Consider the following 43,413-nt stretch of genomic DNA (forward strand, 5'->3'; position numbering starts at 1 on the left):
ACTTGGCTTTCCACTCTTTCAGAGTCTTGTGGTTGCCACCTTTGGTTTCGATGACTTCGCCGTTGTGCGGGTTTTTGTATTGCTTAACTTTACGGGCACGTTTGGTGCCAGTAGTTTTTACTGCGCCACCGCGTGGAGCCTTGGTTTTGGATTCTGGATCCAGCAGCGCGATGATGTCACGCAGGGACTTGGAGTATTCGCCCATCAGGGTGCGCAGTTTGCCTTCGAATTCCAGCTCGGTTTGCAGTTTGTCGTCTTGGGACAGGTTCTTCAAACGGGCTTGCAGCTCTTTGATAGCTTCTTCGGTGGCGCGGTATTCGTTGATCAAGGACATGGGGACTACCTTATGTTTAGCGCTGGATGGCAGGTGACAGTGCCGCAATAATAGTCAGGGTGTTTCATCAAGTAAACATTTAACCGGTGTTTTACTTAAATTAGTTGCGAGGGATTAGGGCGCGAATTTCAGGTGCAGTTAAAAGTGTGATGCGGTCATCACAGATATTCACAATTGTGCTCTTGAAGAGTGCCTGCAAGAACACCATCGCGCGGGCAGGCGAAGGGCTGATTGAACCTGTTCCACTGACCTGCGTGCGCGACCGTGTCATCAATACTGCAGTTTTGCTGCGCAATCGCTAGAATGGCCGCCTTTGCGAAGTTCTGGAGTTTTACCCTCATGCGCACTTTTCGGCTGGTGATTGCTTGCCCGGACCGCGTCGGTATCGTTGCTAAAGTCAGTAACTTTCTGGCGTCACATAACGGCTGGATCACGGAAGCGAGCCATCACTCTGACAATCAGAACGGCTGGTTCTTCATGCGTCACGAGATCCGTGCCGATTCGTTGCCTTTCGGTATCGAAGCCTTTCGCGAAGCGTTTGCGCCGATTGCCCAAGAGTTCTCGATGAACTGGCGCATCACCGACACTGCGCAGAAGAAGCGCGTGGTGTTGATGGCCAGCCGTGAGTCCCACTGCCTGGCCGACTTGCTGCACCGCTGGCACAGTGATGAACTGGACTGCGAAATCTCTTGCGTCATTTCCAACCATGACGACTTGCGTAGCATGGTCGAGTGGCACGGCATTCCTTATTACCACGTACCGGTCAATCCGCAGGACAAAGAACCGGCCTTCGCCGAAGTCTCGCGCCTGGTCAAACAGCATGATGCTGAAGTGGTGGTACTTGCCCGTTACATGCAAATCCTGCCACCTGAGTTGTGCCGTGAATATGCGCACAAGGTCATCAATATTCACCACAGCTTCCTGCCGTCGTTCGTTGGGGCCAAGCCGTATCACCAGGCTTCCATGCGTGGCGTGAAGTTGATCGGCGCGACCTGCCACTACGTGACCGAAGAGCTGGACGCCGGTCCGATCATCGAGCAGGACGTGGTACGTGTCAGCCACAGTGACAGCATCGAAGACATGGTGCGTTTCGGCCGTGACGTCGAGAAAATGGTACTGGCGCGCGGTCTGCGTTATCACCTGGAAGATCGGGTTCTGGTACACGGCAACAAAACCGTGGTTTTCTGACCGCTGCACAATACGGTTGAAATTCGAAGGGCCTGGGCGTTCAATCGCTTCAGGCCCTTCGCCGTTTCTGCACTGAGGACATGACCATGGCCGATCCACTCGACAAAGCCACTTCCAAGGCCCCGGCCACAGTGGGGGAGGGGTGTTTGAGTCGCTACGACCCGGATGACATGAGCCCCGAAGACGGCACGGAGTTTCCCGGTGCTGCCGAGTTGTGGGAGCAACTGCAGCAAAAAACCGAGGACACGCCTAAGCCTGCTTGAACCTCATCAACTTCTTCAGCAGCGGTCGGCCCAACATCAGCAAAAACACCGGGCCACCCACCACCAGGTAGAAGTAATAGGTCACCGCGCGCCAGATCAGAATGGCTGCCGCCGCAGTGGACTTGCCCACCATCGGCGCCAGCAGCGCCGCCGATGTTAATTCCGCCGCACCGGCACCGCCCGGCAGCAGGCTGAATTGCCCCGCACTCAGCGACAGCATCTGGATCAGAAAGCACCAGGCCCACTGCAAATCCGCGCCGAGCCCGCGCAACGCCAGATACAACACGCTGTAACGCAGGAGCCAATGCACGCAGGTCAGGGCAAAGACCTTAATCAGCGTCTGCCATGGCAACTTCAATGTGTCAGTGAACGCCGCCAGGAAGTGCAGGAGTTTTCGTGCCCAGCGCAGGCGCGTGGTGCCTTTGACATTCAGGCGGACGAGCAACCGTCCGCTCAGGCGAATCAGTCGTCGATGGTAGCGGGCGACCAGCAGGCAACTGAACAGTCCGCCGAACATCGAGATGGCGCTGACGGTCAGCAGCCACTCCAGGCGTTCGCTGAGGTGCTGGAACAGCGCATAAATCAGAATCGCGCTCAATGCACAGAGGAAAAACAGCAGGTCGCTCAGTTGGTCCATGGCGAACACGGCGCTGCCCCTTGCTGGCCGCACGCCGTTACGCGCCAGTAGCGCCATGATGGTCAGCGGTCCGCCGCTGCCGCCGGGGGTGGCGCAGTAGGCAAACTCGGCTGCCATGACCACGCCCAGGCTTTTGACCCGCCCGACCTTGGCGCGTTGATCGCCCAGCAACAGGCGCAAGCGCAGGGTGTTGACCCCCCAGCACAGAAAGATCATGCCGAACATGATCAGCAATTGATTCAACGGAAAGCTTTGCAGGCGTGACCACGTCTGATTGCCGCCGAGCAGCAATGGAATCAGCACTGCGGCAAGCAGGGCGAGAAACAGCAGAATCCCGCGACTCATGCGACGCAACCGATACGGTCACTTTGCAACGAGAGCCATTGGGCTTTAGTCATTGGCACGCGCCCCTCATCCAGCAGGCGCTTGAGGGTCTGTAGCCAATAATTACGTGAAAACCCATGGCGCATGTCCACCGGATGCACGCCGAGTCGAATCACTGGCGCGTGCCGCCAGTGCTGCTCGCGCTGGTCGCTGAGGACTTTTGACAAGCCCCGACGCCAGGCGCTACGCGCACTCCAGACCAGCCCTGGGGCGTCGATGGCAGTGAAATCCGGCAGGCGATAGAGGTGCTGTGAATCGCTGGTGTATTTGAGCGGTAACTGGCGCAGTGCCTGACGGGTGCCGTCGCTCATCAGCCAGGCCGGCGCGACGAAGCCTTGCAGTGGCCACCGATAGCGATGGAATACTTCCATTCCCGCACGCAGACGGGAGAGGGCGGCGGCTTGCGACAAGTTGTAAAACTCGCCTTCGTGGGTGTAGATCCTGCGCATGAACCAGTCTCTGGGGTTGCCGGGGGATGGGCCTTCATCGCAATGAAAGTAGCCGTGCAACGCCAGCTCGTCACCTCGGGCGACTCGGTGTGTGAGCAGGCGCCTGAAGCCTGGATGGGCGTCGAGATTGTTATGCCTGTGAAAGTCGGGCACCACAAGCCAGGTCATCGGCACCTCGCCCAAGGCATCGACGGCTTCGACAAAAGGTTGGTAGTCAGCCCAGGTTTGCGGCGCAACGTCGTGCAGCACGAGTAACAGGCTGGGCGGATTCATGGGTTCAACCATTGGCGGTCAGCGGCCATTGGCTGCCGAGAACCGCGTGGTAGTGGCCCAACAGACTGTTGACCACATTGTCCCAGGCGTAATGCTGTTCGACATGACTGCGAGCGCGTTTGCCCAAAGCGGCGCTGCCCTGGCTGAACAGTTCGCGCACAGCGTTGGCCATCGCCAGGGGACTGTTAGGTGTGCACAGCACGCCACAAGCGTCGGTAACGACTTCCCTAAAGGCTCCGGCGGCGACCGCCACGACTGGAATGCCGCTGGCCATGGCTTCGAGAATCACCAGGCCGAAGGTTTCCTGATCACCGGCATGCAGCAGCGCATCGGCGCTGGCCATCAAACGCGCGACTTGCGTGGCCGGGCAGAACTCGTCGACGACGGTCACGTTGTCTGGCACCACGGCGGGCATCGAGGAACCGACCAGGAGCAGGTGATATCGAGGCCCCAGGCGCTTCATGCAAGCCAGCAGGACCGGCAGGTTTTTTTCCTTGGAACCACGGCCGGCGAAGATCAGCAGATGGGTGTTTTCGTCGATGCCCAATTCGGCGCGCAGACCGGGGTCCCTGGCGTCGGGATTGAAGGTCTGAAGGTCGACCCCCAAGGGCTGTACGAACACATTCTTCACGCCCAGGCCGATCAACTTGTCGGCCATGACCTGGCTCGGTGCCAGGACCCGATCAAAGTTACCGTACAGCTTGCTGACATAGGCTTCGACATTGGGGGTCACCCAATTGCCCATCCGATTGCTGACCAGCAACGGCAGGTCTGAGTGGTAGAAACCGATCACCGGCACGTCCAGTTGTCTACGGGCATCCAGAGCGGCCCAAGCCGTGAGGTATGGATCGCCGACTTCGATCAGATCGGGCTGCAAGACTTGCAGGACATTTCGCCATGGGGCCAGACGAAGAGGGAAGCGATAACCCCTGCCAAAGGGCAGGGCCGGAGCCGGAACTTTGTAAACGCCATCCTGTTCACTCAAATGAGCGCCCGGGATCAGCAGGCTGTGGCGAATGCCTGGCTTGATGCTCAGGCGCCGGTGCTTGGCATCCAGATACGTGCGCACGCCACCGCTGGCCGGGGCGTAGAACATGGTTATGTCCGCGATATGCACAATGAGCATCCCTCCGGTCCGTTGTTCTCCCTTGGTTGACCTTTATGAAGGATAGATGTTCGTTTGGGGTTTTGTAGCGTGGGCGTCAGCGAGGTTTTTGCGGTGTATTACAGACCGCCATCGCGGGCAAGCCCGCGATGAGGTCAGTGAGAACGCCTTAAATTCTGAAACTACCCACCAACTGCTTAAGACGCGCCGCCTGCTGCTCCAGGTCCGAACACGCCCGCAACGTTGCCTGCAGGTTTTCCACGCCTTCCTGGTTCAGCGTGTTGATCTCGGTGATGTCGACGTTGATCGACTCCACGACAGCCGTCTGTTCTTCAGTTGCAGTGGCCACCGACTGGTTCATCCCGTCGATCTCGCCGATGCGCTGAGTCACGCTGTTCAAGCGCTCGCCGGCCAGGTTGGCGATTTCCACGCTGTCCTGGCTGTGGCGCTGGCTGTCGCTCATGGTGCTGACCGATTCCCGGGCGCCGACTTGCAGCTCCTCGATCATGGTTTGCACCTGTTGGGCCGACTCCTGCGTGCGGTGGGCGAGGTTGCGCACTTCATCCGCCACCACCGCAAAACCGCGTCCTGCCTCACCGGCACGGGCCGCTTCGATGGCGGCATTGAGCGCCAGCAGGTTGGTTTGCTGGGAGATGCTGGTGATCACTTCAAGAATCTGCCCGATGTTCACGGTCTTGCTGTTCAGCGATTCGATGTTGGTGCTCGAAGCGCTGAGCATGCTCGACAGCTGATTCATCGCTTTGATGCTGCGATCCACCACTTGCTGGCCGTCTTCGGCCAGGCTGCGGGCATCGCTGGCCTGGCTGGAAGCCTGGGCGGCGTTGCGGGCGATTTCCTGAGCCGCGGCGCCCAGCTCGTTGATGGCGGCGGCCACGCTGCTGGTGCGCGAAGCTTGCTGGTCGGAGTTGAACATCGACGAGTTCGATGCAGCCACCACACGCAGCGCGACTTCGTTGACCTGGCCGGTGGCCGAGGACACTTCGCGGATCGAGCCGTGAATACGCTCCACAAAACGGTTGAACGCGGTGCCGAGGACGCCGAACTCGTCGTTGTTCTGGATGGTCAGGCGCTTGGTCAAATCGCCCTCACCATCGGCGATGTCTTCCATGGCTCGGGTCATGACATGCAATGGCTGGATCAGGATGCGGATCAACATCCCGAGCAAGGCGATGATAATGGCCACTGCAATGACGGTCGCGATAATGGCCGAGGTGCGGAACTCGCTGAGCGTGGAGAAGGCTTTGCCTTTGTCCACGGAAAGGCCGATGTACCAGTTGACCGAGGACAGCCCCTTGATCGGGGTGAAGGTTACGATACGGGTTTTGCCGTCGACTTCGATTTCGCTCGGTTGACTGCTGATTGTCGGGGTGTCTTGCGGGTAGACATCCTTCAGGGTCTTCATCACCAGCGCCTTGTCTGGATGGACCAGAATCTTGCCGTCGGCGCTGACGAGGAAGGCATAGCCCATGCCATTGAAGTCCAGGGCGTTGAGGCTGTCAGCGATTACTTGCAGGCTCAGGTCGCCACCGACCACACCAATGTTCTGGCCGTCCTTGAGGACGCTGTTAACAATGGAAATCACCAACTGGCCGGACGCCAGATCGATGTACGGTTCGGTCAGGGCCGAACCGCTGGCGCTCTGGGCACTCTTGTACCAAGGGCGGGCGCGCGGGTCATAGCCGTCGGGCATCTTGCTGTCCGGGCGGATGATGAACGAGCCATCCTTGTTGCCCAGGTAGGCACCCATGAAGGTCGACGTCACAGCCTTTTGTTCAAGCAGCTTGGAGACGTTGCCCGTTTCGGGGTTCAGTGCAACGGTTTGCGCCAGGTTTTCGATCAACAGGCTGCGACCGGCCAGCCAGGTTTGAATGTTGTTGGCGGTGACTCTGCCCATCTCTTGCAGATAGTTGTCCAGATCCCTGCGGATCGCATTGCGCTGTAAATAGTCGTTGTACAGGGTGAACGAGGCAAAAGCGGCAATAACGATTAGGGCGGCGGCAAGCAAAATTTTGTGACTGAAGCGCAGGTTTTTGTTCATGGCTTGGGGTTCCGCTAAGGTCTTAATGTCCTGAGCGTGCTTTTATAAAGGCACGCAAACTGGGCAATGTTGAAAAAGCTGATATTTCCGTCCTCTCCTTAGGGAATTACCGACGCTTGTTTCGCATTGGTCTCACAACTATTTGTATCGGCCATGCAGGGCCAAAGATTAACCATGGGTGACAAAATGCCTGACTCATCGCAACTCGTTATCGGAGCCGACCTTGCCGGCCAGCCTGTCGCTCAGGCCATGCGCCTGACCAATCGTCACGGTCTGATCGCGGGTGCGACCGGGACCGGTAAAACCGTCACGTTGCAGCGCCTCGCCGAAGCCTTCAGCGATGCGGGCGTGGCGGTGTTTGCGGCAGACATCAAGGGCGACCTGTGTGGCCTGGGGGCTGCCGGCAACCCGCAAGGCAAAATCGCCGAGCGGATCGCCGGGATGCCGTGGCTGAACCATAAGCCGGCGGCCTATCCGGTCACCCTGTGGGACATTCACGGTCAGTCCGGTCATCCATTGCGCACGACCTTGAGCGAAATGGGCCCGCTGCTGATCGGCAGTCTGCTGGAACTGACTGACAGCCAGCAGTCGGCGTTGTACGCGGCTTTCAAGGTCGCGGACCGCGAAGGGCTGTTGCTGCTGGACCTCAAGGATTTGAAGGCGCTGCTCAATCACCTGCGTGACCATCCCGAAATGCTCGGGGACGATGCGGCGTTGATGACCACCGGTTCCAGCCAGGCATTGCTGCGGCGCCTGGCGACGCTGGAACAACAGGGCGCCGAAGCGCTGTTCGGCGAACCGGCACTGCAACTGGAAGACATTCTGCAGCCGACGGTCGACGGGCGCGGGCGCATTCATCTGCTGGATGCCAGTCGTCTGGTTCACGAGGCGCCGAAGGTGTATGCGACGTTCCTGCTGTGGTTGCTGGCTGAACTGTTCGAGCAACTGCCCGAGCGCGGCGATGCGGATAAACCGCTGCTGGCACTGTTTTTCGACGAAGCCCATTTATTGTTCGCGGGCACGCCCAAGGCGTTGCAAGATCGCCTGGAGCAAGTGGTGCGGCTGATTCGCTCAAAAGGGGTGGGCGTGTATTTCGTCACCCAATCGCCGGGCGACTTGCCGGACGACGTGCTGGCCCAACTCGGCCTGCGTATCCAGCATGGTCTGCGCGCCTTCACGGCCAAAGAACAGAAATCCTTGCGGGCGGTGGCCGATGGGTTTCGACCGAATCCGGCGTTTGACGCCTTGTCGGTGCTCACTGAGCTGGGAATCGGCGAGGCGCTGGTCGGCACGTTACAGGACAAGGGCACGCCGGAGATGGTCCAGCGTGTATTGGTTGCTCCACCGCAATCGCGGATCGGGCCGTTGACGGAAACCGAGCGCACGATGCTGATCGCCGGGTCGCCGTTCAAGGGGCGGTATGACAAGCCGATTGATCGGGAGTCGGCGTATGAAATATTGATGGGCCGCAAAGGACTGGCGCCGGAGCCCGAGGCCGTGCCGGGCAAACCTGCGCCAGAGGAACCGAGTTTTACCGATAAGGCCGGAGAATTCCTCGGGACGGCGGCAGGGCAGGCGCTTAAATCGGCGATGCGTCAGGCGGCCAATCAATTGGGCCGACAACTGGTACGCGGTTTGATGGGGTCATTGCTCGGAGGCAGCAAACGCCGCTAGCCAGTGGGCACGGTCCAAATGTGGGAGCGGGCTTGCTCGCGAAGACGGTGTGTCAGTCGAAATCATTGTTAAATGACACACCGCTTTCGCGAGCAAGCCCGCTCCCACAGGGGTTCGATGTCAGTCTTTAGGTTTTGCGTGCGCCGCCAGTCGTTCCAGTGCTGCCCGCAGATTCGGATCGCTGATCCCGTCGGCGGTCGCTTGAATGGTCGCGCCGGCATCGATCGACAAACTGATGGTATGGCCTGCCGCGCCTTGCTGAACGGTCGGCGGCTGTACCTTGAACAGAATTCGCGTCAGGCTGGCGAACTCATCAAACATCTGTAGCTGTCGTTGCAGGCGCTTTTGCTGGTAGCGCAGACGGGTCGCCCAATGGCCGTCGGTGACGATCAGCAACAAACTGCCTTCGCGCCATGACGCCACATGGCAGTGCTCGCGGGCGGCAGGCTGCAATTGGCTTTCGAGCAGACGTTGTAAATGACCCAGGCGTTGAGCGTGGCCGAAGATGGCTTTCAGCGGTTTGGCTTCGCGAAGCAGAACGGCGGGTGCTCTGGCCGTAAGAGGGCGAAATGCCATGATCAGACACCTGAAGTAACAGAGCTGCCATGGTAGCAGAAAGCGCTCCCTGCACCCGACCCATTGCTTTGCGCGCGCTTTACCCATTAAATCAACAAGTAACTTCTGCCGTGAATGACTTGAAGTTGCGCAAAAAGCCCTTATTTTAAGTGAGCCCCGTCATAGCGCAGTGCATGCATCGTGGAACAACGCCACTTTCCTCACCATCGTTTCCGGGTAGAATGCTCGTTCGCATGCGGCCATGAGGGCTGCACGGGCGACTCACGGGGCCGCCCTCCATCCCTTTAGTGTGGAAGATCCTGCCGATATGTTTGCGCCTTTGTTAAAGAAACTTTTTGGAAGCAAGAACGAGCGTGAAGTCAAACGCATGCTCAAGACGGTGCAACTCGTCAATGCCTTCGAAGAGCAAATGGTGGCCCTTTCGGACGATCAATTGCGTGCCAAGACAGATGAGTTCAAGGCCCGCATCGCCAAAGGGGAAACCCTCGACAAGCTGCTGCCAGAAGCCTTCGCGGTCGCCCGCGAAGCCGGTAAGCGCGTCATGGGTATGCGTCACTTCGATGTCCAGCTGATCGGCGGCATGACCTTGCATGAAGGCATGATCGCGGAAATGCGTACCGGTGAAGGCAAGACCCTGGTGGCAACACTGGGTGTTTACCTCAACGCGCTGTCCGGCAAGGGCGTGCACGTTGTGACGGTGAACGACTACCTGGCCCGACGCGACGCCAACTGGATGCGCCCGCTCTACGAATTCCTCGGCATGACGGTCGGCGTGGTTACGCCATTCCAGCCGCCGGAAGAGAAACGCCTGGCTTACGCCGCCGATATCACCTACGGCACCAACAACGAATTCGGGTTTGACTACCTGCGCGACAACATGGCGTTCAGCATGGAAGAAAAATTCCAGCGCGAACTCAATTTTGCCGTGATCGACGAAGTCGACTCCATCCTCATCGACGAAGCCCGTACCCCGCTGATCATTTCCGGTCAGGCCGAGGACAGCTCCAAGCTGTACATCGAGATCAACAAACTGATCCCGCAGCTGGAATTGCATGTCGAAGAAGTAGAAGGCGTCGTCACCAAGGCCGGCCATTACACCGTCGACGAGAAGACCCGTCAGGTCGAACTCAACGAAGCCGGTCACCAGTTCATCGAAGAAATGCTCACCCGTGTCGGTCTGCTGGCCGAAGGCGAGAGCCTGTATTCGGCGCATAACCTGGGCCTGCTGACCCACGTTTATGCTGGTCTGCGTGCGCACAAGCTGTTCCATCGCAACATCGAATACATCGTGCAGGACGGTCAGGTTGTCCTGGTCGACGAGCACACCGGTCGTACCATGCCGGGTCGCCGTCTGTCCGAAGGCCTGCACCAGGCGATCGAAGCGAAGGAAAACCTGAACATCCAGGCCGAAAGCCAGACCCTGGCGTCGACCACGTTCCAGAACTACTTCCGTCTGTACAACAAGCTGTCCGGCATGACCGGTACCGCCGACACCGAAGCGTTCGAATTCCACCAGATCTACGGTCTGTCGGTGATGGTTATCCCGCCGAACAAGCCGCTGGCGCGTAAAGACTACAACGACCTGGTGTTCCTGACCGCCGAAGAGAAATACGCGGCGATCATCAACGACATCAAGGAATGCATGACCCTGGGCCGTCCGGTGCTGGTGGGTACTGCAACCATCGAAACGTCCGAGCACATGTCTGCGCTGCTGCAGAAAGAAGGCATCGAACACAAGGTCCTGAACGCCAAGTTCCACGAAAAAGAAGCCGAGATCATTGCCCAGGCCGGTCGTCCGGGCGCACTGACCATCGCCACCAACATGGCCGGTCGTGGTACCGACATCCTGTTGGGCGGTAACTGGGAAGTGGAAGTCGCCTCGCTTGAAGACCCGACCCCTGAGCAGATTGCCCAGATCAAGGCCGACTGGCAGAAACGTCACCAGCAAGTGCTGGAGTCGGGCGGCTTGCAGGTGATCGCTTCCGAGCGTCACGAATCGCGCCGTATCGACAACCAGTTGCGTGGTCGTGCCGGTCGTCAGGGTGACGCCGGTTCCAGCCGTTTCTACCTGTCCCTGGAAGACAGCCTGATGCGCATCTTCGCCTCTGACCGGGTGAAGAACTTCATGAAAGCGTTGGGCATGCAGTCCGGTGAAGCGATCGAGCACCGCATGGTGACCAACGCCATCGAGAAGGCTCAACGCAAGGTTGAAGGCCGTAACTTCGACATTCGCAAGCAATTGCTCGAGTTCGACGACGTCAACAACGAACAGCGTAAAGTGATCTATCACATGCGTAACAGTTTGTTGGCCGCCGACAACATCGGCGAGACCATTGCCGACTTCCGTCAGGACGTGCTCAACGCAACCGTCAGCGCTCACATTCCACCACAATCGCTGCCTGAGCAGTGGGACGTGGCCGGTCTGGAAGCCGCGTTGCAGAGCGACTTCGGCGTGGCGTTGCCGATCCAGAAATGGCTCGACGAAGACGATCACCTGTATGAAGAGACCCTGCGCGAGAAGCTGCTGAACGAATTGCTGGCCGCGTACAACGAGAAAGAAGAGCAGGCGAGCGCCGAAGCGCTGCGCACCTTCGAGAAGCAAATCGTTCTGCGTGTGCTTGATGACTTGTGGAAAGACCACCTGTCGACCATGGATCACCTGCGTCACGGCATTCACTTGCGTGGTTATGCGCAGAAGAACCCGAAGCAAGAGTACAAGCGCGAGTCGTACACGCTGTTCTCCGAGCTGCTGGATTCGATCAAGCGCGACTCGATCCGTGTGCTGTCGCACGTTCAGGTTCGCCGCGAAGATCCGGAAGCCGAAGAGCAACGCCTGCGTCAGGAAGCCGAAGCACTGGCCGCCCGCATGCAGTTCGAACACGCCGAAGCGCCTGGCCTGGAAGCGCAACCGGAACTGATCGGTGAAGAGGTTGATGTAGCCCTTGCCATCGCCCCGGTCCGCAACGACCAGAAGCTGGGCCGTAACGAACTGTGCTACTGCGGTTCGGGCAAGAAATTCAAGCATTGCCACGGGCAGATCCAGTAATACCCGTTTCAACCGCTGAAATACCCGCGCCGCGACCGGCTTTAGCCGTCGCGGCGTTTTGCCATTTAAACCACCGTTCTTCCTGAAAGCGGTGCTGACATCATTTATTAAGGAGCGCATTCATGGCTGTTGGTCTTGGTCCTTTGCCAACGTTGCACCCGGTTGCCGGTTTTGAACTCGGTATCGCCTCGGCCGGCATCAAGCGCCCCGGGCGCAAGGATGTCGTGGTCATGCGCTGCGCCGAAGGTTCCACGGTCGCGGGCGTGTTCACCCTGAACGCCTTTTGCGCCGCTCCGGTGATTCTGGCCAAGCAGCGCGTGCAAGGTCCGGTGCGTTACCTGCTGACCAACACCGGCAATGCCAACGCCGGTACTGGCGAGCCAGGCCTGGCTGCCGCCGAGCGCACCTGCGCCAAGCTGGCTGAACTGACTGGCGTCGATGCAAGCCTGGTGCTGCCGTACTCCACGGGTGTAATCGGCGAGCCGCTGCCGGTGGAGAAAATCGAAGGCGCCTTGCAGGCTGCGCTGGATGATCTGTCGGTCAACAACTGGGAAGCGGCCGCCACCGGCATCATGACCACTGACACGTTGCCAAAAGGCGCGAGCCGTCAGTTCCAGCACGACGGCGTGACCATCACCGTCACCGGTATCAGCAAAGGCGCGGGCATGATTCGTCCGAACATGGCGACCATGCTCGGCTACATCGCTACCGACGCCAAAGTCTCCCGCGATGTGCTGCAGAACCTGTTGCTGGATGGCGCCAACAAGTCGTTCAACCGCATCACCATCGACGGCGACACGTCGACCAACGACTGCTGCATGCTGATCGCCACCGGTCAGGCGGCGCTGCCGGAAATCACTTCGTCCAACGGTGAATTGTTCGCCAAGCTCAAGCAGGCTGTGTTTGAAGTGTGCATGGACGTGGCCCAGGCCATCGTTCGCGACGGCGAAGGCGCGACCAAGTTCGTTACCGTTGAAGTCAATGGCGGCGGCAATCACCAAGAGTGCCTGGACGTTGCTTACACCGTGGCGCACTCGCCGCTGATCAAGACCGCACTGTTTGCCTCCGACCCGAACTGGGGCCGCATTCTGGCCGCCGTTGGTCGTGCCGGCGTGCCGAATCTGGACGTGAGCAAGATCGACGTGTTCCTCGGCGAAGTGTGTATCGCCAGCCATGGCGCCCGCGCCGCGACCTACACCGAAGCCCAGGGCGCGGCGGTGATGCAACAGGAAGAAATCACCATTCGGATCGAGTTGGGTCGCGGCGATTGCAGCGAAACCATCTGGACCACCGACCTGTCCCACGAATACGTGAAGATCAACGCCGAGTACCGTACTTGATCATTCGTTAGACCGAGTCGCTGCCATCGCGAGCAGGCTCGCTCCCACAAGAGATCTCCAGTGAATACAACATTTGTGTTCCGCGGCATCGAATGTGGGAGCGGGCTTGCCCGCGATGACGGACTGCCAGTCACTACAAGACTGGCCTGTTTCCTCATCAAAAGGTCCCGAACATGAGCCTCCACCTGATCATCGGCGACAAACTGCATTCCTCCTGGTCCCTTCGCGGCGCGCTGGCCCTCGAACTCACCGGCGCTCCCTACACCGAAGAGCTGATCAAACTGGGCAAACCGGACACCCGCGAACGACTGCTCAAGCACTCGCCGACCGGCAAGGTTCCGTTGTTGAAAACCGAACATGGCACCATCGCCGACTCCCTGGCGATTGCCGAATACCTGGCCGAGCAATTTCCCGACGCCGGCCTCTGGCCCAAAGACACCGCGGCCCGTGCCCAGGCGCGTTCGGCCTGTGCGCAGATGCACGCCGGGTTCTTTGCCATGCGCGGCAACATGCCGTTCGACTTGAGCCACGATGCGCCTTTATCGCCGATGCCCACTGACGTTCAAGCGGACATCGAACGCATGCTGGCGTTGTGGGCCGAATGCCGAGCGGCGTCGACGCAAACCGGTCCGTTCCTGTTTGGCCGCGCGACCCTGGCAGACGCATTCTTTGCGCCGATTGCCGTGCGTCTGCGCACCTACCAGGTGAAGTTGCCTGCCGTGGACGAGGCCTACGTCGAAACCCTTTACCAATGGCCAGCGTTCAAGGCCTGGCAGAAGGCAGGTCTGGAGGAGGTTGGACAGTGAAACGAGTACACGTAGCCGCCGCCGTTATCCGTGACAGCAGTGGCAAAATCCTGATCGCACGCCGCGCCGACACCCAGCACCAGGGCGGTTTGTGGGAATTCCCGGGCGGCAAGGTCGAGGACGACGAATCGGTCGAAACCGCTTTGGCACGCGAGCTTCATGAAGAGCTGGGCATTGTGGTCAGCGCCGCGCGGCCGTTGATCAAGGTTCGTCACGATTACCCGGACAAGCAAGTGTTGCTGGACGTCTGGGAAGTCTCGGCCTTTACCGGCGAACCCCATGGCGCCGAAGGTCAGCCTCTGGAATGGGTGACTCAGCGCGACCTGCTGAGTTACGAGTTCCCGGCAGCCAACCGGCCAATCGTCGCGGCGGCACGCTTGCCCGCCGAATATTTGATTACCCCGGAAGACCTGGAAACCCCGGCCTTGCTGCGTGGTATTCAGAAAGCCATCGCTGGCGGTATCAAGCTGATCCAGCTGCGAGCGCCTAACGGCTACGACCCGAAATACCGCGATCTGGCCGTGGATGCGGCGGGGCTCTGTGCCGGCAAGGCGCAGTTGATGATCAAAGGGCCGTTCGAATGGTTGGGCGACTTCCCGTCCGCCGGTTGGCACATCACCGCCGCACAATTGCGCAAATACGCAGCGGCGGGGCGTCCGTTACCGGCGTCGCGCTGGTTGGCGGCGTCTTGCCACAACGCTGAAGAGTTGGCGCTGGCCGAAGAGATGGGCGTGGACTTTGTGACCCTGTCGCCTGTGCAGCCGACCCAGACGCATCCTGATGCGCAGCCGTTGGGTTGGGAGCAGGCTTCGGTGTTGATCGAAGGTTTCAGCAAACCGGTGTTCCTGCTCGGCGGCGTCGGCCCGGCCGAACGGCAAAAGGCCTGGGAAGCCGGGGCTCAGGGCGTGGCGGGGATTCGGGCGTTCTGGCCTGAGGCTTGATTATTGCGGAGAGGCCAATGGCCTCATCGCGAGCAGGCTCGCTCCCACATTGGTTTTGTGTACACCGCAATTCACTGTGGGAGCGAGCTTGCTCGCGATAGCGTCCTTAAATATGCCGATTATTCCTGAGGTTTAGCAGCCGGCTGCCACAAAATCTCGGCAATTCCTTGCCGCTTGGCGATCACCCTTGCCATTACAAACAGCAAATCCGACAACCGATTGATGTACGCCAGCCCAACCCCAGTCAGCGGCTCAATCGCATTCAACTGCTGACACCGTCGCTCTGCACTGCGCGCCAGGCTTCGGCAGACATGGGCCTGGGCAATCAGCGCCGAGCCGCCCGGCAGAATGAAATTCTCCAGCGGTCCCAACTCTTCGTTCCACACATCGATCGCCGCTTCCAGCCGTTCGATTTCCGCGATGTTCAACGCCTGATACTCCGGCATCGCCAGTTCACCCCCCAGATCGAACAAACGATGCTGGCAAGGCGCCAAGATCTCGATGACTTCGTTCAATCCCGGATACGTGGCACTTTCAGTCGTCAGCCCGGCCAACAGCACACCCACCTGACTGTTCAGCGTATCGACTTCGCCAATGGCTTCGATCCGCGGATGGTCCTTGGGTACACGGCGGCCATCGCCCAAGCCGGTTTCGCCCTTGTCACCAGTGCGGGTGTAAATTTTCGACAGGCGAAAGCCCATGGTTACCTCGATAGCTGATTGAGTTCTTGTGAGATCACTGGGGTGCCCGCCAGCGGCAGGCGCAAGGTGAAGCAGGTGCCTTGGCCCGGTGTCGATTGCACCTCCATCTGTCCCTTGTGGTTGTTGGTGATGATGAAATACGAGACCGACAGGCCAAGGCCGGTGCCCTGGCCGATTTCCTTGGTGGTGAAGAACGGCTCGAAGGTGCGTTTGCGCACGCTCTCGCTCATGCCGATGCCGTTGTCCTCGACCTGGATCTCGGCCCACGGCGGATTCAGCTTGGTGCGCAGGATGATCCGCCCGGGTTCGCTGTCGTCTTCACGCTGGTGAATGGCCTGGGCGGCGTTTTTAAGCAGGTTGAGCAGCACCTGTTCCAGTTCGTTGGCGGTGCCGGGCACCGGCCCCAGTGCCGGGTCGAACTGGCGAATGATTGCCTGGCCCTTGAAGTCGAAGCCAATGGCCAGGTCGAAGTCGTTGCCGGCGATTTCCACCGCTTGATCGATCAGCGCCGGCAGGTCGCACGGGGCCATTTGCCGCGTGCTGCGGCGGCTGAAGCTGAGCATGTGGGTGACGATCTTTGCTGCTCGGGCACCGGCCTGTTGAATGCCGTCGAGCAACTGTGGCACTTCCCGCGATTGCAGGTATTTGTTGACCGTTTCCAGCGGGATACCGATTTGCTCGGCTTGTTCCAGGTTCTTCGGCAAATCAGGCGACAGGCGTCGGCGGATGTTCTGCACGTTATGCAGGATCGCGCCCAAGGGGTTGTTGATCTCGTGGGCCATGCCGGCGGCGAGGCCACCAACCGAGAGCATTTTTTCCGACTGCACCATCATTTCTTCCAGGGACAGGCGCTGGGTAATGTCGTCGATACGAATCACCACACCGCGCCCCGCGCCGCCCATCAGCGGGTAGAACGTCAGGGCGTAATGCTTGGGTTCGTCGTCCTTGAACCAGGTCACGCGCTCGATCTTGGCTACCGTATGTTGTTCAACGGTTTGCTTGAGTTGCGGCAGAAACGGTTTCAGTGGCTCGAAGGCGAGGAAGATCGGCTGGTTCAACGCTTCGTCCAGGCGCGTGCCGGACAGTGCGCTGGCCTCCTGATTCCACTGGGTCACGTAAAGCTGCTCGTCGAGGGCGATCAAGGCCGACGGCATCGAGTCGATGATGCTGTTGAGGTAGTTCTGAAAGCCTGTGAGCTTTTTCTCGATCTTGCTGCGCACCTGGACTTCCAGTTCCAGTTTGCGATTGGTGTGGCGGGTTTCTTCAGCCAGGCCCTGAGCTTGATCGTACGCTGCCTGGGAGTCATCCCGGGCACGCTTGAGTTGCTGCTCCCGCGCTTCGATGCGCGAGAGCATGGTGTTGAACGCTTCGGCGAGGCTGCCAATTTCGTCGTGGTTGCCTCGGGAGGCGCGCAGGGCGTAGTTCTCTTCGCGGGTCACTTGCCGTGACAGCTCTTCAAGTTGATGGATCGGGCGGGTAATCAGGCGTTTGATCTGGCGGGCGATCACCAGCCACAACAGCACGCTGAAAATCAGGATGCCGAGACTGGCGGTCAGGGTCCCGGTGTAGAAGGCCACCGGCAATTCGCTGCTGGCCACCAACAAAAGGTGCCCTGGCGCGGTGCCGGGGCGGGGCAGGGTGATCACTTGATTGCTGCGAAACTCGGTGGCTTGCCAGGCTTCGATGTGCCGGTAGCGATCCGGCAGGTTCAGCCTGTCGCCATGCTGCAGCTGCGCCAAACGCTCACCCTTGCCGTCATAAAGCGCGGCGGCTCGCAGTGGTGAATAACTGTTGAGCTCGTTGAGCAGGCGTTCGGCATTGTCCGGCGACTTCAAGGCATCGGCCACCAGGCTCGGGTTGGACACCAGTCGGCCGATGGTTTGCAGCGCCTGGGGAGCCATGCTTTCCTGGGAAATGTAATACGCGGCACTGATAAAGGTCAGGTTGGCGACCAGCAGGATGGTGACCAATAACACCAGCAGAGCGGCCAACAGTTTCTGGCCGACGGGAAGGTTTTCGAGGCGCTGGCGCAATGGCATCAGGTTCATCGCTGAAAAGGAACAAGTGGCCAGCGTAGCCGCTGCTTAGTCGCTGGGCAATCCAAGGCTGAGCAGATGCGCAATCAGTCGCTGCTGCAATTGATTGAGGTGTGGCAGGTTCAACTGGTGCCGCGCCGCCACTTTGCAGACGTAGCCCAACAGGTAGCTGATTTCGGTCCGACGCTGATTGGCGACGTCCTGGTGCATCGAGGAGTAATTGGCCGCCGTGGCTTGAATCACTCGTTCAACCTCCTGTTGAAGATCTTGCGCCGCCGCGGGCTGACCGCAACGCTCCAGCAAATCAGTCAGCTCGCTGCACAGGGTGGCGACTTCGCAGTGATGCTCCTGTAGACCACCATTGCGGCAGTCGTGCAGCACCGTCAGGGGATTGATCGCACAGTTGAGCGCCAGCTTTCGCCACAGCCGGGTCAGGATGTCGGTGCTCCATTCGTGGGGAATACCAGCGACAGTCAGGTCATCCAGCCAGATTGGCGCCACCGGGTGGCCGGCATCGCCCAGCCAGTTGTAACCATGACCGGCGAACACTACACGCCAATCGCCGTCGCGAAACGCGCCTTCGGTGCTCGATGCGAACACACAGCGCGCCTGCGGGACCTGCGCGGCAACCGCGTCCTGGCTGCCGAGGCCGTTTTGCAACAGGATCAACTCGGCATCAGGCGTCAGGCGCTGCGCCAGTTGGGCGATGGCGCTCTCGGCATCGTAAGCTTTACAGGCCACCAGCAAGCGGTTGATCGGTCCCTCGCTGTGTGCAGTTTCGCCGGGGATTTCGTAGGTGTGCGCTTCGCCATGCTCCACCAGCGTCAGCCCGCCAGCGGCCTGATAGGCCCGCAATCGCTGCTCGTCGCGCACAATCAATCTGACCGGCACCCCGGCCCGGGCCAGGCGCGTGGCCCACAAGGTACCGAGACTGCCGGCGCCCAGAACATGCCAAGTGGTCGACATCAGCTTTTTGCTCGGTTTGGCACAGGCATGTGAGGCTCACAGTATCGGTTGGAAAAGACCCGTTATAATGAGCCCGATTTTAACCGCAAGCCAAGCGCGCGCCATCGCTATCGAGCGCGCCTTTTTACTGGAGAGATTACATGCCGTCGTTCGACGTGGTATCCGAACTGGACAAACACGAAGTCACCAACGCGGTCGAGAACGCCGTCAAGGAACTCGATCGTCGTTATGACCTGAAAGGCAAAGGCACCTTCGAGTTCAAGGAAAAGGAGCTGACCGTCAACCTGACCGCTGAAGCGGACTTCCAGCTCGAGGCAATGATCGAGATCCTCAAGCTGGCCCTGGTCAAGCGCAAGATCGATGTGCAGTGCCTTGAAGTCAAAGACGCCTATGCCTCGGGCAAGCTGATGAAGCAGGAAGCGGTCCTCAAGGAAGGCATCGACAAAGAGCTGGCGAAGAAAATCGTCGCTCACGTCAAGGACGCCAAGCTCAAGGTCCAGGCGGCCATTCAGGGTGAGCAAGTGCGTATCACCGGCAAGAAACGTGACGACTTGCAGGAAGCCATCGCGGCCCTGCGCGCCAAAACCTTCGATATGCCACTGCAGTTCAACAACTTCCGCGACTGACCTTAGAGGCGGGATCTGTGGGAACGGGCTTGCCCGCGAAGTATGCGTATCACTCGACATCACTGTTGAATGAAACACCGCTTTCGCGAGCAAGTCGCAATCGCCGCAGTTTTTATCGCGTGCCGGGTAGCCGGAAATCAGGAGAAAGAAGATGGATTTGAATACTGAAGTGGACCACCTGGTCAAGGCATCCCAAGCCTGGATTCCGATGATCATGGAATACGGCAGCCGCGTGTTGCTGGCGGTAATTACCCTGGCCATCGGCTGGTGGTTGATCAACAAGGTGGCGCAAAAGCTCGGTGGCCTGCTGGCACTGCGTAACGCCGATCTCGCGCTGCAAGGTTTCATCAGCAGCCTGGCGAACATCATCCTCAAGGTGTTACTGATCGTCAGCGTGGCGTCGATGATTGGCGTCGAAACCACGTCGTTCGTCGCGGCCATTGGTGCGGCCGGTCTGGCCATCGGCCTGGCCTTGCAGGGCAGCCTGGCAAACTTCGCCGGCGGCGTGCTGATTCTGTTGTTCCGTCCGTTTCGTATTGGTGACTGGATTGAAGCCCAAGGCGTTGCCGGTACTGTCGACAGTATCCAGATCTTCCACACCGTATTGCGCACTGGCGACAACAAAACCATCATCGTGCCGAACGGCAACTTGTCGAACGGTATCATTACCAACACAAACCGCCAGCCGACTCGCAAAGTTGTGTTTGATGTGGGTGTGGACTACGAAGCGGACTTGCAGAAGGCCCGGGAAGTGTTGCTGGAACTGGCCAAGGATCCCCGTGTACTGATTGACCCGGCTCCACAAGCAGTCATTTCTACCTTGGGTGACAGTTCGATTACTGTTTCTCTGCGCGTGTGGGTGAAGACAGCGGATTATTGGGATGTGATGTTCATGTTCAACGAACAGTCCCGGGATCGTTTGAAAACAGCGGGTATCGATATTCCGTTTCCACAGCGGGTAATTCGTGTGGTGCAGGAGTCTGCAGTGCAGTGATTGTTTTTTGATCAATGTCTGACTCTTTTGGTCAGGCATGTTTGCTCACGGATTTGATCGTTTAATACATTGTTTGTAGCCAACAAAAAAAGGCCCATCCGAAGATGGGCCTTTTTTATGCTTACTAACTAACCAACTGCGATTACAAGATCGACAGTGGGTAGTCAACGATCAGGCGGAACTCGTCGATGCTGCCTTCGCCTTCGTCAGCATTGGCGCGGTGCCATGCTTGACGGATACGGAAGGACAGGTCTTTCGCTGGACCTGTTTGAACGACGTATTTGGCTTCCAGGTTGGTTTCGTGGTGTTTGCCATCGGCACCGTACAGGCCAGCGTAAGCGCTGCCTGCTGGAGTGTTGGTACCGTCGATGTCCCAACCTTTCACGTAACGGGTCATGAAGCTCAGACCAGGTACGCCGTATTCGGCCATTTTCAGGTCGTAACGGGCTTGTACCGACTTCTCGCCAGGGGCGTTGAAGTCAGAGTACTGGATGGAGTTGGCGAGGAAAATCGAGTCGCCACCGCGGTTGTTTTTACCCACACCGATGTAGTCGAACGGGGTGTCGCCGTTCACTTTCTGGAAGCCCAGGGTGAAGGTGTGCGCTTTCAGGAACGAGAAAGCAGCAGCGAGCGAGTAGGCGGTGTTGTTGATTTCGCCTGCTTTAGCATTGCCAGTGTCGCGGGTGTTGTAGATGTTACCGTCGAAGTTAAGCGACTGGTCGCCGCCCAGTGCGAGGGTGTAGTTCGCGTTGGCGTAGTACTGGTTCCAGATGTCTTCGAGCTTGGCACCGTACAGCGAAACGCTCAGGTCTGGGGTAATGCCGTATTTGCCACCGACGTAGTCGATGGAGTTGGCTTTCACGCCAGCGTAAGTAGCCCACAGGTCGCCGTTACGGGCGTTGCTGTCCTGGCTGGTAGCCGAGGTGAAGTGACCGCCTTCGAGGTCGAGGTCTTTGACTTCGCTGCTCTGCAGTTGGACACCGGTGGCAGTTTGGTGAAGGATGCGGGAGCCGCCAACAGCGAACACCGGAGAGGTGCTTGGCTGCATGTCGCCGATTTTCAGCTCGGTCTTGGAGATGCGGAACTTGGCGGCAGCGCCGGCTTTGCCCTGGTTGTTTTCGACTTCGCCATCTTTGCCCACGGGCATGTTGCCGGTACCCGAATATTTGTCGGAGCCGTCGAGCTTAATGGCCAGTTGTCCCCAAGCTTCAACGCCGACACCGATCAGACCTTGAGTGTAACCCGAGCTGTACATGCCCTGGATGCCTTGGGTCCAGTCTTTGTCGTCGACTGCGCCGTCTTTCTTGTTGCGATTGTAGTAGTAGTTGCGAACCAGCAAGTCGAGTTTGCTGTCTTCAACAAAACCTTTGGCTTCTGCCTGGTCGCTTACGAAAGGTGCGGCTACTGCCAACTGAGTACTGGCTGCTGCTGCAACTGCCAGTGCGATCATGCTCCACTTCATCACGCGCATCGTGATTTGCTCCTTTGGTTTTAGAAGAGTACTGCCGTCCCACCTGATTTATTATCTGGGCGGCTCTTTCTTTTTGTGTCGGCGCAAACTTATATCACGCCGACCATGTTGGCGATACTTGCGTATCTAACCTTTCGGCTTCTTTACGACCCTGTCGCAAACAGCTTGGTAGATGTCGCAAATTTACAGCCTCGATGCAAGCGGAATGACAACTTCAGCGTTGTTTTCCAAGACTCGGACATCGGTAAAAAGAGTCCCTGGTGAAACGTTTGAATCTCCATCGGGCAACCCTGCCGCTGTTTTTATTTGCCTTGAGGCTTCCACTTCCAGCGGAGGCGACCAAGGCGATATGGGTGTGAATGCAACAAGCGTGCACAAATCAGAATTCTGTTGCCATTTTTTTCTGACGGCCTGCTTGGTGCAGTAAAAACCTCATGAAACCGGGGGCTTCAAGCGCCTGCTGTTCAAGCTTGACGCCTCGGTTTGCATCGTGTTGCACCCTCCCGTTCGACGGCGTGACAACCAAAAACGTTACCGGTTCACCCCACCAGTGAGTAATTGGCGGATGCCTGACGCACTCAGCGTAGACGCACTGTACGATTTTGGTGCAAAAAATTTCAATTGCTGTACCGAATTCACACAGTGTAGGTGCAGCTCGGCTGGAAACTCTTCATTGTTTATCAGTCATTTCGGAGCTGATTCTGACGTAACAGGTGCTGTGATGGTGCGCCGTGTTAGAAAATGTCTCACGACAGGGCGTTCGCATGCCGAATGTCGTTTCGGTGGCCTGACGTTGGCAGTGGTTGGTCGTGAAGCAGGCCGCTTTCACAGGTATGCTGGCGTCTTGTCGCTTGGTGCGCAGCCTCTCTGGAGGCGGACTAAGCTGAAAAATGATGACCAGGCGGGAGTGCGCGCGGTGTTCGCTTTAGATCCACGACTTCAACAAGACACACTACCGATCGGGGATTTCCCGCTTTGCCGGTTGCTGTTATCCAATGATTCCAATTACCCCTGGTTCATTCTGGTGCCGCGTCGCGACGATATCAGTGAGATATTTCAGTTGGATGTCGCCGATCAGCAGCGGTTGTGGCAGGAAACGACGGCGCTGGCGGAACTGCTCAAGGATGCGTTCGACGCCGATAAGTTGAATGTCGCAGCCCTGGGCAATGTGGTCAGTCAGCTGCACATGCATGTGATTGTGCGCAAGCGAGAAGATGCGGCCTGGCCCGCGCCGGTCTGGGGTAAACACTCGTCTGTGCCTTACAGCGCAGAGCAGATCGCGACGATTCGCGAGCGGTTGCGCCTGTTGTTAACCGAAGACTTCACGTTTCTGGAGGGTTGAATCATGAGCCTGGAAGAGCGCGTTACCGATCTGGAGAGCCAACTGGCCTTTCAGGACGATACCATCCAGTCATTGAGTGATGTGCTGGCGACGCAGCAGCGCGCCGTTGAGCGACTGCAGCTGCAGATGGCCGCACTGCTCAAGCGTCAGGAGGAAATGGCTGGCCAGTTCGCAACCTTTGAAGAAGAAACCCCGCCACCGCATTATTGAAACCGCAGGCAATAAAAAACCGCGAGCAGCTCGGCTGTTCGCGGTTTTTTTTGGGGGCCTGGAATCAGCGGCGCGGCAGTGCGGCGATCACATCTTCGGCTTGCAGACCTTTGTCACGATTCATCACGGAAAATTCCACGCGCTGGCCTTCGACCAGAACACGGTGACCTTCGCCACGAATTGCCCGGAAATGCACGAAAATATCATCGCCGGAATCACGGGAAATAAAGCCGAAGCCTTTCGAGGTGTTGAACCACTTGACGGTGCCGGTATCGCGGTTGCTCATGTCATAGCTTGGCGAGGCGGCGGCCGGTGAAGATTTGTAGAAGCTGATGGCCAAATGCAGGAGAACGGCAATCAGGGCGGCCAGCAGGCTGAACAGAACGGCAGGTTGACCGGCGATGTCCGGCATTTTCGCGATCAGCGAAACGGTTTGCAGGACGACGGCCAGGACCAGCAGGGCGCTGACCAGGTTTTGCAGTTGATGACGAGGACCTTTGTTCCAGTAAGGGATCACGGGAGCAAGGGTGAGGTTGAGCAGGCCGAAAAAGGCCAGGTACAGTGCAGCGGGTTGTTGCAGGTAAGGAGCAGCTTCGGGTTGCAGGCTGGGTATGAAGGACAACAGCAAAGCTGCTGCGCCCGTTAGCAGGTGAACGATTTTCAACATTTTGATTAACTCACGTTAAGACGGATCACAAGGAAGAGCTGATGGAGTACGGTTCGCTTCAGAACAATAAGAGGCGTTGGACACGTACCCGGTACCAGCCTATGCGCAGCCCCCGGAAAATAGGCGGTAGCGACACACTGCCTATTTAACAGCAAAGCCTGCAGCTACTCAAATCAGCCAGTCCGGCGGTGCCCTGTAGGGCGATGTGACTCAGGCGGTGATGCCCGCGAGGTCGTGGCAGGCTTCACGTGTGGTTCTGCCGCTGCGATGTCTGGGGGAAGAAATCGTAAATCCTGTTCGCGTGCCGCCTTCCACATCGAAAAATCTGTTTTGCCTCCCTCAAAATTCGCCTGACCATGTAGGAAAACGGCCGGCCTAGGACGGTCTCCATGATCGCCCTTCACCTGTTGGCTTATCCTACGTCGATGGTCATAAAGTCGTCTGGATATACCTTTGCGCCTGCGCTTTTATAAGGCGACCGATAGTGCTCTTACAGAAGGCAACGATGGCAAAGGAGTGTCAACGATATGGTGTACGAAGACAGGCTAGGCGAAGGGAGGGGAGGCCCGATCAAGGAAATAAGGGTTGATCCGTTTGTCAGCGAATTTGATATGGGGTTGGCCCAACCGTTATCCCGCTCGGTGCGCTTGAATGGTTTTGCCACCTGTTTGCGGCTTGAACAGGTGTACTGGGATATTTTGGGTGACATGGCCAAGGTCAATTGCTGCTCGGTCAGTGCTTTGTTGTCGCATGTGGACCGCGAGGTGCATCTGCGTCACGGCGGCGTTCGCAACTTCACCGGACTGGTGCGGGTTGTCTGCGTGGTGCGCAGCCTGAAGGAGGGTGGCTGCGTCACGATGCCTTAGCCGCTGCGGTGGATCGGGCAGAGTGTCGGTCTGTGCAGTCTTACGGCTGCACAGGCTGCATTTAATGGATATAATCCCGCGCTTTGCCGCAAAACCCAGCGTGCGCGGTAGCAATCTGATCGCCGAGACAATCCCCATGCCGATGTACGACTATCAATGTGCTTCCTGTGGTCATCAGTTGGAAGCCATTCAAAAGATCAGCGCAGCACCGCTGGTCGACTGTCCTGCCTGCCAGGCTCCAGAGCTTAAAAAGATGCTGTCCATGCCGGGCTTCCGCCTCAGCGGCACCGGTTGGTACGAAACCGATTTCAAGACCGGCTCGAAGAAGAACCTGGCCGGCGGCGACAAAGCTGACTAGGGTCTAGGGCCTGAGTTGAACGACACGTGCGAGTCCTTGGCATATCGGGAGCTTTATTCAAGCGCCGGGTGAACAAGGTCTCCAACCGAATTTCGAATTACGAGAAGTGAAACCACTACCATGATGCGCAGCCATTATTGCGGCCAACTGAACGAAAGCCTGGAAGGCCAGGAAATTACCCTTTGCGGATGGGTTCACCGTCGCCGTGACCACGGTGGGGTGATTTTCCTCGATATCCGTGATCGTGATGGTCTGGCCCAGGTGGTGTTCGATCCGGACCGCGCCGAGAGCTTCGCCGCCGCCGATCGCGTGCGCAGCGAGTACGTCGTGAAGATCACTGGCAAGGTACGCCTGCGTCCGGCCGGTGCAACCAACGCCAACATGGCGTCGGGCATGATCGAAGTCCTGGGCTACGAGCTGGAAGTGCTGAACGAGTCGGAAACCCCGCCGTTTCCGCTGAACGAGTACTCGGACGTGGGTGAAGAAACCCGTCTGCGTTATCGCTTCCTCGACCTGCGTCGCCCGGAAATGGCCGAGAAGCTGCGTCTGCGTTCGCGCATGACCACCAGCATCCGTCGTTACCTGGACGAGAACGGCTTCCTTGATGTCGAGACGCCGATCCTGACCCGTGCGACCCCTGAAGGCGCGCGTGACTATCTGGTACCGAGCCGTACTCACGCCGGCTCGTTCTTCGCCTTGCCGCAATCGCCACAGCTGTTCAAGCAGCTGTTGATGGTGGCTGGCTTCGACCGTTACTACCAGATCGCCAAGTGCTTCCGTGACGAAGACCTTCGCGCTGACCGCCAGCCGGAATTCACCCAGATCGACATCGAGACCAGCTTCCTCGATGAAAAAGACATCATGGGCCTGACCGAAGGCATGATCCGCAACCTGTTCAAGGAAGTGCTGGATCTGGAGTTCGGCGAATTCCCGCACATGACTTTCGAAGAAGCCATGCGCCGCTACGGTTCCGACAAGCCAGACCTGCGTAACCCGCTGGAACTGGTGGATGTTGCCGATCAGCTCAAAGACGTCGACTTCAAGGTCTTCAGCGGTCCTGCCAACGATCCGAAATGCCGTGTCGCCGCTTTGCGCGTCCCGGGTGCGGCGAGCATGCCGCGCAAGCAGATCGATGACTACACCAAGTTCGTCGGCATCTACGGTGCCAAGGGCCTGGCGTACATCAAGGTCAACGAACGCGCGAAAGGCGTCGAAGGCCTGCAGTCGCCAATCGTCAAGAACATCCCTGAGGCCAACCTCAATGTGATCCTCGATCGCGTTGGCGCGGTTGACGGCGACATCGTGTTCTTCGGTGCCGACAAGGCCAAGATCGTCAGCGAAGCTCTGGGCGCGCTGCGGATCAAAGTCGGTAACGACCTGGACCTGCTGACCTGCAAGTGGGCGCCAATGTGGGTCGTCGACTTCCCGATGTTCGAAGAGAACGACGACGGCAGCTTCACCGCCTTGCACCACCCGTTCACTGCACCCAAGTGCACGCCGGAAGAACTGGAAGCCAACCCGGCGACCGCTCTGTCCCGTGCCTACGACATGGTCCTGAACGGCACCGAGCTGGGTGGCGGTTCGATCCGTATCCACCGCAAGGAAATGCAGCAGACGGTATTCCGCCTGTTGGGTATCAATGAAGCAGAACAGGAAGAGAAATTCGGCTTCCTGCTCGATGCCCTCAAGTACGGCGCGCCGCCGCACGGTGGCCTGGCCTTCGGCCTGGACCGTCTGGTCATGCTGATGACTGGCGCCCAGTCGATCCGTGAAGTGATCGCTTTCCCGAAAACCCAGAGCGCGGCTGACGTCATGACTCAGGCTCCGGGGGCTGTAGATGCCAAGGCATTGCGCGAATTGCACATTCGTCTGCGCGAAACGCCAAAAGCAGAGTAAGACGGACCCTGAAGGCGCATCCTTATGGGATGCGCCTTTTTTACAGGTCGAGATTTTTTTCTTGTTGGCCAGCGTGAATGCGCGGCGGGCAATGTTTCAAAGAGAATTCGGAGCGAGTTATGGCGGGTCATTCCAAGTGGGCGAACATCAAGCACCGCAAAGAACGTCAGGATGCCAAGAAGGGCAAGATTTTCACCAAGTGGATTCGTGAACTGACCGTTGCTGCCCGTCAGGGCGGTGGTGATCCGGGTTCCAATCCGCGTCTGCGTCTGGCGCTGGACAAGGCACTGGGCGCGAACATGAGCCGCGACATCATCGATCGCGCGGTGGCCCGCGGTGCTGGCGCTGCCGACACCGACGACATGGTCGAACTGACCTACGAAGGCTACGGCCCGGGCGGCGTGGCGGTGATGGTCGAGTGCATGACCGATAACCGCAATCGCACCGCAGCTGCCGTGCGCCATGCCTTCAGCAAGTGCGGCGGCAACCTGGGGACTGACGGGTCGGTGGCGTATCTGTTCGAGCGCAAGGGGCAGATCTCCTTCGCGCCGGGCGTCGATGAAGATGCCCTGATGGAAGCGGCCATGGAAGCCGACGCCGATGACGTGGTGACTCACGAAGATGGTTCGATTGACGTGTTCACCTCGTTCGCCGGTTTCTACTCCGTGCGTAACGCGCTGGAAGCAGCCGGTTTCAAAGGTGATGATGCGGAAATCGTGATGCTGCCGACCACCAGCGCCGAACTGGACCTGGAAGGTGCCGAGAAGGTGCTGAAGCTGATCGACATGCTCGAAGACCTGGATGACGTACAGAACGTCTACTCCAACGCGGACATTCCGGAATCGGTCGCCGCACAGCTGGGTTAAGGGCAGCTAAGATCTAATGTGGGAGCCGGCTTGCCTGCGATGCCATCACCTCGGTGTATCAGACAGACCGAAGTGATGGCATCGCAGGCAAGCCAGCTCCCACAATTGTTATTTGGTGTATTGGATATTTTGCTTTTACTCAACCCGCAGGCGTTATGACTTTAATTCTTGGTATCGACCCTGGTTCGCGCATTACCGGGTATGGCGTGGTACGCGATACCGGGCGGGGTTGCGTGTACGTGGCGTCGGGCTGCATTCGCACCGGTTCCGGCGAATTGCATGAGCGCCTGCAAATCGTCTATCGCAGTGTGCGGGAAGTCATTCAGACCTACGGCCCGGTGACCATGGGGATCGAAAAGGTCTTCATGGCGCGCAACGCCGATTCTGCGTTGAAACTGGGGCAGGCGCGGGGGGCGGCGATTGTTGCCGGCGCCGAAGAAAGCCTGGAAATCGCCGAGTACACCGCGACCCAGGTCAAGCAGGCGGTGACCGGCACGGGCGCGGCGAATAAAGAGCAGGTTCAGATGATGGTCATGCACATGCTGAAATTGACCAGCAAGCCGCAAATCGATGCCTCGGACGCCCTGGCCATTGCCATTTGCCATGCCCACACCCGATCGAGCCTGTTGCCGCACGGTCTGGGAGCGGCACGCAGTCGTGGCGGGCGTCTGCGTCTCTGATAGCATCAGCAGTCGTTTTTAGGGAATGAGGGTTTTGCGCCTGTGTTGCCGGCGCAAAACCCTCGTTCTGTCAGTCGCCAGTCATTGATCTGGCCAACGCTCAAGGATCTGAAACGTGATTGGACGCTTGCGCGGCACACTGGCTGAGAAACAGCCGCCGCACCTGATTCTGGATGTAAACGGTCTGGGGTATGAGCTGGAAGTGCCCATGACCACGCTTTATCGCTTGCCGTCGGTCGGTGAACCGCTGACCTTGCACACCCATTTGGTCGTACGCGAAGACGCGCAGTTACTCTATGGCTTCTATGGCAAACGTGAGCGAGACTTTTTTCGCGAGTTGATCCGTCTCAATGGTGTAGGGCCCAAATTGGCCCTGGCATTGATGTCGAGCCTGGAAGTCGACGAGTTGGTCCGTTGCGTGCAGTCCCAGGACACCTCGGCATTGACCAAGGTGCCGGGCGTGGGCAAGAAGACCGCCGAGCGTTTGCTGGTCGAGCTCAAGGACCGCTTCAAGGCATGGGAAACCGTTCCTGCCATGTTTGCACTGGTGCCGAACCAGCCGGGCGGGCCTGATGCGCCAGCGCCGGTCGCCACCGCCGAAAATGATGCAGTCAGCGCGCTGATTTCCCTGGGCTACAAGCCGCAGGAAGCCAGCAAGGCGATTTCTGCGATCAAGGAGAAAGGCTTGAGCAGTGAAGACATGATTCGTCGTGCCCTGAAGGGAATGATTTAAGTGATTGAAGCTGATCGTCTGATTACCGCCACGCCTGGCCCGCGCGACCGCGAGGAAGTCCAGGACCGGGCGATTCGCCCTGTCAGCCTGGCCGAATACATTGGCCAGCCGACCGTACGCGAGCAGATGGAGTTGTTCATCCAGGCGGCTCGCGGACGTAATGAATCGCTGGACCACACGCTGATTTTCGGGCCGCCGGGTCTGGGCAAGACCACCCTGGCCAACATCATCGCCCAGGAAATGGGCGTATCGATCAAAAGCACCTCGGGCCCAGTGCTCGAGCGCCCGGGCGATCTGGCCGCGCTGCTGACCAACCTTGAACCACATGACGTGCTGTTCATCGACGAAATCCATCGGCTGTCGCCGATCGTCGAGGAAGTGCTGTACCCGGCCATGGAGGATTTCCAGCTCGACATCATGATCGGCGAAGGGCCGGCCGCACGCTCGATCAAGCTTGATCTGCCGCCCTTCACCCTGGTCGGCGCCACCACCCGTGCCGGCATGCTGACCAACCCGTTGCGCGACCGTTTCGGGATCGTCCAGCGCCTGGAGTTCTACAGCACCGCTGACCTGGCGACGATTGTCAGTCGTTCGGCAGCCATTCTCGGTTTGCCGCTGGACCCGGAAGGCGCTTTTGAAATCGCCCGTCGTGCTCGCGGCACGCCGCGGATTGCCAATCGCCTGCTGCGCCGGGTGCGCGATTTCGCCGAAGTCCGGGCCAAGGGCCATATCACCAAGCCGATTGCCGACCTGGCGTTGAACCTGCTGGATGTCGACGAGCGTGGCTTCGATCATCAAGACCGGCGTCTGTTGTTGACCATGATCGAGAAGTTCGATGGCGGGCCGGTCGGCGTCGACAGTCTGGCGGCCGCCATCAGCGAAGAACGCCACACCATTGAAGACGTGCTGGAGCCGTACCTGATCCAGCAGGGCTATATCATGCGCACGCCACGGGGACGAGTTGTTACCCGGCACGCGTACTTGCACTTCGGTTTAAACATTCCGTCACGATTGGGCGAGATGCCCGTGGTAGACGAGTTCCTCGATGCCGTGGACGATTAATCACCTTTGCGCGCCGATTTATTCGGAGTTTGTGCGGTCTCAGGACCGTGCATTCGCCAGAAAGCCGCGAATCAATGAAAAACAGTTGCCTGGCCGGATTGGCAACCTGAGGAGTAAGCACTAGAGTATGCGCGCGCAAAACGGGCTTGAGCCTTTCGCACTTCGTTGTCGCGTTTATTACGAGGACACCGATGCGGGCGGCATCGTGTATTACGTCAATTACCTCAAGTTTATGGAACGGGCTCGAACCGAGCGGCTCCGGGATCTGGGCTTTGCCCAATCGGCGCTGGCAGGGGAGGACCTGTTGTTTGTCGTGCACTCCAGCGAAGCGCGTTACCACGCGCCGGCGCGACTGGACGACGAGCTTCTGGTAAGCGCTGAAGTAATCGAATTGAACCGAGTCAGCCTGCGCTTCAAACAGCAGGTCAGGCGGGCAACGGATAATGTGCTGCTCTGTGAAGGGCAGTTTCTGGTGGCCTGTGTGCGCACTGAAAGTTTAAAACCCCGGGCCATTCCCGAAGCTCTACGTGCGGCCTTTGCCGACGTGAGCGGCGCGGGTACACACTCAAAGCAGGAGATAAAGCGTGGAAGCTAACGTCGTCGACCATTCCTCCATGTGGAGCCTGGTCAGCAATGCCAGTATCGTGGTGCAACTGGTAATGCTGATCCTGGTAGCCGCATCGGTGACCTCATGGATCATGATTTTTCAGCGCAGCAATTTGATTCGTGCCGGTCGACGTGCCCTGGAGAGCTTTGAAGAGCGCTTCTGGTCCGGTATCGACCTGTCCAAACTCTACCGTCAGGCTGGCAGCAACCCTGATCCGGATTCGGGCGTCGAGCAAATTTTCCGTGCCGGTTTCAAGGAATTCTCCCGTCTGCGTCAGCAGCCTGGCGTAGACCCGGAAGCGGTCATGGAAGGCGTGGCCCGTGCCATGCGCGTTGCCATCTCCCGCGAAGAAGAAAAGCTCGAGCAGAGCCTGCCGTTCCTCGCCACCGTGGGTTCCGTCAGCCCGTACATCGGTCTGTTCGGTACGGTCTGGGGGATCATGAACTCCTTCCGTGGCCTGGCCACTGCCCAGCAAGCGACCCTGGCCACTGTGGCTCCTGGTATCGCCGAAGCACTGGTCGCCACCGCGATCGGTCTGTTCGCCGCGATTCCGGCCGTTATCGCTTACAACCGTTTTGCTGCTCGCAGCGAAACCCTGCTGGGCCGTTACTACACCTTCGCCGATGAATTCCAGGCGATCCTGCACCGCAAAGTGCACACCAGCGAAGAATAAGCAGGTAATTTCCAATGGCTTTAATCGCTCGAGCTCGCAAAAAGCGCAAGCCGGTTGCCGAGATGAACGTGGTGCCCTACATCGACGTGATGCTGGTGCTGCTGGTCATCTTCATGGTGACCGCGCCAATGCTCAATCAGGGCGTGAAAGTTGATCTGCCCAAGGTTTCCAGCGAAGCCTTGCCGCAGGACAACAACACCCAGGTCCTGACCATTTCGATCAAGGCTGACAAGACCTACTACTGGAACCTTGGCAGCGAAGTCGACACCGAAAAGCAGCAGGACAAGGCCATGACCTTGCCGCAGATGACGGACGCGGTGACCAAGATCATTCGCGCCGGGACCGAAGGCGGCAAGCGTACCCAGGTGTTCATCCGTGGCGACAAGACCGTCGATTACGGCTCCGTGATGGGCGCCATGGGCGGATTGCAGAAAGCCGGGGTCGGTAATGTTGGCTTGATTACCGAGGCACCCTGATGCAGCAAATGCGAGAGCCGTCCGCCTCGGAAAGCTACTTCTGGCCTAGTGTCTGGGCGATTGTCTTGCACGTGCTGGTGTTCGGCATGCTGTTCGTCAGTTTTGCCTTCACACCGGAGCTGCCGCCGGCCAAGCCGATTGTCCAGGCGACCTTGTACCAGCTGAAGTCGAAAAGTCGGGCGACCACCCAGACCAATCAGAAGATTGCGGGTGAAGCGCAGAAATCTGCTGCGCGTCAGACCGAAGTCGAACAGATGGAACAGAAAAAGATCGAACAGGAAGCGATCAAAGCCGCGGAACAAAAGAAGGAAGACGCGGCTCAAAAAGCCGAAGAATCCAAGAAGGCCGACGAGACGAAGAAAGCTGAAGAGGCCAAAAAGGCTGATGAAGCCAAGAAAGCCGATGAAGCCAAGAAGACTGCCGAAGCCAAAAAGGCCGAAGAGAAAAAATTGGCTGATATAGCCAAGAAGAAATCTGAAGAAGAAGCCAAGAAAGAAGCTGAAGAAGAGGCCAAGAAAGCGGCCGCTGAAGAAGCCAAGAAAAAGATCGTCGAAGACGCGAAGAAGAAAGCCGCCGAAGAGGCCAAGAAGAAATCTGAAGCTGAAGAGGCGAAGAAGAAAGTCGCCGAAGACGCGAAGAAGAAAGCTGCCGCCGATGCTGCGAAGAAAAAATCGCAGGAAGCGTCACGTAAATCCGCTGAAGAGAAAAAGGCCCAGGCCTTGGCAGATTTGCTTTCCGACACGCCTCAGCGTCAGCAAGCCTTGGCGGATGAGCAGGGTGACGAAGTCGCCGGCAGTTTCGATGATTTGATTCGTGCTCGTGCAGCGGAAGGCTGGGCTCGTCCACCTTCGGCACGCAAAGGCATGACGGTCGTGTTGCAAATCGGCATGTTGCCGGACGGTACGGTGACTTCGGTCAGTGTGGCCAAGTCCAGTGGCGATGGTCCGTTCGACTCGTCGGCAGTTGCGGCGGTCAAGAATATTGGACGTTTGACAGAAATGCAGGGAATGAAGCCGAGCGATTTCGCTCCGTATCGTTCATTCAAGATGACATTCACACCTGAGGATCTAGCCTTGTGAGAAACCTTCTTCGAGGAATGCTTGTCGTTATCTGCTGCCTGGCAGGGATAGCGGCGGCGGATGAAAAAAACATTCTGGTCACCAGCGGCAGTGATCGGGCAACGCCGATCGCGGTAGTTCCGTTCGGCTTCCAGGGCGGCACCGTGCTGCCAGACGACATGGCCGAAATCATCGGTAACGACCTGCGTAACTCGGGTTATTACTCGCCGATTCCAAAGCAGAACATGATCAGCCAGCCTAGCCAGGCCAGCGAAATCATTTTCCGTGACTGGAAGGCTATCAGCGCCCAGTACATTATGGTCGGCAGCATCGTTCCAGCGGGCGGTCGCCTGCAGGTTCAATACGCGTTGTTCAACGTCGCCACCGAGCAGCAAGTGCTGACCGGCAGCGTGTCGGGCAGTGTCGATCAACTGCGCGACATGGCGCACTACATCGCCGACCAGTCGTTCGAAAAACTCACCGGTATCAAGGGTGCGTTCTCGACACGCCTGCTGTACGTGACGGCCGAGCGTTTCTCCGAGAAGAACACGCGCTACACGCTGCAACGTTCGGACTATGACGGTGCCCGCGCCGTGACCCTGCTGCAATCGCGCGAGCCGATCCTGTCGCCGCGTTTCGCACCGGATGGCAAGCGCATCGCTTATGTCTCTTTCGAGCAGAAGCGTCCGCGTATTTTCATGCAGAACATCGACACCGGTCGCCGTGAGCAGATCACCAACTTCGAAGGCCTCAATGGCGCGCCAGCCTGGTCACCGGATGGCAATCGCCTGGCATTCGTACTGTCCAAGGACGGCAACCCGGACATCTACGTGATGAACCTGGGTTCGCGTCAGATCAGTCGTGTCACCAACGGTCCTGGCATCAACACCGAACCGTTCTGGGGTAAGGATGGTTCGACCATCTACTTCACTTCCGACCGTGGCGGCAAACCACAGATCTATAAAACCAGCGTAAGTGGTGGTGGTGCGGAGCGTGTGACCTTTATTGGTAACTACAACGCCAACCCGAAACTGTCGGCTGACGAAAAGACCCTGGTGATGATTCACCGCCAGGATGGTTTCACTAATTTCAAGGTGGCAGCCCAGGATTTGCAGCGAGGTAGTGTAAAGATCCTCACTGATAGCACTCTGGACGAGTCGCCTACTGTTGCGCCCAACGGCACCATGGTAATCTACGCCACCCGCCAGCAGGGCCGGGGAGTCTTGATGCTCGTGTCCATTAATGGACGCGTAAGGCTCCCGCTTCCTACCGCACAAGGCGAAGTCAGAGAACCTTCCTGGTCCCCTTACCTGAACTGACGCGGCGCTACACGTTGTACTTAACACACTGGGGTTCATTAGGAGTTTCACGATGGAAATGCTGAAGTTTGGTAAATTTGCTGCGCTGGCTCTGGCCATGGCTGTAGCTGTAGGTTGCTCGTCCAAAGGCGGCGACAATGCCGGTCAAGGCGCTGTCGATCCAAACGCTGGTTACGGCGCAAACACTGGTGCCGTTGACGGTTCCCTGAGCGAAGAAGCTGCTCTGCGCGCAATCACCACCTTCTACTTCGAATACGATAGCTCGGACCTGAAGCCAGAAGCCATGCGCGCTCTGGACGTTCACGCCAAAGACCTGAAAGCAAACGGCGCTCGCGTTGTTCTGGAAGGCAACACCGACGAACGTGGTACTCGTGAGTACAACATGGCACTGGGCGAGCGTCGTGCGAAAGCCGTTCAGCGTTACCTGGTACTGCAAGGTGTTTCCCCAGCTCAGCTGGAACTGGTTTCCTACGGCGAAGAGCGTCCAGTTGCTACCGGCAACGACGAGCAGTCCTGGGCTCAAAACCGTCGCGTCGAACTGCGTAAGTAATTCGTCATGCGAACGTGCCGTCGTGCTGTAACTGTTTTGGCTCTCAGTCTCACATCGCTTGCGGTGTGGGCTGCGGTTCCTGTGGTCGATAACAACTCCGGTTATAACAATAGCGGGAGCAGTTATCCGCCTGCGGGTTACGGTACGAACGGCGCCTATGCCGGGGGAGGGGTTTCGGCCCCTGTCTCGGCACAGGGCGAGCTGTTCAACCAACTGCAATCGATGCAGGAGCAGATTTCACGTCAACAGGGCGTGATCGAAGTTCTGCAAAATGATGTAGCGCGCATGAAGCAGGAAAACCTGGAGCGATACCAGGATCTTGATCGGCGCATAGGATCCGGCGTAGCACCAGCCGCAACTCCTGATAATTCTTCCACCGGTGGCAATTTGAATGCCCCCGGTGCAGCAGTAGGCGCTAGTGCAGGAGCGGCAGCCGCAGCCGCGCAAGCACCCGCCGCGGGTAGCGAACCGGCCGACCCGGCGAAGGAAAAGCTGTACTACGACGCAGCCTTCGACCTGATCAAAGCCAAGGATTTCGACAAGGCCAGCCAGGCTTTTTCCGCATTTCTGCGCAAATACCCAAGCAGCCAATACGCGGGCAATGCCCAGTACTGGTTGGGCGAAGTGAATTTGGCCAAAGGTGATCTGCAAGGCGCGGGTCAAGCTTTTGCCAAGGTTTCGCAGCTGTACCCAAAGCATCCAAAAGTGCCTGATTCGCTGTACAAACTGGCTGATGTAGAGCGCCGCCTCGGTCATACCGACAAGGTGAAAGGCATTCTGCAGCAGGTGGTGTCGCAATACCCGGGCACTTCCGCCGCTCAACTGGCCCAGCGTGATCTGCAAAAAATGTAGGCCTGTGAGATTCGTTTTGAAGAAACCCGCGCTTGTCGCGGGTTTTTTCGTTAGAATTCTACACCCTTTTTTGAAACACGCTTTTTGGGATCTGCGCGATGGCGGGGTTCCTTGAAGTGCCTGACGGAGGCGGACAGCCTGTTTAGCTGTCATGCCCGTGGCGACTATGCAAGACACATTGAGAATCACCGAAGTTTTCTACTCGTTGCAGGGGGAAACGCGGACTGCCGGGCTGCCCACAGTTTTTGTGCGCCTGACCGGTTGCCCATTGCGTTGCCAATACTGCGACAGCGCCTACGCGTTCACTGGCGGCACCGTGCGCACGCTCGACGACATCCTCGAGCAAGTGGCCGGTTTTCGTCCGCGTTATGTCTGTGTCACCGGCGGCGAGCCGTTGGCCCAGCCGAATGCCATCCCATTGCTCAAGCAGTTGTGTGACGCCGGTTACGAAGTGTCACTGGAAACCAGTGGTGCTCTCGACATCTCGGCAGTAGATTCCCGAGTCAGTCGTGTAGTCGACTTGAAAACCCCGGGTTCGAAAGAAGCGCACCGCAACCGCTACGAGAATATCGAACTGCTCACGCCCAACGACCAGGTGAAGTTTGTCATCTGCTCGCGGGAAGACTACGACTGGGCGGTGTCCAAACTCATCCAGTACGGTCTGGACCAGCGAGCAGGCGAAGTCCTGTTCTCGCCAAGCCATCACGACTTGAATGCGCGGGATCTGGCTGACTGGGTGGTGGCGGACAACCTGCCAGTGCGTCTGCAATTGCAGCTGCATAAATATCTTTGGAATGACGAGCCGGGGCGCTGATATGACTGAACAACTGAACACTACTGAAAAGCGTGCGGTCATCCTGCTGTCCGGCGGCCTGGACTCGGCAACCGTCGTGGCCATGGCTCGCGCCGAAGGCTACAGCTGCTACACCATGAGCTTCGACTACGGTCAGCGGTCCCATGCCGAATTGCACGCGGCGGAGCGTGTTGCTCACGACCTGGGTGTGGTCGAGCACAAGGTGATCGGCCTGAACCTGAACGGTATCGGCGGCTCGGCGCTGACCGACAGCAGCATCGACGTGCCGGAGGTGCCAGGCGAAGGTATTCCGGTGACTTATGTGCCAGCTCGCAACACGGTATTTCTGTCGCTTGCGCTGGGCTGGGCTGAAGTGCTGGGCGCACGGGACATCTTTATTGGTGTGAACGCCGTGGATTACTCCGGTTATCCAGACTGCCGTCCTGAGTTCATCGAGTCCTTCGAGCGCATGGCCAATCTGGCAACCAAGGCTGGCGTAGAAGGCACTGGCTTCCGTATTCAGGCGCCACTGCAGAACCTGAGCAAAGCGCAGATCGTCCAGGCAGGCGTGAAGCTGGGGGTCGATTACGGGCTGACCGTTTCTTGCTATCAGGCCGACGATCAGGGCCGTGCGTGCGGCAAGTGCGACAGCTGCCGACTGCGTGCGGAAGGCTTTGCAGCAGCCGGCGTAAGCGACCCAACACCTTATTTTTGATTTATTTTAAATTAGGTGTTGAATAGTCCTTAAAAATCAGTATTATACGCGCCACCACACAGCGGGTCGTTAGCTCAGTTGGTAGAGCAGTTGGCTTTTAACCAATTGGTCGTAGGTTCGAATCCCACACGACCCACCATTTTTGTAGCAGTTTTAAAAGTCTGGAAGGCCCACGCAAGTGAGGATTTCCGGATTTTTTTTTGCCCGCGATTTGTGCCGGGCTCAGGGTGCGGCTGCACCGCATGGCATAGGTCAGAATCATCTTTTGCATCCGGCCGTTATTCTGTAGCCTTGCGCCTCTTCAACGCTGTCCGTGCCTGATGAATACTCACTCTCCGGCGGTACCCTGAAGGGTCCGGAGCCGGGTGTATACTCGACTTTCGCGCGAATGCGCCTGCAGGTCTTGCAAACATGACGCAGATTTCCGAACGCCTTCTGGTTCAAGCTCACCTCGATGCCAAGCAGCCCAAGCCGCTGACCGTCGAGGAGGAAGCTTTCTACCGTGCCGCCATCGCCGCCGAGCTCAAGGCTCAGGATGCGGTGCTGGTTGCTCACTTCTATTGCGATCCGGTGATTCAGGCCCTGGCCGAAGAAACCGGTGGTTGCGTCTCCGATTCGCTGGAGATGGCCCGCTTCGGCAGCGCTCACCCAGCCAAGACCGTGGTCGTTGCCGGTGTGAAGTTCATGGGCGAAACCGCCAAGATCCTCAATCCTGAAAAACGCATACTGATGCCTACCCTCGAGGCGACGTGTTCGCTGGACCTGGGTTGCCCGGTGGACGAGTTTTCGGCGTTCTGCGATCAACACCCGGAGCGTACGGTGGTGGTGTATGCCAACACCTCGGCGGCGGTCAAAGCCCGGGCTGACTGGGTGGTGACGTCCAGCTGTGCGCTGGAAATCGTCGAAAGCCTGATGGATAACGGCGAGACCATCATCTGGGGCCCGGACAAACACCTGGGCACCTACATCCAGCGCCAGACCGGCGCCGACATGCTGCTGTGGGACGGTGCCTGCATCGTTCACGAAGAGTTCAAGTCCAAGCAGCTCGAAGACATGAAGGCGCTGTACCCGGACGCCGCGATTCTGGTGCACCCGGAGTCGCCGACCTCGGTGATCGAACTGGCAGACGCCGTGGGTTCCACCAGTCAGTTGATTGCGGCGGCGAAGAGCCTGCCGAACAAGACCCTGATCGTCGCCACCGATCGCGGCATCTTCTACAAGATGCAGCAGCTGTGCCCGGACAAGGTCTTCATCGAGGCGCCAACGGCCGGCAACGGCGCGGCCTGCCGTAGTTGCGCACACTGCCCGTGGATGGCGATGAATACCCTTGAGCGCCTGCTCAAGAGCTTGAAGGAAGGGGCGAACGAGATCTTTGTTGATCCGGCGTTGATCCCGCAAGCGATCCGGCCGCTGAAGCGCATGCTCGACTTCACCCAGGCTGCACGGATGAAACTGGCCGGCAACGCCTGAAAACACGCAAAAAACTGTGGGAGCGAGCCTGCTCGCGATAGCGGTCTGTCAGTCATATCAATATTGACTGATACACAGCTATCGCGAGCAAGCTCGCTCCCACAGTGGTTTCTGTAAGGATGAATTATTTGGTTTTCTTCGGGACGCGCACAATCCGGGTGTTGGAGTAGATGTCATGCCAGCTGCGTTTCTGTTTATCGAACAGCGACCAGATGAAGCCCAGGCCAACGCACAGCAACGACGCGATCGACACCACAAACCGCAACAGTGCCTGCCACAGGCTGATGGACGAACCGTCGGCGTTCTGCACGCGGATGCACCATACCTGCATGCCCAGCGTCTGACCGGACCAGGTCCAGAACTTGGCAAAGAAGCCAAACAACACAAACAACAGCACCGTCGACAGCAACGGATCGCCGTCCAGCGCGCCGGCTTCGGTGAGGGCGCGCATTTTGTCTTCGCCGATGATCGCCATCTGGATCATCTTGTAGATGCCGCTGGTGACGATCAGCAGGGCAGTACACAACAGGAAGTCATAGAACATGGCTGCCAGGCGCCGGCCCAAGGTGGCGGCGGGGAAGTCGCCCTGGGGAGTGAGCAGGTGTTTGGACATCGCAGCCTCTGGACGGAAAAGAAGCCATTTTACGGATTTACGCGCACAAAAAAGCCCCTGATGTCAGCATCAGGGGCTTTTTCGTTACAGAAGATTAAGCTTCTGCTTGTACTTCGTCAGCCTGCATGCCTTTCTGGCCTTGCACAGCAACGAAAGTCACTTTCTGGCCTTCTTTCAGGCTCTTGAAGCCGTTGCCCTGAATGGCGCGGAAATGCACGAACAGATCCGGACCGCTTTCAGGAGTGATAAAACCAAAACCTTTCTCGTCGTTAAACCACTTGACGGTACCGCTCTGACGTTGGGACATTTCTTATTTCCTTTGACGCAAAAAATTAATGACAGTCTCTTTCTCATGAAAGAGTACTGGGGCTGGTTGCAGGAGAGTAAGAAGACGTCGAACGGGATGTAGCTAACTTGTAGGCTACTGCCCAGGTCACGATTCCAAGCGACCCATGCAAACACAGTGAACAGACTCTACGCCAACTACGAGAGAAAAAACAAGCCCCTGTGAGAGGCCCGGTTTTGCTGAGGTTGGCGGTTAGTGTGCTCACTAGTGCGGGCTTATTCGATGAGGAGGTTCAATTGTTTTCGAACGTTATAAGCAACGTTCATAAACGAAGCTTAGAGCCGACGACATGCACTATTTTATGGCGATTGCGTTACACATTAGTGCACTGTTAACGCAACCGCGTTACTTATAGAAACAGTCAATCAGCCGCGATAGTAGCGTTGTGCAACAAATGGCATTTTGCTTACAAGCAAAGGCACCTTTTTCCCACGAACAATCGCCCAAACAGGTGTGTCGATGGCGATGTACTTGCTGTCGAGGTAACCCATCGCCAAAGGACCGCCCAAGGTGGGTCCGAAACCGCCGCTGCAAACCGTACCGATGATGTCGCCCGCTTCATTGACGATTTCAGCGCCTTCGCGCACCGGAGTGCGTTCCTGGGGCAGCAGGCCGACACGTTTGCGGCTGACGCCGTTTTGCTGTTGCGCGAATACGGTTTCAGCGCCGGGGAAGCCACCAGCCCGTGCACCATCGGCGCGACGTGGCTTGGAGATGGCCCACAACAGGCTGGCTTCGATCGGCGTGGTGTCGGTGTTCATGTCGTGGCCATAGAGGCACAAGCCGGCTTCCAGGCGCAGGGAGTCGCGAGCGCCAAGGCCGATGGCTGCCACTTCAGGCTCGGCCAGCAGCGCGCGAGCCAGGGCTTCGGCGTTGGCCGCCGGCACGGAGATTTCGAAACCGTCTTCACCGGTGTAGCCCGAACGGCTGACAAAGCAGTCCACGCCGAGCAGTTTCACGCGAGTGAACTGCATGAAGGTCATCTTCGCCACTTCAGGCGCCAGGCGCGCGAGCACAGCGACTGCCGCCGGACCTTGCAACGCCAGCAACGCGCGTTCTTCGAAGAGTGGCTCGATGGTGCACTGATCGCCGATGTGGTGGCGCAGGTGCGCCAGGTCCTGATCCTTGCACGCGGCGTTGACCACCAGGAACAGCTCGTCGTTACCCAGATTGGCGACCATCAGGTCGTCGAGGATGCCACCGGTTTCGTTGGTGAACATCGCGTAGCGTTGCATGCCCACTGGCAAGTCGATGATGTCAACCGGCACCAGGGTTTCCAGGGCCTTGGCGGCATTGGCGCCGGTCAGGTGGATCTGGCCCATGTGCGAGACGTCGAACAGCCCGGCCTGATCACGGGTGTGCTGGTGTTCTTTCATCACGCCCAGCGGGTATTGCACGGGCATGTCGTAGCCGGCGAACGGCACCATGCGCGCGCCCAGTTCGATGTGCAGTGCGTGCAACGGGGTTTTCAACAGGTGTTCGGTGGACATATTCAGCTCCTCAAAAGTAGGCAGATGCGCGTGCGCATCAGCACTCGATAATGTTGACCGCCAAACCGCCACGGGCGGTTTCCTTGTATTTGCTTTTCATGTCGGCGCCGGTCTGGCGCATGGTGCGAATGACCTTGTCGAGCGAGACAAAGTGCTGGCCGTCGCCGCGCAGGGCCATGCGTACCGCGTTGATCGCCTTGACCGAGCCCATGGCGTTGCGTTCGATGCAAGGTACTTGCACCAGCCCGCCAATCGGGTCACAGGTCAGGCCGAGGTTGTGTTCCATGCCGATTTCCGCAGCGTTTTCCACCTGCTGCACCGTGCCGCCCAGCACCTCGCACAAGGCGCCCGCCGCCATGGAACAGGCCACGCCGACCTCACCCTGACAGCCGACTTCTGCGCCGGAGATCGAGGCGTTTTCCTTGTAGAGAATGCCGATCGCAGCGGCGGTCAGCAGAAAGCGCACGACGCCGTCTTCACTGGCACCGGGAATGAAGCGCATGTAGTAGTGCAAAACCGCCGGGACGATTCCTGCTGCACCATTTGTGGGCGCGGTAACGACGCGTCCGCCGTTGGCGTTTTCTTCGTTGACCGCCAAGGCATACAGGTTGACCCAGTCCAGCACCGATAACGGATCGCGCAATGAGGATTCCGGGTTCTTGCACAGTTGCCGATGCAATGCGGCGGCGCGGCGCTTGACCTTCAATCCACCGGGCAGGATCCCTTCGTTGCGGCAACCGGCGGCGACGCAATCCTGCATCACTTGCCAGATATGCAGCAGCCCGGCGCGGGTTTCCGCTTCGGGGCGCCAGGCGCTTTCGTTGGTCAGCATCACCTGGCTGATGGATAAGCCGTAGGTGGTGCAATGGGTGAGCAGGTCCTTGGCGCTTTTGAACGGGAAGGTCAGCGGCGTGGCGTCTTCGACAATGCGGTCGGCACCGGCCGCGTCTTCATCGACGACAAAACCACCGCCGACCGAGTAATACTCGCGGCTGCGGATCTGCAGGCCGGCAGCATCGAACGCGCGAAAGATCATGCCGTTGGGGTGATAGGGCAACGGTTTGCGGATCATCGCCAGGTGTTCTTTCTCGTTGAACGCAATGCTGTGTTCGCCGAGCAGGTTCAAGCGACCATTGCCGCGAATGCCTTGCAGACGGGCGGCGACGGTTTCGGTATTCACGGTGTCCGGGTGTTCGCCTTCCAGGCCGAGCAACACAGCCTTGTCGCTGCCGTGGCCTTTGCCGGTGGCGCCGAGCGAGCCGTAGAGCTCGACTTTGATGCAGGTGGTTGCCATCAGCAGCCCTTCACGGCGCAGTCCTTCGGCAAACCGCGCGGCTGCGCGCATCGGGCCGACGGTGTGGGAGCTGGAGGGGCCGATGCCAATCTTGAACAGGTCGAACACGCTTAACGACATGAGTTGTTCTCCGGTTTCTTGTTATAGGAATGGGCAAATCTGGAGTGTTACACAGGCCCCTGTGGGAGCGAGCTTGCTCGCGATAGCAGACTGACATTCATCATCGATGTCGACTGGAAGACCGCTATCGCGAGCAAGCTCGCTCCCACAGGGCTTTGTAGTGTTCTTGAAAGTGGGGGCAGGCAAACCTGCCCCCACACAGGTTTAAGCGTAGCTTTCGATCGACGGGCAGGCGCAAACCAGGTTGCGATCGCCAAACACGTTGTCGACGCGGCCGACCGGTGGCCAGTACTTGCCTTCGATCAGCGACGCAACCGGGTACACCGCCTGCTCACGGCTGTACGGATGCGTCCACTCGCCTACGATTTCCGCAGCGGTGTGCGGCGCGTTTTTCAGCGGGTTGTCGTCCTTGTCCAGGGTGCCGTTTTCCACAGCGCGGATTTCTTCGCGGATGCGGATCATGGCGTCGCAGAAGCGGTCCAGTTCTT

The 43,413-nt window shown here is 58.4% G+C and carries 44 protein-coding genes, 1 tRNA gene and 1 pseudogene (1 of these 46 running past the window's edge); 29 read left to right on the plus strand and 17 right to left on the minus strand.

Translation table 11 applies throughout. The features are described 5' to 3' along the window. Window positions 1-334, minus strand: the 5' portion of a protein-coding gene (gene mvaT, locus QRN31_RS01100) for a histone-like nucleoid-structuring protein MvaT (protein ID WP_007933316.1). 44 nt of this gene lie to the left of the window's left edge; only the first 334 of its 378 coding nucleotides appear in the window; it begins with the start codon at window positions 332-334; its stop codon lies beyond the left edge, outside the window. 339 nt (window positions 335-673) lie between these two features. Between mvaT and purU the strand changes: the two genes are divergently transcribed. Together purU and QRN31_RS01110 are read left to right on the plus strand one after the other, a co-directional pair. Beyond that, window positions 674-1,522, plus strand: a complete 849-nt coding sequence (gene purU / locus QRN31_RS01105) for a formyltetrahydrofolate deformylase (RefSeq protein WP_259153240.1) — start codon at window positions 674-676, stop codon at window positions 1,520-1,522. A gap of 86 nt (window positions 1,523-1,608) precedes the next feature. Continuing rightward, window positions 1,609-1,785 (plus strand): hypothetical protein, encoded by a 177-nt coding sequence (locus QRN31_RS01110; RefSeq protein WP_285429614.1) that lies wholly within the window; start codon window positions 1,609-1,611, stop codon window positions 1,783-1,785. Here QRN31_RS01110 and gpgF read toward each other — a convergent pair. The 5 genes and pseudogenes from gpgF to QRN31_RS31500 form a co-directional block, all read right to left on the minus strand. Further along, complete coding sequence (gene gpgF / locus QRN31_RS01115) at window positions 1,772-2,767, minus strand: glucosaminyl phosphatidylglycerol flippase (protein ID WP_285429615.1); 996 nt, start codon at window positions 2,765-2,767, stop codon at window positions 1,772-1,774. The two genes, QRN31_RS01110 and gpgF, sit on opposite strands and share 14 nt — an antisense overlap. Further along, window positions 2,764-3,540, minus strand: a complete 777-nt coding sequence (gene gpgD, locus QRN31_RS01120) for an N-acetylglucosaminyl phosphatidylglycerol deacetylase (RefSeq protein WP_285429617.1) — start codon at window positions 3,538-3,540, stop codon at window positions 2,764-2,766. Before gpgD ends, gpgF begins: the two co-directional genes overlap by 4 nt. Next, window positions 3,533-4,654 carry an N-acetylglucosaminyl phosphatidylglycerol synthase gene (gene gpgS, locus QRN31_RS01125; protein WP_285429618.1) on the minus strand — a complete coding sequence of 374 codons (1,122 nt, stop codon included), beginning with the start codon at window positions 4,652-4,654 and terminating at the stop codon, window positions 3,533-3,535. Before gpgS ends, gpgD begins: the two co-directional genes overlap by 8 nt. A 148-nt stretch (window positions 4,655-4,802) precedes the next feature. Continuing rightward, the gene (locus QRN31_RS31495) at window positions 4,803-5,567 is read right to left on the minus strand and encodes a methyl-accepting chemotaxis protein (protein ID WP_405046053.1); all 765 of its coding nucleotides are present in this window, start codon (window positions 5,565-5,567) and stop codon (window positions 4,803-4,805) included. Between the two features lie 93 nt (window positions 5,568-5,660). Then, window positions 5,661-6,692, minus strand: a pseudogene (locus tag QRN31_RS31500) (HAMP domain-containing protein); the annotation flags it as partial. Between the two features lie 186 nt (window positions 6,693-6,878). Here QRN31_RS31500 and QRN31_RS01135 point away from each other — a divergent pair. Continuing rightward, the gene (locus tag QRN31_RS01135) at window positions 6,879-8,366 is read left to right on the plus strand and encodes a helicase HerA-like domain-containing protein (RefSeq protein ID WP_285429622.1); all 1,488 of its coding nucleotides are present in this window, start codon (window positions 6,879-6,881) and stop codon (window positions 8,364-8,366) included. 120 nt (window positions 8,367-8,486) lie between these two features. Here QRN31_RS01135 and QRN31_RS01140 read toward each other — a convergent pair whose 3' ends face one another. After that, on the minus strand, window positions 8,487-8,942 hold the full coding sequence (locus tag QRN31_RS01140; RefSeq protein ID WP_285429623.1) for a DUF721 domain-containing protein: 456 nt from the start codon (window positions 8,940-8,942) through the stop codon (window positions 8,487-8,489). A 307-nt stretch (window positions 8,943-9,249) separates the two neighbouring features. Here QRN31_RS01140 and secA point away from each other — a divergent pair, with 307 nt between their 5' ends. From secA to QRN31_RS01160, 4 genes are all read left to right on the plus strand, one after another. Then, on the plus strand, window positions 9,250-11,988 hold the full coding sequence (gene secA / locus QRN31_RS01145; protein WP_285429624.1) for a preprotein translocase subunit SecA: 2,739 nt from the start codon (window positions 9,250-9,252) through the stop codon (window positions 11,986-11,988). A 122-nt stretch (window positions 11,989-12,110) separates the two neighbouring features. Further along, window positions 12,111-13,328 carry a bifunctional glutamate N-acetyltransferase/amino-acid acetyltransferase ArgJ gene (gene argJ / locus QRN31_RS01150; protein WP_285429626.1) on the plus strand — a complete coding sequence of 406 codons (1,218 nt, stop codon included), beginning with the start codon at window positions 12,111-12,113 and terminating at the stop codon, window positions 13,326-13,328. Between the two features lie 173 nt (window positions 13,329-13,501). Then, window positions 13,502-14,134: a glutathione S-transferase family protein gene (locus QRN31_RS01155; protein WP_285429627.1), complete on the plus strand. Its 633-nt coding sequence runs from the start codon at window positions 13,502-13,504 to the stop codon at window positions 14,132-14,134. Further along, entirely contained in the window at window positions 14,131-15,075 is a 945-nt protein-coding gene (locus QRN31_RS01160) for a Nudix family hydrolase (RefSeq protein WP_285429628.1), read from the plus strand. The genes QRN31_RS01155 and QRN31_RS01160 overlap by 4 nt, the downstream gene beginning before the upstream one ends. Before the next feature lie 119 nt (window positions 15,076-15,194). Here QRN31_RS01160 and QRN31_RS01165 read toward each other — a convergent pair whose 3' ends face one another. The 3 genes from QRN31_RS01165 to QRN31_RS01175 are packed head-to-tail and all read right to left on the minus strand — an operon-like array spanning window position 15,195 to window position 18,778. After that, window positions 15,195-15,776 carry a cob(I)yrinic acid a,c-diamide adenosyltransferase gene (locus QRN31_RS01165; protein WP_285429630.1) on the minus strand — a complete coding sequence of 194 codons (582 nt, stop codon included), beginning with the start codon at window positions 15,774-15,776 and terminating at the stop codon, window positions 15,195-15,197. Window positions 15,777-15,778: 2 nt separating this feature from the next. After that, complete coding sequence (locus QRN31_RS01170) at window positions 15,779-17,815, minus strand: sensor histidine kinase (RefSeq protein WP_285429631.1); 2,037 nt, start codon at window positions 17,813-17,815, stop codon at window positions 15,779-15,781. Between the two features lie 45 nt (window positions 17,816-17,860). Next, window positions 17,861-18,778, minus strand: a complete 918-nt coding sequence (locus QRN31_RS01175; protein WP_285429632.1) for a putative 2-dehydropantoate 2-reductase — start codon at window positions 18,776-18,778, stop codon at window positions 17,861-17,863. 140 nt (window positions 18,779-18,918) lie between these two features. On the opposite strand from QRN31_RS01175, the gene QRN31_RS01180 reads away from it, so the two are divergent. Next, window positions 18,919-19,404 (plus strand): YajQ family cyclic di-GMP-binding protein, encoded by a 486-nt coding sequence (locus QRN31_RS01180; RefSeq protein WP_008029244.1) that lies wholly within the window; start codon window positions 18,919-18,921, stop codon window positions 19,402-19,404. Between the two features lie 151 nt (window positions 19,405-19,555). Then, window positions 19,556-20,398, plus strand: coding sequence for a mechanosensitive ion channel family protein (locus QRN31_RS01185; protein ID WP_285429633.1), 843 nt, complete (start codon window positions 19,556-19,558; stop codon window positions 20,396-20,398). A 142-nt stretch (window positions 20,399-20,540) separates the two neighbouring features. On the opposite strand, the gene QRN31_RS01190 is transcribed toward QRN31_RS01185, so the two are convergent. Continuing rightward, window positions 20,541-21,869, minus strand: coding sequence for an OprD family porin (locus QRN31_RS01190; RefSeq protein ID WP_285429635.1), 1,329 nt, complete (start codon window positions 21,867-21,869; stop codon window positions 20,541-20,543). Between the two features lie 916 nt (window positions 21,870-22,785). Between QRN31_RS01190 and QRN31_RS01195 the strand changes: the two genes are divergently transcribed. Then, window positions 22,786-23,211: an HIT domain-containing protein gene (locus QRN31_RS01195; protein WP_285429660.1), complete on the plus strand. Its 426-nt coding sequence runs from the start codon at window positions 22,786-22,788 to the stop codon at window positions 23,209-23,211. Window positions 23,212-23,214: 3 nt separating this feature from the next. Further along, window positions 23,215-23,421, plus strand: coding sequence for a SlyX family protein (locus QRN31_RS01200; protein WP_222588176.1), 207 nt, complete (start codon window positions 23,215-23,217; stop codon window positions 23,419-23,421). A 64-nt stretch (window positions 23,422-23,485) separates the two neighbouring features. Here the strand turns inward: QRN31_RS01200 and QRN31_RS01205 are convergent, their stop codons facing one another. Next, window positions 23,486-24,088 carry a cold-shock protein gene (locus QRN31_RS01205; protein ID WP_090187443.1) on the minus strand — a complete coding sequence of 201 codons (603 nt, stop codon included), beginning with the start codon at window positions 24,086-24,088 and terminating at the stop codon, window positions 23,486-23,488. Window positions 24,089-24,615: 527 nt separating this feature from the next. On the opposite strand from QRN31_RS01205, the gene QRN31_RS01210 reads away from it, so the two are divergent. The 18 genes from QRN31_RS01210 (at window position 24,616) to nadA (ending at window position 39,062) form a co-directional block, all read left to right on the plus strand. Beyond that, a complete protein-coding gene (locus QRN31_RS01210; RefSeq protein WP_285429637.1) occupies window positions 24,616-24,954 on the plus strand; it encodes a ribbon-helix-helix domain-containing protein in 339 nt (112 codons plus the stop codon). A gap of 136 nt (window positions 24,955-25,090) precedes the next feature. Then, window positions 25,091-25,312: an FmdB family zinc ribbon protein gene (locus tag QRN31_RS01215; protein WP_010457489.1), complete on the plus strand. Its 222-nt coding sequence runs from the start codon at window positions 25,091-25,093 to the stop codon at window positions 25,310-25,312. Window positions 25,313-25,432: 120 nt separating this feature from the next. Further along, window positions 25,433-27,208, plus strand: coding sequence for an aspartate--tRNA ligase (aspS, locus tag QRN31_RS01220; RefSeq protein WP_285429638.1), 1,776 nt, complete (start codon window positions 25,433-25,435; stop codon window positions 27,206-27,208). A 119-nt stretch (window positions 27,209-27,327) separates the two neighbouring features. After that, the gene (locus QRN31_RS01225) at window positions 27,328-28,074 is read left to right on the plus strand and encodes a YebC/PmpR family DNA-binding transcriptional regulator (protein WP_008072427.1); all 747 of its coding nucleotides are present in this window, start codon (window positions 27,328-27,330) and stop codon (window positions 28,072-28,074) included. Window positions 28,075-28,229: 155 nt separating this feature from the next. After that, window positions 28,230-28,754 (plus strand): crossover junction endodeoxyribonuclease RuvC, encoded by a 525-nt coding sequence (ruvC, locus tag QRN31_RS01230; RefSeq protein ID WP_208669606.1) that lies wholly within the window; start codon window positions 28,230-28,232, stop codon window positions 28,752-28,754. Between the two features lie 115 nt (window positions 28,755-28,869). Then, on the plus strand, window positions 28,870-29,487 hold the full coding sequence (gene ruvA, locus QRN31_RS01235; protein WP_090187430.1) for a Holliday junction branch migration protein RuvA: 618 nt from the start codon (window positions 28,870-28,872) through the stop codon (window positions 29,485-29,487). Continuing rightward, on the plus strand, window positions 29,488-30,549 hold the full coding sequence (gene ruvB, locus QRN31_RS01240; protein ID WP_090187427.1) for a Holliday junction branch migration DNA helicase RuvB: 1,062 nt from the start codon (window positions 29,488-29,490) through the stop codon (window positions 30,547-30,549). 127 nt (window positions 30,550-30,676) lie between these two features. After that, window positions 30,677-31,144 carry a tol-pal system-associated acyl-CoA thioesterase gene (gene ybgC / locus QRN31_RS01245; protein WP_222588172.1) on the plus strand — a complete coding sequence of 156 codons (468 nt, stop codon included), beginning with the start codon at window positions 30,677-30,679 and terminating at the stop codon, window positions 31,142-31,144. After that, window positions 31,134-31,829, plus strand: a complete 696-nt coding sequence (gene tolQ, locus QRN31_RS01250) for a protein TolQ (RefSeq protein ID WP_222588171.1) — start codon at window positions 31,134-31,136, stop codon at window positions 31,827-31,829. The genes ybgC and tolQ overlap by 11 nt, the downstream gene beginning before the upstream one ends. A gap of 23 nt (window positions 31,830-31,852) precedes the next feature. Then, on the plus strand, window positions 31,853-32,305 hold the full coding sequence (tolR, locus tag QRN31_RS01255; RefSeq protein ID WP_161807482.1) for a protein TolR: 453 nt from the start codon (window positions 31,853-31,855) through the stop codon (window positions 32,303-32,305). Further along, entirely contained in the window at window positions 32,305-33,384 is a 1,080-nt protein-coding gene (tolA, locus tag QRN31_RS01260; RefSeq protein ID WP_222588170.1) for a cell envelope integrity protein TolA, read from the plus strand. The genes tolR and tolA overlap by 1 nt, the downstream gene beginning before the upstream one ends. Next, on the plus strand, window positions 33,381-34,682 hold the full coding sequence (tolB, locus tag QRN31_RS01265) for a Tol-Pal system beta propeller repeat protein TolB (RefSeq protein ID WP_414921236.1): 1,302 nt from the start codon (window positions 33,381-33,383) through the stop codon (window positions 34,680-34,682). The genes tolA and tolB overlap by 4 nt, the downstream gene beginning before the upstream one ends. Window positions 34,683-34,734: 52 nt before the next feature. Further along, window positions 34,735-35,232 carry a peptidoglycan-associated lipoprotein Pal gene (pal, locus tag QRN31_RS01270; protein WP_090187413.1) on the plus strand — a complete coding sequence of 166 codons (498 nt, stop codon included), beginning with the start codon at window positions 34,735-34,737 and terminating at the stop codon, window positions 35,230-35,232. A gap of 6 nt (window positions 35,233-35,238) precedes the next feature. Then, window positions 35,239-36,084: a tol-pal system protein YbgF gene (gene ybgF / locus QRN31_RS01275; RefSeq protein WP_285429643.1), complete on the plus strand. Its 846-nt coding sequence runs from the start codon at window positions 35,239-35,241 to the stop codon at window positions 36,082-36,084. 166 nt (window positions 36,085-36,250) lie between these two features. After that, window positions 36,251-36,898, plus strand: a complete 648-nt coding sequence (gene queE, locus QRN31_RS01280) for a 7-carboxy-7-deazaguanine synthase QueE (RefSeq protein WP_090188884.1) — start codon at window positions 36,251-36,253, stop codon at window positions 36,896-36,898. Between the two features lies 1 nt (window position 36,899). Continuing rightward, entirely contained in the window at window positions 36,900-37,592 is a 693-nt protein-coding gene (queC, locus tag QRN31_RS01285) for a 7-cyano-7-deazaguanine synthase QueC (RefSeq protein WP_285429645.1), read from the plus strand. 63 nt (window positions 37,593-37,655) lie between these two features. Next, window positions 37,656-37,731 (plus strand) — tRNA-Lys (locus QRN31_RS01290). A gap of 272 nt (window positions 37,732-38,003) precedes the next feature. Next, complete coding sequence (nadA, locus tag QRN31_RS01295; protein ID WP_285429646.1) at window positions 38,004-39,062, plus strand: quinolinate synthase NadA; 1,059 nt, start codon at window positions 38,004-38,006, stop codon at window positions 39,060-39,062. A gap of 124 nt (window positions 39,063-39,186) precedes the next feature. On the opposite strand, the gene QRN31_RS01300 is transcribed toward nadA, so the two are convergent. The 5 genes from QRN31_RS01300 to QRN31_RS01320 all read right to left on the minus strand — a co-directional run. Then, complete coding sequence (locus QRN31_RS01300) at window positions 39,187-39,675, minus strand: RDD family protein (RefSeq protein ID WP_090187401.1); 489 nt, start codon at window positions 39,673-39,675, stop codon at window positions 39,187-39,189. Window positions 39,676-39,769: 94 nt separating this feature from the next. Then, entirely contained in the window at window positions 39,770-39,982 is a 213-nt protein-coding gene (locus tag QRN31_RS01305) for a cold-shock protein (RefSeq protein WP_003175786.1), read from the minus strand. A 404-nt stretch (window positions 39,983-40,386) separates the two neighbouring features. Next, on the minus strand, window positions 40,387-41,511 hold the full coding sequence (gene gcvT, locus QRN31_RS01310; RefSeq protein WP_285429649.1) for a glycine cleavage system aminomethyltransferase GcvT: 1,125 nt from the start codon (window positions 41,509-41,511) through the stop codon (window positions 40,387-40,389). Between the two features lie 37 nt (window positions 41,512-41,548). After that, on the minus strand, window positions 41,549-42,925 hold the full coding sequence (locus QRN31_RS01315) for an L-serine ammonia-lyase (RefSeq protein ID WP_285429650.1): 1,377 nt from the start codon (window positions 42,923-42,925) through the stop codon (window positions 41,549-41,551). 204 nt (window positions 42,926-43,129) lie between these two features. Continuing rightward, the coding region (locus QRN31_RS01320) for a hypothetical protein (protein ID WP_285429651.1) at window positions 43,130-43,413 on the minus strand (284 nt) is incomplete at its 5' end.

The sequence above is a fragment of the Pseudomonas sp. fls2-241-R2A-110 genome (genome assembly GCF_030209165.1).
Taxonomy (GTDB): Bacteria; Pseudomonadota; Gammaproteobacteria; order Pseudomonadales; family Pseudomonadaceae; genus Aquipseudomonas.

What these genes read in the sequence shown, in the direction of transcription:
- QRN31_RS01225 (WP_008072427.1), top strand. Translation starts at nt 27,328, where the DNA reads ATGGCGGGTCATTCCAAGTGGGCGAACATCAAGCACCGCAAAGAACGT.
- QRN31_RS01210 (WP_285429637.1), top strand. Translation starts at nt 24,616, where the DNA reads ATGGTGTACGAAGACAGGCTAGGCGAAGGGAGGGGAGGCCCGATCAAG.
- QRN31_RS01140 (WP_285429623.1), bottom strand. Translation starts at nt 8,942, where the DNA reads ATGGCATTTCGCCCTCTTACGGCCAGAGCACCCGCCGTTCTGCTTCGC.
- ybgF (WP_285429643.1), top strand. Translation starts at nt 35,239, where the DNA reads ATGCGAACGTGCCGTCGTGCTGTAACTGTTTTGGCTCTCAGTCTCACA.
- ybgC (WP_222588172.1), top strand. Translation starts at nt 30,677, where the DNA reads ATGCGCGCGCAAAACGGGCTTGAGCCTTTCGCACTTCGTTGTCGCGTT.
- QRN31_RS01185 (WP_285429633.1), top strand. Translation starts at nt 19,556, where the DNA reads ATGGATTTGAATACTGAAGTGGACCACCTGGTCAAGGCATCCCAAGCC.
- QRN31_RS01110 (WP_285429614.1), top strand. Translation starts at nt 1,609, where the DNA reads ATGGCCGATCCACTCGACAAAGCCACTTCCAAGGCCCCGGCCACAGTG.
- QRN31_RS01300 (WP_090187401.1), bottom strand. Translation starts at nt 39,675, where the DNA reads ATGTCCAAACACCTGCTCACTCCCCAGGGCGACTTCCCCGCCGCCACC.
- QRN31_RS01175 (WP_285429632.1), bottom strand. Translation starts at nt 18,778, where the DNA reads ATGTCGACCACTTGGCATGTTCTGGGCGCCGGCAGTCTCGGTACCTTG.
- queE (WP_090188884.1), top strand. Translation starts at nt 36,251, where the DNA reads ATGCAAGACACATTGAGAATCACCGAAGTTTTCTACTCGTTGCAGGGG.
- gpgS (WP_285429618.1), bottom strand. Translation starts at nt 4,654, where the DNA reads ATGCTCATTGTGCATATCGCGGACATAACCATGTTCTACGCCCCGGCC.
- QRN31_RS01205 (WP_090187443.1), bottom strand. Translation starts at nt 24,088, where the DNA reads ATGTTGAAAATCGTTCACCTGCTAACGGGCGCAGCAGCTTTGCTGTTG.
- QRN31_RS01180 (WP_008029244.1), top strand. Translation starts at nt 18,919, where the DNA reads ATGCCGTCGTTCGACGTGGTATCCGAACTGGACAAACACGAAGTCACC.
- aspS (WP_285429638.1), top strand. Translation starts at nt 25,433, where the DNA reads ATGATGCGCAGCCATTATTGCGGCCAACTGAACGAAAGCCTGGAAGGC.
- gcvT (WP_285429649.1), bottom strand. Translation starts at nt 41,511, where the DNA reads ATGTCCACCGAACACCTGTTGAAAACCCCGTTGCACGCACTGCACATC.
- QRN31_RS01305 (WP_003175786.1), bottom strand. Translation starts at nt 39,982, where the DNA reads ATGTCCCAACGTCAGAGCGGTACCGTCAAGTGGTTTAACGACGAGAAA.
- QRN31_RS31495 (WP_405046053.1), bottom strand. Translation starts at nt 5,567, where the DNA reads ATGTTCAACTCCGACCAGCAAGCTTCGCGCACCAGCAGCGTGGCCGCC.
- QRN31_RS01135 (WP_285429622.1), top strand. Translation starts at nt 6,879, where the DNA reads ATGCCTGACTCATCGCAACTCGTTATCGGAGCCGACCTTGCCGGCCAG.
- tolA (WP_222588170.1), top strand. Translation starts at nt 32,305, where the DNA reads ATGCAGCAAATGCGAGAGCCGTCCGCCTCGGAAAGCTACTTCTGGCCT.
- QRN31_RS01215 (WP_010457489.1), top strand. Translation starts at nt 25,091, where the DNA reads ATGCCGATGTACGACTATCAATGTGCTTCCTGTGGTCATCAGTTGGAA.
- purU (WP_259153240.1), top strand. Translation starts at nt 674, where the DNA reads ATGCGCACTTTTCGGCTGGTGATTGCTTGCCCGGACCGCGTCGGTATC.
- gpgD (WP_285429617.1), bottom strand. Translation starts at nt 3,540, where the DNA reads ATGGTTGAACCCATGAATCCGCCCAGCCTGTTACTCGTGCTGCACGAC.
- ruvC (WP_208669606.1), top strand. Translation starts at nt 28,230, where the DNA reads ATGACTTTAATTCTTGGTATCGACCCTGGTTCGCGCATTACCGGGTAT.
- QRN31_RS01165 (WP_285429630.1), bottom strand. Translation starts at nt 15,776, where the DNA reads ATGGGCTTTCGCCTGTCGAAAATTTACACCCGCACTGGTGACAAGGGC.
- QRN31_RS01315 (WP_285429650.1), bottom strand. Translation starts at nt 42,925, where the DNA reads ATGTCGTTAAGCGTGTTCGACCTGTTCAAGATTGGCATCGGCCCCTCC.
- secA (WP_285429624.1), top strand. Translation starts at nt 9,250, where the DNA reads ATGTTTGCGCCTTTGTTAAAGAAACTTTTTGGAAGCAAGAACGAGCGT.
- nadA (WP_285429646.1), top strand. Translation starts at nt 38,004, where the DNA reads ATGACGCAGATTTCCGAACGCCTTCTGGTTCAAGCTCACCTCGATGCC.
- QRN31_RS01200 (WP_222588176.1), top strand. Translation starts at nt 23,215, where the DNA reads ATGAGCCTGGAAGAGCGCGTTACCGATCTGGAGAGCCAACTGGCCTTT.
- pal (WP_090187413.1), top strand. Translation starts at nt 34,735, where the DNA reads ATGGAAATGCTGAAGTTTGGTAAATTTGCTGCGCTGGCTCTGGCCATG.
- QRN31_RS01190 (WP_285429635.1), bottom strand. Translation starts at nt 21,869, where the DNA reads ATGCGCGTGATGAAGTGGAGCATGATCGCACTGGCAGTTGCAGCAGCA.
- QRN31_RS01170 (WP_285429631.1), bottom strand. Translation starts at nt 17,815, where the DNA reads ATGCCATTGCGCCAGCGCCTCGAAAACCTTCCCGTCGGCCAGAAACTG.
- QRN31_RS01155 (WP_285429627.1), top strand. Translation starts at nt 13,502, where the DNA reads ATGAGCCTCCACCTGATCATCGGCGACAAACTGCATTCCTCCTGGTCC.
- argJ (WP_285429626.1), top strand. Translation starts at nt 12,111, where the DNA reads ATGGCTGTTGGTCTTGGTCCTTTGCCAACGTTGCACCCGGTTGCCGGT.
- queC (WP_285429645.1), top strand. Translation starts at nt 36,900, where the DNA reads ATGACTGAACAACTGAACACTACTGAAAAGCGTGCGGTCATCCTGCTG.
- gpgF (WP_285429615.1), bottom strand. Translation starts at nt 2,767, where the DNA reads ATGAGTCGCGGGATTCTGCTGTTTCTCGCCCTGCTTGCCGCAGTGCTG.